At 56.2% G+C, this 48,643-nt stretch carries 46 protein-coding genes (1 of these 46 only partly in view); 23 read left to right on the top strand and 23 right to left on the bottom strand.

What is annotated here, in order from left to right; translation table 11 throughout:
- The 5 genes in view from nadA to ACUVSA_RS02260 are tightly spaced (at most 16 nt apart) and all read right to left on the bottom strand, a layout consistent with a single transcriptional unit that may run on beyond the window.
- Nucleotides 1-653, bottom strand: the 5' portion of a protein-coding gene (nadA, locus tag ACUVSA_RS02240) for a quinolinate synthase NadA (protein WP_445891905.1). 259 nt of this gene lie to the left of the window's left edge; 653 of the gene's 912 nt are visible here — the first part of the coding sequence; it begins with the start codon at nt 651-653; its stop codon lies beyond the left edge, outside the window.
- Nucleotides 654-667: 14 nt separating this feature from the next.
- Nucleotides 668-1,417 carry a LolA family protein gene (locus ACUVSA_RS02245; protein ID WP_445891904.1) on the bottom strand — a complete coding sequence of 250 codons (750 nt, stop codon included), beginning with the start codon at nt 1,415-1,417 and terminating at the stop codon, nt 668-670.
- Between the two features lie 16 nt (nt 1,418-1,433).
- Nucleotides 1,434-3,689 carry a DNA translocase FtsK gene (locus ACUVSA_RS02250; protein ID WP_445893620.1) on the bottom strand — a complete coding sequence of 752 codons (2,256 nt, stop codon included), beginning with the start codon at nt 3,687-3,689 and terminating at the stop codon, nt 1,434-1,436.
- A 14-nt stretch (nt 3,690-3,703) separates the two neighbouring features.
- Nucleotides 3,704-5,383 (bottom strand): ribonuclease J, encoded by a 1,680-nt coding sequence (locus ACUVSA_RS02255; protein ID WP_445893621.1) that lies wholly within the window; start codon nt 5,381-5,383, stop codon nt 3,704-3,706.
- Nucleotides 5,380-6,147 (bottom strand): lysophospholipid acyltransferase family protein, encoded by a 768-nt coding sequence (locus ACUVSA_RS02260; protein WP_445893622.1) that lies wholly within the window; start codon nt 6,145-6,147, stop codon nt 5,380-5,382. Before ACUVSA_RS02260 ends, ACUVSA_RS02255 begins: the two co-directional genes overlap by 4 nt.
- A gap of 230 nt (nt 6,148-6,377) precedes the next feature.
- Between ACUVSA_RS02260 and ACUVSA_RS02265 the strand changes: the two genes are divergently transcribed.
- Nucleotides 6,378-6,851 (top strand): single-stranded DNA-binding protein, encoded by a 474-nt coding sequence (locus tag ACUVSA_RS02265; RefSeq protein WP_445893623.1) that lies wholly within the window; start codon nt 6,378-6,380, stop codon nt 6,849-6,851.
- A gap of 593 nt (nt 6,852-7,444) precedes the next feature.
- On the opposite strand, the gene tatA is transcribed toward ACUVSA_RS02265, so the two are convergent.
- The 7 genes from tatA to rimO form a co-directional block, all read right to left on the bottom strand.
- Entirely contained in the window at nt 7,445-7,657 is a 213-nt protein-coding gene (gene tatA / locus ACUVSA_RS02270) for a twin-arginine translocase TatA/TatE family subunit (RefSeq protein ID WP_445891899.1), read from the bottom strand.
- A 21-nt stretch (nt 7,658-7,678) separates the two neighbouring features.
- The gene (locus ACUVSA_RS02275) at nt 7,679-8,080 is read right to left on the bottom strand and encodes a hypothetical protein (RefSeq protein WP_445893624.1); all 402 of its coding nucleotides are present in this window, start codon (nt 8,078-8,080) and stop codon (nt 7,679-7,681) included.
- 75 nt (nt 8,081-8,155) lie between these two features.
- A complete protein-coding gene (gene hemA, locus ACUVSA_RS02280; protein WP_445893625.1) occupies nt 8,156-9,466 on the bottom strand; it encodes a glutamyl-tRNA reductase in 1,311 nt (436 codons plus the stop codon).
- Between the two features lie 4 nt (nt 9,467-9,470).
- Complete coding sequence (gene ccsB, locus ACUVSA_RS02285; RefSeq protein WP_445891896.1) at nt 9,471-10,313, bottom strand: c-type cytochrome biogenesis protein CcsB; 843 nt, start codon at nt 10,311-10,313, stop codon at nt 9,471-9,473.
- Nucleotides 10,277-10,990, bottom strand: a complete 714-nt coding sequence (locus tag ACUVSA_RS02290; RefSeq protein ID WP_445893626.1) for a precorrin-2 dehydrogenase/sirohydrochlorin ferrochelatase family protein — start codon at nt 10,988-10,990, stop codon at nt 10,277-10,279. The genes ccsB and ACUVSA_RS02290 overlap by 37 nt, the downstream gene beginning before the upstream one ends.
- A 216-nt stretch (nt 10,991-11,206) precedes the next feature.
- On the bottom strand, nt 11,207-12,193 hold the full coding sequence (locus tag ACUVSA_RS02295) for a polyprenyl synthetase family protein (RefSeq protein WP_445893627.1): 987 nt from the start codon (nt 12,191-12,193) through the stop codon (nt 11,207-11,209).
- Between the two features lie 465 nt (nt 12,194-12,658).
- On the bottom strand, nt 12,659-14,011 hold the full coding sequence (gene rimO / locus ACUVSA_RS02300; protein ID WP_445893628.1) for a 30S ribosomal protein S12 methylthiotransferase RimO: 1,353 nt from the start codon (nt 14,009-14,011) through the stop codon (nt 12,659-12,661).
- Nucleotides 14,012-14,385: 374 nt separating this feature from the next.
- Here rimO and ACUVSA_RS02305 point away from each other — a divergent pair, with 374 nt between their 5' ends.
- From ACUVSA_RS02305 to ACUVSA_RS02355, 11 genes are all read left to right on the top strand, one after another.
- Entirely contained in the window at nt 14,386-15,462 is a 1,077-nt protein-coding gene (locus ACUVSA_RS02305) for a lytic transglycosylase domain-containing protein (protein WP_445891892.1), read from the top strand.
- A 43-nt stretch (nt 15,463-15,505) separates the two neighbouring features.
- Nucleotides 15,506-15,688: a hypothetical protein gene (locus ACUVSA_RS02310; protein ID WP_445891891.1), complete on the top strand. Its 183-nt coding sequence runs from the start codon at nt 15,506-15,508 to the stop codon at nt 15,686-15,688.
- 168 nt (nt 15,689-15,856) lie between these two features.
- Nucleotides 15,857-17,092, top strand: coding sequence for a sulfate adenylyltransferase (gene sat / locus ACUVSA_RS02315; protein ID WP_445893629.1), 1,236 nt, complete (start codon nt 15,857-15,859; stop codon nt 17,090-17,092).
- 165 nt (nt 17,093-17,257) lie between these two features.
- A complete protein-coding gene (gene aprB, locus ACUVSA_RS02320; protein ID WP_445891889.1) occupies nt 17,258-17,704 on the top strand; it encodes an adenylyl-sulfate reductase subunit beta in 447 nt (148 codons plus the stop codon).
- 19 nt (nt 17,705-17,723) lie between these two features.
- Nucleotides 17,724-19,637, top strand: coding sequence for an adenylyl-sulfate reductase subunit alpha (gene aprA / locus ACUVSA_RS02325; RefSeq protein ID WP_445893630.1), 1,914 nt, complete (start codon nt 17,724-17,726; stop codon nt 19,635-19,637).
- A gap of 234 nt (nt 19,638-19,871) precedes the next feature.
- A complete protein-coding gene (locus ACUVSA_RS02330) occupies nt 19,872-21,140 on the top strand; it encodes a CoB--CoM heterodisulfide reductase iron-sulfur subunit A family protein (protein WP_445893631.1) in 1,269 nt (422 codons plus the stop codon).
- A gap of 4 nt (nt 21,141-21,144) precedes the next feature.
- On the top strand, nt 21,145-23,364 hold the full coding sequence (locus tag ACUVSA_RS02335; RefSeq protein ID WP_445893632.1) for an FAD-dependent oxidoreductase: 2,220 nt from the start codon (nt 21,145-21,147) through the stop codon (nt 23,362-23,364).
- A gap of 37 nt (nt 23,365-23,401) precedes the next feature.
- A complete protein-coding gene (locus ACUVSA_RS02340; RefSeq protein ID WP_445893633.1) occupies nt 23,402-24,562 on the top strand; it encodes a (Fe-S)-binding protein in 1,161 nt (386 codons plus the stop codon).
- A 94-nt stretch (nt 24,563-24,656) separates the two neighbouring features.
- Complete coding sequence (locus tag ACUVSA_RS02345; protein ID WP_445893634.1) at nt 24,657-24,911, top strand: hypothetical protein; 255 nt, start codon at nt 24,657-24,659, stop codon at nt 24,909-24,911.
- 60 nt (nt 24,912-24,971) lie between these two features.
- Nucleotides 24,972-25,688 (top strand): YkgJ family cysteine cluster protein, encoded by a 717-nt coding sequence (locus ACUVSA_RS02350; RefSeq protein ID WP_445893635.1) that lies wholly within the window; start codon nt 24,972-24,974, stop codon nt 25,686-25,688.
- An 11-nt stretch (nt 25,689-25,699) separates the two neighbouring features.
- Entirely contained in the window at nt 25,700-26,488 is a 789-nt protein-coding gene (locus ACUVSA_RS02355) for a YkgJ family cysteine cluster protein (RefSeq protein ID WP_445893636.1), read from the top strand.
- Between the two features lie 120 nt (nt 26,489-26,608).
- On the opposite strand, the gene ACUVSA_RS02360 is transcribed toward ACUVSA_RS02355, so the two are convergent.
- The 4 genes from ACUVSA_RS02360 to ACUVSA_RS02375 all read right to left on the bottom strand — a co-directional run bounded on the left by ACUVSA_RS02360 (nt 26,609) and on the right by ACUVSA_RS02375 (nt 28,820).
- Nucleotides 26,609-26,872: an ogr/Delta-like zinc finger family protein gene (locus ACUVSA_RS02360; RefSeq protein ID WP_445891881.1), complete on the bottom strand. Its 264-nt coding sequence runs from the start codon at nt 26,870-26,872 to the stop codon at nt 26,609-26,611.
- A 121-nt stretch (nt 26,873-26,993) separates the two neighbouring features.
- Complete coding sequence (locus ACUVSA_RS02365; RefSeq protein ID WP_445893637.1) at nt 26,994-27,401, bottom strand: DUF5663 domain-containing protein; 408 nt, start codon at nt 27,399-27,401, stop codon at nt 26,994-26,996.
- A gap of 483 nt (nt 27,402-27,884) precedes the next feature.
- Complete coding sequence (locus ACUVSA_RS02370) at nt 27,885-28,379, bottom strand: hypothetical protein (protein WP_445893638.1); 495 nt, start codon at nt 28,377-28,379, stop codon at nt 27,885-27,887.
- Nucleotides 28,380-28,391: 12 nt separating this feature from the next.
- A complete protein-coding gene (locus ACUVSA_RS02375) occupies nt 28,392-28,820 on the bottom strand; it encodes a transporter substrate-binding domain-containing protein (RefSeq protein WP_445893639.1) in 429 nt (142 codons plus the stop codon).
- 288 nt (nt 28,821-29,108) lie between these two features.
- Between ACUVSA_RS02375 and ACUVSA_RS02380 the strand changes: the two genes are divergently transcribed.
- The 4 genes from ACUVSA_RS02380 (at nt 29,109) to ACUVSA_RS02395 (ending at nt 32,656) form a co-directional block, all read left to right on the top strand.
- Complete coding sequence (locus ACUVSA_RS02380) at nt 29,109-29,561, top strand: acyl-CoA thioesterase (RefSeq protein WP_445891878.1); 453 nt, start codon at nt 29,109-29,111, stop codon at nt 29,559-29,561.
- A 74-nt stretch (nt 29,562-29,635) separates the two neighbouring features.
- Nucleotides 29,636-30,796 carry a homocysteine biosynthesis protein gene (locus ACUVSA_RS02385; RefSeq protein ID WP_445893640.1) on the top strand — a complete coding sequence of 387 codons (1,161 nt, stop codon included), beginning with the start codon at nt 29,636-29,638 and terminating at the stop codon, nt 30,794-30,796.
- A 13-nt stretch (nt 30,797-30,809) separates the two neighbouring features.
- Complete coding sequence (gene larE / locus ACUVSA_RS02390) at nt 30,810-31,631, top strand: ATP-dependent sacrificial sulfur transferase LarE (RefSeq protein ID WP_445893641.1); 822 nt, start codon at nt 30,810-30,812, stop codon at nt 31,629-31,631.
- A gap of 35 nt (nt 31,632-31,666) precedes the next feature.
- The gene (locus tag ACUVSA_RS02395) at nt 31,667-32,656 is read left to right on the top strand and encodes a tRNA 4-thiouridine(8) synthase ThiI (protein ID WP_445893658.1); all 990 of its coding nucleotides are present in this window, start codon (nt 31,667-31,669) and stop codon (nt 32,654-32,656) included.
- Nucleotides 32,657-32,769: 113 nt separating this feature from the next.
- On the opposite strand, the gene nth is transcribed toward ACUVSA_RS02395, so the two are convergent.
- Entirely contained in the window at nt 32,770-33,435 is a 666-nt protein-coding gene (gene nth / locus ACUVSA_RS02400) for an endonuclease III (RefSeq protein WP_445893642.1), read from the bottom strand.
- Between the two features lie 169 nt (nt 33,436-33,604).
- On the opposite strand from nth, the gene ACUVSA_RS02405 reads away from it, so the two are divergent.
- The 7 genes from ACUVSA_RS02405 (at nt 33,605) to ACUVSA_RS02435 (ending at nt 40,506) form a co-directional block, all read left to right on the top strand.
- Entirely contained in the window at nt 33,605-33,787 is a 183-nt protein-coding gene (locus tag ACUVSA_RS02405) for a hypothetical protein (protein ID WP_445891875.1), read from the top strand.
- Nucleotides 33,784-34,188, top strand: coding sequence for a hypothetical protein (locus ACUVSA_RS02410; protein ID WP_445891874.1), 405 nt, complete (start codon nt 33,784-33,786; stop codon nt 34,186-34,188). The genes ACUVSA_RS02405 and ACUVSA_RS02410 overlap by 4 nt, the downstream gene beginning before the upstream one ends.
- A 6-nt stretch (nt 34,189-34,194) precedes the next feature.
- Entirely contained in the window at nt 34,195-36,162 is a 1,968-nt protein-coding gene (locus ACUVSA_RS02415) for a RiPP maturation radical SAM C-methyltransferase (RefSeq protein ID WP_445893643.1), read from the top strand.
- A 354-nt stretch (nt 36,163-36,516) separates the two neighbouring features.
- On the top strand, nt 36,517-37,545 hold the full coding sequence (locus tag ACUVSA_RS02420) for an OmpA family protein (RefSeq protein WP_445893644.1): 1,029 nt from the start codon (nt 36,517-36,519) through the stop codon (nt 37,543-37,545).
- 68 nt (nt 37,546-37,613) lie between these two features.
- Nucleotides 37,614-38,033: a hypothetical protein gene (locus ACUVSA_RS02425; RefSeq protein ID WP_445893645.1), complete on the top strand. Its 420-nt coding sequence runs from the start codon at nt 37,614-37,616 to the stop codon at nt 38,031-38,033.
- Nucleotides 38,034-38,044: 11 nt separating this feature from the next.
- Nucleotides 38,045-40,099 carry an ABC-F family ATP-binding cassette domain-containing protein gene (locus tag ACUVSA_RS02430; RefSeq protein WP_445893646.1) on the top strand — a complete coding sequence of 685 codons (2,055 nt, stop codon included), beginning with the start codon at nt 38,045-38,047 and terminating at the stop codon, nt 40,097-40,099.
- Nucleotides 40,100-40,101: 2 nt separating this feature from the next.
- Nucleotides 40,102-40,506, top strand: coding sequence for a glycine zipper 2TM domain-containing protein (locus tag ACUVSA_RS02435; protein WP_445893647.1), 405 nt, complete (start codon nt 40,102-40,104; stop codon nt 40,504-40,506).
- 47 nt (nt 40,507-40,553) lie between these two features.
- Here the strand turns inward: ACUVSA_RS02435 and ACUVSA_RS02440 are convergent, their stop codons facing one another.
- From ACUVSA_RS02440 to ACUVSA_RS02465, 6 genes are all read right to left on the bottom strand, one after another.
- Nucleotides 40,554-40,829: a tetratricopeptide repeat protein gene (locus ACUVSA_RS02440; RefSeq protein ID WP_445891868.1), complete on the bottom strand. Its 276-nt coding sequence runs from the start codon at nt 40,827-40,829 to the stop codon at nt 40,554-40,556.
- Nucleotides 40,826-41,326 carry a DNA polymerase III subunit chi gene (locus ACUVSA_RS02445; RefSeq protein ID WP_445893648.1) on the bottom strand — a complete coding sequence of 167 codons (501 nt, stop codon included), beginning with the start codon at nt 41,324-41,326 and terminating at the stop codon, nt 40,826-40,828. Before ACUVSA_RS02445 ends, ACUVSA_RS02440 begins: the two co-directional genes overlap by 4 nt.
- Nucleotides 41,320-41,661: an Mth938-like domain-containing protein gene (locus ACUVSA_RS02450; protein ID WP_445891866.1), complete on the bottom strand. Its 342-nt coding sequence runs from the start codon at nt 41,659-41,661 to the stop codon at nt 41,320-41,322. The genes ACUVSA_RS02445 and ACUVSA_RS02450 overlap by 7 nt, the downstream gene beginning before the upstream one ends.
- Before the next feature lie 40 nt (nt 41,662-41,701).
- A complete protein-coding gene (dnaE, locus tag ACUVSA_RS02455) occupies nt 41,702-45,211 on the bottom strand; it encodes a DNA polymerase III subunit alpha (protein WP_445893649.1) in 3,510 nt (1,169 codons plus the stop codon).
- Between the two features lie 55 nt (nt 45,212-45,266).
- Nucleotides 45,267-47,414, bottom strand: coding sequence for a peptidase U32 family protein (locus ACUVSA_RS02460; protein ID WP_445893650.1), 2,148 nt, complete (start codon nt 47,412-47,414; stop codon nt 45,267-45,269).
- Nucleotides 47,415-47,476: 62 nt separating this feature from the next.
- Nucleotides 47,477-48,184, bottom strand: coding sequence for a creatininase family protein (locus ACUVSA_RS02465; protein ID WP_445891862.1), 708 nt, complete (start codon nt 48,182-48,184; stop codon nt 47,477-47,479).
- Between the last annotated feature and the right edge of the window lie 459 nt (nt 48,185-48,643).

Genomic DNA, 48,643 nt, shown 5'->3' on the forward strand with positions numbered 1-48,643 from the left:
CCCGAAGTGCTGGTGACGATATCCGCCAAATCCAGCACTTCCGGCCGGCATTCGGGGTGGGCAAGAAAAATGGATTCTGGATGCGCGGCTTTGGCCTTCTCAACCATGGACGCTGTCAGCCCGTGATGCACCGGGCAATAGCCCTTCCAGTAATGGAGGGTCTTGTCGGTATGGCGGGCGGCATACTGGGCCAGATTTTGGTCTGGTATCAGATACAATGTGTTTTGCTCAGAAAAGGAGGCCACGACGCGGTTCACATTGGCCGACGTGCAGCACACCGTGCTTTCCGCTTTGACCTCAGCTGAGGAATTCACATAGGTAATAATGGGCACGCCCGGAAACTCCCGCCGAATGCGGAGCACATCCTGCGCCGTGATCATGTCTGCCATGGGACAGCCGGCTGCGGGGTTGGGCAGAAGCACGATCTTCTCGGGATTAAGAATGGCTGCTGTTTCGGCCATGAAATGCACACCGCAAAAAACAATGACATCGGCGTCGGTTTCCTGAGCTTTGCGGCTCAGTTCCAAAGAATCTCCCGTGAGGTCCGCCAGATCCTGAATGATGCCGGGCTGATAGTTGTGCGCCAAGATAATAGCGTTTCTTTCCTTTTTCAGGGCGAGAATTTCTTGGATCAGGAGGTTTTTGGGGGTCATGCCTGTCTCCGTCTTTAGTCGCCAAGACGGCGCCTGAGCGCACCGATCTCTTCGGCATTCAATTTCCGCCCGGAAGAATCGAGCACAAGAACCCCATCGTCCGGGTTGAAGGCGAAGAGTTCCTTGGGCAGATTGGGCACCAGCTTGTGGTTATGAAACTGAATGCGGTTGATGTTGCCCAGAGCATCGAGGGCTTCGATTTCTGCGATGGTGTATTGGGCGGTGTCCACCCAGACGCGCAAAGCGCGCACGTTGGGATCTTCACGTGTGGGCGTGAGGCGCAGCACGGCGGTTTCTTCCGTGCTGGCGGCCGCGTCCAGGGTGGCCTGAAAATTTTCTTTCAACTCCACCACTCCCTCAAAAAACGTTCGCATAATGGGCGATTGCAACAATTCTTTGATCTCAAAGAGGGATATCTGACGGTCTTCGGGAACATACAGCCAGGCCGTGTCTTTCAACGCGACGAAAATCTGCCGTTCCGGCATGTCGTATTCCCAGCGCATGCGCTGAGGTTTCTGATAGTAGAAAACCCCGCGCGCTTCCGTGGTGGCTCCCGACGTGGCCACCGACGTGGTCCATTGCGTAAAATCGGCCGTGTAGGCGGCAATACCACGGTACGCGTTTTCCATCCTGGCGAGGATCTCGGGTGCTCCCGCTTCGGCGGCTTCACCGGCCGCAAAAACTTCCAGCGACATAGCTCGGTTCAGAACAAGGACGGCCATTATGACAAGCCCCAAAACCACGCTCAGCCATCTGACCTTCACGGCGCCCCCCTCTCTTTCATGCATCCAAAGAGTCCTTGGAAACCAGAACCTCCCGGGGCTTGCTTCCATCGGATGGGCTCACGATACCCTGCTGTTCCATGATTTCGATCATGCGGGCGGCCCGGTTGTAGCCGATGCGCAGGCGCCTTTGAATCATGGAAATGGAGGCCTGCCGGGTTTCCACTACAAGGCGGACAGCCTCCTCGTATTTTTCATCCATGGCCTCTTCGACCGTTTCTGAGACGCTGTCTTTGTCCGCGAAAGAGACCCTTCCGGCGATGGGATCCGTTTCAGGCAGCCTTTCGCGCCAAAAGTCGGTGACCCTCTGGACTTCGGCATCCGACACGAAAGCCCCCTGAATGCGCTGCAATTTTCCCGTGCCCGGGGGCAGAAAGAGCATGTCGCCGGCACCCAGTAGGGTTTCCGCGCCGTTAGTGTCCAAAACGGTTCTGGAATCCACCTTGGAGGACACCTGAAAGGAGATGCGGGTCGGAATGTTAGCCTTGATGATACCTGTCAACACATCCACCGAAGGCCTTTGCGTCGCCAAAATCAAGTGAATACCCGCCGCCCGGGCCATCTGGGCCAGTCGCGTGATGTATTCTTCCACTTCTCGGGAGGCGACCATCATGAGGTCGGCCAGCTCATCGATAATCAGCACGATGTAAGGGAGCACATGACGTTCCAGAACACTGCCGTTGGCCGTTTCTCGAGGAGGCGTCGAGGTGCCTTTCGCCGTGTCGTGCTTTCCCAGGACACGATTGTAGGATTCAATGTTGCGCACGTTCTTGTCGGCAAGGAGCTTATAGCGCCATTCCATTTCCTGGACGGCCCAGCGTAGGGCTCGGGTGGCCATCTTGGGTTCCGTGACCACCGGGTGCAGCAGGTGCGGAATGTTTTCGTAGGTGCTCAGTTCAATGCGTTTGGGATCGATCAACAGAAACCGCAATGTCTCCGGCGTGTTCCGGTAAAGCAGGCTCAGCAGGATAGCGTTGATGCACACGGACTTGCCCGTCCCCGTGGCTCCGGCGATCAACAGGTGAGGCATGCGGGTCAGCTGAGTGATCACGGGGTTTCCGGTAATGTCCTTTCCCAGGGCGATGGTCAAGGGAGACGTGGAGGCGGCGAAGGCCCTGGATTCGATAATGGAGCGCAAGGAGACCATGGCTCGTTGTTCATTGGGAATTTCAATGCCGATGGCGGCTTTGCCGGGAATGGGGGCGACCACGCGCACGCTGCTTGCCTTGAGAGCCATGGACAAGTCGTCGGCAAGGCCGACAATACGGCTGATCTTGATACCCGGCGCAGGGCTGTATTCGTACATGGTGATAACGGGTCCCGGATTGATGCCCACCACCTGCCCCTGCACGCCGAAATCCTTCAATTTTTCTTCCAGTGTGCGGGCTTTATGCTGAAGGAGCTGAGGATCCGGGGAGGCCTCTTCCTCTGCATAAAAATCCAAAAGCTCCGCAGGAGGCAGGGTTAAGGCTGTTGCGGGGCGCGGCGCGGGAGCCGACACCTTATTGCGTGCGGTGATCGTGGCGGTATCCTCGGCAGAGCGAATGGATACAAGGCCTTCTTCCGCCCCGTCCTTGGTTTTGTTTTCCGCCGAGGGAGCGCTCTTGGGGCGCCGTGCGCCGCGTTGCGGCGCGGGTCCTGGGGAAGGGACGTGGCGTTGACGATCGGTCGAAGCGGCGGCGCGTGCCGACAAACTCTTTTTGAAAGCCGTCAAAAGAAGGCGCGGAATGGGCAACATTATTCGGCCGAAAGACCTCACCGTAAAGGGCGTGGCCATGACCAGCCCCATAAGCAGGAGCCCTCCCAAGAGCACTTCGGCTCCCAGCGTGTTCAAGCGGGACGCCAGAAAGGAAGCGGACAGGCGCCCCACTTGTCCTCCCGCCAAAATGTCTTGGCCGAGAATCGAAACCGTAGGACCGTAAAAGGCCGCCAGAGTAATGGCCGCCCAGAGCATCAGGGCCAAACCCACCACATGCATGCGCCCGTAGGGGAACACCGGAAGCCCGCGCAGCAAACGCCAACTCCACCACACGCCCAACAAAGGCACGGCGTAGGCCCCGATGCCGATCAAAAAGAACAGAAGCCAGGAGACATGGGCACCCAGCACACCTACGCGGTTCATAGTGGCGCGCGCCGCGGCGGAAGACCCAAAAAAGGTGGGGTCGGTGCGGTGGTGGGAAACAAGGCTTGCGGCGATGAGAATGCTTACGGTGAGCACAGCCAGTGCCCACGCTTCGTGCTTCTTGCGCTCCACGCCACCCCCCTTTGTCAGACCTCCACCACCATGGGGTGGATGAACGGTCGCCTTTCCAGAACCTTTTGAAAGAACTTCTTCAATTCCCGACGGATCTCCAGTTGAAAATCACCGCAGTCCATCATTTCGCCCTCGGCTTGATACCGTTCCAGCGCATCCAAAATGAGGCACCGCGCACTGTCGAGAATATCCGGCTTGGTTTCTTCCAGAATAAACCCTCGACTCACCACTTCCGGGCCGCTGAGGATCTCACGCGTTTCTTTGCTGACCACAAGGGAGACCAAGACCATGCCGTCTTCGGAGAGATGCCTTCGATCACGAAGAACCAGGTCGCAGACATCCCCGACCCCTTTGCCGTCTACGAAGACCCGGCCTGTCTCGATGCGCTTTTGAACCGAAGCCACCCCATCTTGAAAAGAGATAACGTCGCCATTTTCCACCACCAAGCACCGCTCTTCAGAAAGCCCGAGTCGTTGAGCCAGTTGCTTGTGCTGCACCAGATGCCGGTATTCTCCGTGAATGGGGATGAAATAGGCAGGGCGTACCAGATTGATCATGGTCTTGAGTTCTTCGCGATACGCATGCCCCGATACGTGAATCTCCTTCACCTGGTCGTGAATCACTTGGGCGCCGCGACGGTACAGATGGTTGATGATGCTGTGAATGGCCCGTTCGTTGCCAGGGATAAACTTGGAAGAAAAGACGACAGTGTCTCCGGGTTTGATGGACAATTTCTTGTGAACGTTGAAGGCCATGCGTGTCAGGGCGCTCATGGGCTCCCCCTGACTGCCGGTGGTGAGCATCAGCACCCTGTGGTCGGGCAAGTGTTGCAGTTCCAGCAAATTCGTTTCAATGTCCGAGTCAAAGTTCAGGTATCCCAGCTGGGATGCAATGCGCACATTGGCCAGCATGGATTTGCCGCTGAAAAAGACCTTGCGATCGAATTCCGCGGCAAGATCCAAGACCTGCTGAATGCGATGAATGTTGCTGGCAAAGACAGCCACGAGAATGCGGCCGGAACATTCCCGAAAGATTTCTCGAAAGATGTGCCCAATGTCCCTTTCGGACAACGTGTAGCCTTCCTTTTCCACGTTGGTGGAGTCGGAAAGCAGAGCCAAAACGCCCCGTTCTCCGTAAGCGGCGAATCGGGCCGCATCGAACCTTTTGCCGTCCAATGGCGTATGGTCGATCTTAAAGTCCCCGGAATGGATGATGATCCCTTCGGGGCTTTCCACAGCCAGACCGACGCCGTCGGGAATGCTGTGACACACCTGAATGAACTCAATATTTAAAGGCCCCACGGGCAACGAGTCGCGCGCGTCCATGCGGTGCAACTGCGCGCGCTCCAGGAGCTTGTGTTCTCGAAGTTTTTCTTCAACCAGCGCCAGTGTCAGGGGGGTGCCGTAAATGGGCACCGGAAATTCGCGAATGAAGAAAGGGATGGCCCCGATGTGATCTTCATGACCGTGCGTGACCACCAGAGCTCGAACCTTTTCCTTGTTTTCGCGAAGGTAGGAAAAGTCGGGAATCACGATGTCGATGCCCAGCATTTCCTCTTCCGGAAACATTAAGCCTGCATCGACCACGACGATGGTCTCGCTGTATTCGATCACCAGCATGTTGAGGCCTATTTCGCCGCAGCCTCCAAGAGGGATCAGGCGAAGAGGTGTTTTTCCAGAGGAGTTCATGGTCATAGAGCTGCGGAGCGGTCCTGCGCGACGGATCCCGTCTCCTCCGGGCTCCCTCCTTCCCTTTGGGTAAGGTGACGCCGTATGGCTTCGCGAACCATTTCGATGAGCCGGTCCCGGTCTTGCAAGCTGAAGCCGGCCGTATCAATGGGGTCGCCGATGGTCATGCGAATGCGACCCGGCCGAACCCAACGGGATCCCTTGGAAAGAATCTTGTGGGAACCGCTTAAGGCAATGGGTACGATGGGTTGACCTGACTGAATGGCCAGAATAATGCCCCCTTTCTTAAAGGGTTGCAGCACGCCGTCACGGCTTCGCGTGCCTTCGGGAAAGATAACGATGGAGGTCCCTTCGCGAACGCGTCGTGAAGCCTCGTCCAAACTCTGAAACGCCTTTTTACGGTCGGATCGGTCGATGGGCACGTACCCGATGAGGCGCATGGCGTGTCCCAGAATGGGAATGCGAAACAACTCCTCCTTGGCCAGCCATCGAAACTGCACCGGCAGTTTGCCCAGAATGGCAAAGATGTCGAACCAGCTTTGATGATTGGCCGCATAGACCACGGGTCTTTGAGGGTTCAACCGCTCCAGACCGTGGACGTCCACGGAAACGCCCGCGGCCCTCAGATTGAGGTTTCCCCAGAGGCGGCCGCAGAGGTGGGCCCAGTCACTGCGATGCGTGATGAGAACAATGGCAATAGCCGTCAAGCCCAAGAGGACCGTAGAAACCAGCAACATGACGTAGAACGTGGCGGTTCTCACCCACCTCATGAAGCCCCCTCGATTTAACTATGGAAAAAAAGGGATGAAAACCCATGAGCGCACGGCAGTCTAAAGGCTTTCCCCACCGGAGTCAACTTCCTTCATGTGGCGCAGACACCGCGCTTGTTGTGAAAAAAGTGCCTGTGGTATAGAAGAAAAACATTCGGCTCAAAAGAGAACCACGGCATCGTCGTGCACCGACGACACGGCCCCAGCGGCCTGGGAAAGCGAGGGACGTCATGGCACGGACATTAAACAAAGTTATGCTGATCGGCCGACTGGGTGCCGATCCAGATGTGCGCTACACGCAAAGTGGTCTGCCCGTGGTGCGTTTCAACCTGGCCACCAATGAAAGGGTGCCCGCGGGAGAAGGCAATTGGGAAGAGCGCACCGAGTGGCATCGCGTTGTGGTGTTCGGTAAGACGGCCGAAAACTGTGCCAACTACCTTTCCAAAGGTCGGCTGGTTTACGTGGAGGGGCGCCTGCGCACCAATCAGTGGGAAGATGCGCAGGGTACTCGAAGATATACCACGGAAATCGTCGCCTCGGATGTGGGGTTTCTTGACAGCGGCCGCGATGCTCCGGTTCAACCCGAAACGAGTCAGGCTTCCTTACGTCGAGGTCCCACGGAAAGGTCCATACCCGAAGAACCGTTCCCGGATTCGCTTCCGGAAATGCCCGAACCTCAAGACAACAACGGCATCCCATTTTAGCCGGCAGCTGGAGCACAGGTGCCTGGGAGCTTGTCCGAGAATGGCTTTTAGGGGCCGGTTTCGTTTCCTTCTGTAGGGGCGCCGCAAGGGGCGATCAGGCGTCGCGGTTTACGCCACTCCTCCTGAACGTGTTCTCAGGTAAGGTCTTAGGGGTTTTACTCGAGAGGACTCAACCTTTGGGTGCTTAAAGAATAGCTGCGGGACGCGCCGGGCCTTCAGTGAGCCAAAAGGCGCCTCTTTGACCGTCTCCAAAGCCCCAGATGGCAAGGTCGCGGTTTTTTCTTTTGATGAAAAAAGCCGTCTTCGCTCAAAGAAGCGTGTGCTAAACAGCTGCAGCCGCCCTCCAAAAGGCTTCGCCGATCTGATTGGCCCCTGGAGGTCAAGTGAGCGGTCCGCGAAAAGGGGTATTTTTTCAGCATCTGAGGGGGGCTCCCACAAGAGCGGAAGATGGGCATGAAGATTTTCCCAGAGGGGATGGGCTCGTGGGTGGTCACGCTTGGCGGGAGAAAGGGTCTTTTCAGGGCAAACCCCAGAACCCGGAAGATGCGAGGTGCGCTCGCGCTTTATAAGGTTCTCGGATTGGCGAGCCGTGGTCAGCTGACGGGTTTTTCTGGTCCACCGGGCGAGGCCTCGATTTTTTCCGTCTTCTTTTCGGCCAGTTCCGGTTCTTCCTGCGTTGCTTTCTTAAAGTTGCGAATGCCTTTGCCCAATCCGGCACCGATCTCAGGCAGCTTGCCGGCTCCAAAGATAATGAGCACAATTACCAAAATAACCAACAATTCGGGCATGCCGATGCCACCAATCATGGAAGGACTCCTTCCTCGAGGTTACGTGCCCAAAAGTTGTTCGACCTCTTGGAGCAATTGAAGGAATTCTTTGGATCGCCTGTACTCGTCCAGCCGACGTTGATGCTCCAGCCAACTTTCCCAAACCCTCATCCACAGGGCGTTATGCCAGTAATGCGCGGCGGGTCTTTCGGGATGGTCCACTCTCTGGCGATACTCCTGGTACTCTTCATGGCAATAACGGCAAAAGGGATACGGGCTGGCATACCGGTGACCGGACCTTTCCCCGGGATCCAACTGGGTGCCGCACTTGGCGCATTTAAAAGCGCACCGACTGCATTGGAAAAGACTGCGCAGGGCTTCCACCTTGTGACGACGGGTCTCGGCTTCCTTTTCTGCCCTGGCGCCATCGCTTCGTTTGCCGAAATCAATGATTTCCGCCATAGCCCCCCTCGTCTTTGCGTCCTTGCCATCGGCCGTGAAAAATCTTGAAACGGTCGACGGATGGCATCGTTAACATCACCCGTCGGTGCAGTCAAGGGAGCTCGTGGGTGCGTCTTCCTGCTCCAGGTTAAAGAGCTGCTGTGTGAAGTTGACGTAGACGCCCTTAGAGTCCCGCACCGATTTTTTCTTCAAAAAAACAATGGGGTCATGCAGGAGCTTCTTGATAATAGCCTCCGTCAACACCCGGATGGCCTCCTTTTCCTTATCGCCTAATTCGGACAGTTGGGAAAGGGTTTTGCGCAATTCCGCCTGTCGAATCTCTTCGGCTTTGCGACGCAGCGCGATAATGGTCGGCACCACGTCCAGCGTTTGCAGCCATTGCTGAAACTGTAGTGTTTCAGTGTCGATGATGTGCTGCGCCTTTTCCGCTTCGTGGCGCCTTTCCGAGAGGTTAAGGTCCACGATACCCTTCAGGTCATCGATGTCGTAGAGGTAGACGTTGTCCAGATCATGGACCTTGGGATCCACGTTGCGCGGCATGGCGATGTCGATAAAAAACAAGGGGCGGTTCTTGCGCTTGCGCATGCGAGGCTTGAGGTTTTCGGCATGCAAAATGGGTTCGGCGGCGGCCGTGGAACACAAAACGATGTCCACCTGCAACAGGCCATCGACGAAATGGCTGAAGGGAAGGGTTTGGGCATGGAACCGTCGAGCCAGTTCTATGCCGCGCTCCAGAGTGCGGTTGACCACCACCATGTCCCGAACCCCGTGGGCTCGAAAATGCTCGGCCGCCAATTCAGCCATTTCTCCGGCGCCGAGCAGCATGACCCGTTTGCCGTGGAGTTCTCCAAAGATTTTTTTGGCCAGCGCCACGGCGGCGTAACTCACCGACACGGCATGACAGCCGATGTTGGTTTCCGTGCGAACGCGTTTGGCCACCGAAAACGCCTTGTGCAGCAGCCGGTTTAAAACCACGCCGACCGTGCGATAGTGGGTGGCTTCTCGATAGGCGTTCTTAATCTGTCCGAGAATCTGGGGCTCTCCGACGACCATGGAATCCAGGCTGGAGGCGACGCGAAAAAGGTGCCGCACGGCGTCCAAATTTTTGTGGACGTAGAGGTGCGAGACCACCAGGTCTTTGGGAAGACCGACCATTTGCACCATGAGGTCCGTGATCTCTTCAACACCGTGGGGGCCGTTGCGGGTCGTGAACAGAAACTCCACACGATTACAGGTGGACAGAAAGAACAACTCCTCCACGGCTCGGCAATGAGGTCGATGTTCCAGAGGGCTTGTGTTCGAGCGGCAGACGTGGGCAATGCGCTCGCGAATTTCTACGGGAGCTGTCTTATGGTTCATACCGACAAGATAGATGTCCATGGCCACGCCCTCATTGTGAGGAAAACAGGGTATGGTGTCCCTTGAGAAAGAGGTTGACCCCAAGGAAGGTGATCAACACGGCGGAAAACCCAAAGATGGCCAGCCAGGCCGCCTTGCGCCCACGCCATCCGACGGCCAGGCGTTCGTGCAGCAGAACCGCGTAAATGAGCCATGTGATCAAGGCAAAAATTTCCTTGGGATCCCAGTTCCAAGGGGATTTCCATACGGTGCTGGCATAAAGAAAACCGGCCAAAAGGCCGACCGTCATCAAGGGAAATCCCATAAGCAGGCACACATGGTTGACCCTGTCCAACCTTTCCAAGGCCGGGAAACGATCGTCAAGGGACCCTCGTCTCTTTTTCTTGATGGTCCGCTCCTGGTAGAGGTAAAGAACTGCGGCCGCAAAAGCCACGGCAAACAGCGCGTTGGCGGCAAAAAGGGTGCTCACGTGAATCCACACCCAAACACTCTTTAAAAGCGGGGAGGTGGGCATCATATGGGAGGGTAAAATGGCCGAGGCGAACATGAAGGCGGCGGCCAGGGGCGCCACAAAGCTACCCAAGACACGGAGCCGCAAACGGTTTTGCATGACCAAATAGGTGCCGACCACAAGCCAGGAAAAAAAAGAGAGAGCTTCCGAGAGAGTGCTGACCGCCAGATGCCCCGCGGCAAAGGAGCGCAGCCCAATGGCTGTGCCGTGAAACAGCATGCCGCCCAACAAAGCGGTCCATGCGGCCCGATGGATGTTTTCTCCGTTACGCACCAGGTCAATGAAATAGCCCACGGACCCGACACAATAGCTGCAGATGGCAAGGATCAGCAGGATGTGTTCCATGCCTTGTCCCATAGCCATGCCACGCGATCCCGTGGCACGAGGTCTTGGCAGACAGCCGAAACCGCATCTATCATTTCGGAAAATCGTCCTCGGCGAATCCATTCCGTCAAGGGAAGGCCCGCCAAACGGCGAAACAGTTCTTGATTGATCGCGCTGTCGCGGCTCTGTTTCTGAATGTGCCGGCGCAGCGCTCCCAGAAAGCGCAAATACGGTTCCCATTCCGGCCCGAATTGTTCTTCAAGCCTTTGTCGAACCCGTCGGGCGACGGCGGGGCTCAACCCTTCTGTGGCCACGGCAATGGTCAGCGGGCCGCGGCGAAGGGATGCCGGCACAACACAGGTGCCCAGATGCGGTGATGACGCCATGTTGCACCACACACGCCGGTTCCGCGCATGCTCGGCGATGTGTTCATTGAGAATCTCATCGCTCGTGGCCGCAAAAACCAGATCGACCCCCTCCATGTGGTCTTCAGCGTAGTCGGGCCCCAAATAGAGCAGAGTCTCGCCATCGGCGGCGTGCTGAAGCCAGGGAGTGAGATCCTTGGCCACGAGGCGCACCCGGGCACCATATTCCAGGAGTTTACGGACTTTCCTTTCGCCGACGGCACCGCCCCCCACAACCAGACACACACGATCCTTCAAGGACACAAAGAGCGGGTACATGCTCGGTCCGTTCCCAAGCGCATCAACCCTCACGCGCGGCTTCTCCTCAAAATCCAGCACAGACATTGCCGCCTTTTGGCACAGATTCTTTTGACGAAATTGACGCGATCCGTTTAACACGACCGGGCAAATTAGGGCAAGCATCGGCCGCGGCTTTTATTGCGGGCGCAAGCGGGGCCTTTTCGATGCCGGGCGTTAAGGTTCGAGGCATTTCAGCAAGGGGATGGAAAGGACACGAAAGGGGTGCGGTTAGGAACGCCGGCACAAGACATAGTCAGCGATATCTTGCAGAAGCCCCTTAATGGGGCCGGGAGAGAAGACCTCAAGCTTTTCCTTCGCCATAGCCACATGTTCGGCGGCGCGTTGCATGGTGTAATCCACGCCGCCCAATTCCCGAACCAGTTGTTGGAGCGCCTGGATGTCTTCGGGGGTTTGCCGTTCCGCCGTGAAAACAGTTCGAATCAGGTTCCGATGGCGCGCCTCGGCGTGAGCCATGGCGTAGATGAGGGGCAGCGTGGCTTTGCCTTCCTGGAGGTCATTACCCACAGGTTTTCCCAGTTCGTCCACGGTTCCCACATAGTCCAGAGCGTCGTCGATGAGCTGAAAAGCGAGACCCAAATGGCGTCCGTAATCACTCAACGCTTTTTCTTGAGCAGCCGGGGCCTGCGCAAAAATGGCGCCGATACGGCACGCCGCGCTCATGAGAACGGCCGTCTTTCGAAGGATCACTTCCATATAGGCCGCTTCGTCGGTTTCCAGATCGTCGGAATGGATCAGCTGGAGCACTTCGCCCTCGGCCATGCGCGTGGTGGTTTCGGACAGGACTTCCAAGATACGAAGGTCGTTGTAGAGAACGGTCATCAAGATGGCCTTGGAATAGAGAAAATCGCCCACAAGAACGACGGCCGGATTACCCCACAAGGTGTTGGCGGCAGGCCTGGTGCGCCGAATCTCGGCGTTATCCACCACGTCATCGTGCAAAAGGGTGGCGGCATGAAGAAATTCAAAGACCACCGACAGATCTGCGTCTTGATCCCCCTGATAGCCGCAAAGCTTGGAGGAAAGCACCATGAGAAGCGGACGAAGACGCTTTCCGCCGCTTTCCATGATGTAACGGCCAACCACCTCAATGAGCGGCACACTGGAACTCAAATGCCGACGTATAGCCCGTTCGATGCGTTCCAGTTCCGGACGGATGCTTGCGTAAATGCGGGCTTTGAGAAGGTTGCCTTTCATGGAAAGGGAAGAATCTTGGGGGGCGGCAGATAATGTCACGACTGCGGCTTTGCTCCTCAGAGGCCTGGAAACGCTGGCCTGTCCAATAGGAAGCCGTCCGAGACCACCGGGTGTAGGAGCGCCAGAGGCCGCCACTCCTTTATCACGCTGTGCGGCGCGCCTACAGGGTGAAACCAAAACGGCCCCAAAAAGCTATTTTCGGACAAGCTCTACGATGCGGGGTCCAAAAACACGACCCGCTTCATAGCGAAAAAAGCCCGAGGTGTCAAAATCTTTCATTCACCCCTTGAAGCGGCGTTCCGGCGTTAGAAAAGAAGGATTTGTAGAAAAAATGTTCCCTAAATGCCTTTAGTAGAAACGGCGCAAGCTGCGACTCTTTATCGCGCCTTGGAACGCTCCTCCAAAGGGGGACGAAAACGGCGCCGAAAGCCATTCCCGCCGCGCTCCACTGCATGCTTGAGACCATCAGGGGCCGTGCGCCGCTGGGGTTAAAAGGCGGGCTTCCAAGTCGTAGTCGTGGGCTTTGAGGATCTCCGCCTGCACAATATTCCCAGCCACGGCCTCGCCTTCCACGATCAACACACAGCCGTCCACTTCCGGGGCTTGGGTGGGCAGGCGGCCGACGGCCAAAAACTCTGTTTCCGAATGCAGGCCTTCCACAAGAATCGGCAGGCGACGGCCGACCAGGCGTTGCAACTTGGCGCGGGAAATACTTTGCTGAAGGGCCATGAGCGCATCTCGTCTGGCCTGCTTGACCTCTTCGGCCACAGGGTTGGGAAGACGGGCGGCTCGACAGCCCTTTTCCGAAGAAAAAGCAAAAACCCCCATGTGGTCAAAACCCACGTCCTTTATAAATCGGCATAGATCCTGAAAGTCGGCTTCTGTTTCCCCGGGAAAGCCGACCATAAGGGATGTTCTCAAGGCCACGTCGGGCAAACGTTTGCGGATCCGTTCAATGAGCTCCAGGGGCCGAAGTCTCTTCCCCCGCCGATGCATGGCTTCCAGAATCCTTGGCACGCAATGCTGAAAAGGAATATCCAGATATGGAACCACCTTGGAGCTACCGGCCATGGTCCGCAAAAGGTCGTCGTGGACACCAAAGGGGGACGTGTAGAGAAGGCGAACCCAGCGCAGCCCTGAAATGTCTTCAAGGGCCTCCAAAAGCCGGCACAGGGCATTGGGCTCCCCACGATCGGTCCCAAAGGCGGTGGTGTCTTGGGCGATGAGGTTGACTTCCACGACGCCGGATTGCGCTAGATGCTGAACTTCGGCCACCACGTCCTGCACGGTCCGGCTGCGGCACGGCCCCCTCAGGGCAGGGATCAAACAAAAGGAACAACGGTTGCTGCAGCCTTCGGCAATTTTCACGTAGGCCCAATGGGCGGGGGTCGAAGGTATCCGTTGGATGCCTCCGTGGCAAAGGTATCCGGGACGCTCCAATAAAATTGTGGGTGTTCCCTCTTGGATGAAGTTTTCAAGAAGGTCCGCGAAACGGTCGTAATGGGACGTGCCGAGAAAAAGATCCACCTCGGGAAGGAGCGAGACCAGCTTGCGACCGTAACGCTGCACCATGCACCCCACCGCCACCAGGTGCCTGCAGGACCCTTCATCCTTGTACCGTGCCATTTCCAAGAGGTGATCCACGGCTTCCTGCACCGCCGATTCCAAGAAACCGCACGTATTGACCACGATGAGAGCCGCTTCAGACGCCTCAGCGGTGATCTCATAGCCCAAGCGTGTCAGCTGAGCGGCCAAGACTTCGCTATCTACAAGATTCTTTGCGCATCCGAGACTCACCACCGCCGCTTTTTGCTGCATAGCCTTTCCCATTGTGCCCTGAGTCCGCTGGTGCCTGCCCTCTGTAAAAGTCCGTCGGCCTGGTCAAAAAAAGTGCCACAAACCAGAAGTGTATACAAAAAAGTTGTGGCGAAGAGCGAGTGAAAAAAGTTTTTGGTCGGAAAAAGAAGGATACGTCAGAAACCTTCCTTAGGCCAGAGGCCGGGGAACAGTTGTGAGCACAGAAGGTTTTTGCGATCCGGTCTCCAGGGCGAATAAGGGAATGTGGGCACAAATCGCCGGAAATCTCCCCTCACGCGCCTTGTCTTCATGTCCCTTTGGCGGCTAAAGGACTCCAGGTACCCAACGGCCCACGAGCTAAGGGCCTTTGGCTGGATCTTTAACAAGGAGTCATCATGGCGGCTATCCTTCGGCATGGGTTTTTCCAGCCCCAGGAAGAGCGCGCAGGGACGATCCGTTCTCTTGGCATTTCCATTGTACTTGCGGTACTCTTGAGTGTCGCGGCTTTCGCGCCGGCCAAGGCAAGGGCGGCTGCGATGGATCCTCTGGAGGACCTGGTGGGGATCGGCTACAGGGTAAGCTCCCCCGCCGAGAGGTCGCTTTTGACGGCGGTTCCCGTCAGGCCACAGGCCCGAGGATCGGGCGCGATGCCCGGTCTTTCAGGACCCAACGGCCGGTCTCAAGAACGCAGCATATCCTTTGACAATCACCCCACTATTGCCGCCTCCATTCAAAAATACGTGGTCCGCGATCTGAACGGGTTTCAGACCATGTTGGATCGAGCCTGGATCTATCTTCCAATTATGAAAGAGATTCTGGACGTGGTGGGGGCGCCTTCCGATCTGTTGGCCGTGGTGTTCGTGGAAAGTCGTTTTCATGGCCATGTGCGCTCGGGAGCCGGCGCCTCCGGGTTTTGGCAGCTCATGCCCAAAACCGCACGCACTTTAGGCCTGCGGGTGGATGCCTGGGTGGATGAGCGTTTCGATCCCATCAAGGCGACCCGCGCTGCGGCGGTGTACCTGATGGACCTTTATGAGCGGTTTGGATCGTGGGAAATGGCCTTGGCAGCCTATAATGCCGGTGATGGAGCGGTCCGGCAGGCCATGAGGCAGTACCGATGTGAGGACTTTTGGACCCTCTTGAAGAAAAATGCCCTGCCGTATCAAACGCGCCAGTTTGTGCCCAAAGTTCTAGCGGCGGTGGAGGTGCTCAGAGATTTTCAACGTTACGGGCTGGAAAAGCCCAGCTATGAACCGCTGTGGGCCTTCACCACAGTATGGGTTCAACACTCTCTGTCCCTTGAGCAGGCTTCGCTATGGACGGGGGTGCCCTTGCAAGATCTTCGACGACTGAACCCGGCTTTGCGTCGCGACCAGATTCCTAAAGGGACGGGTTACCAATTGAGGCTGCCTCCTTCGGCTGTGGAAGATTTCCTGATGGCCTACGAGCGGTCGATGAACAGAAAGAGCTGACTTGGGGGGCCGAAGGCGGGCAGAACTGCCCGATGGAGGGTGTATGAGCATTCGAGCCGTGGCTCAAGAACTCTACCAGTGCATGAAGCGTGTGGAAGAGCTTGAGAAAACTTTGGCGTCTTTGTCGCCTAACCACCCCGACCGGCCGAGGCTGGAAAAGGCGCTGGCCGACGCCCAAAAAGAAAGGGATCAGCTGAAAGGGGCCCTGCAAGGGGCCAAAAACTAGAGACCCGTTGCCAGCTCAGGAAAAAGACGTGCGTGTCTCTTTGCGTTTTTTCTCACTTGACATCGGGCCGGTGCCTTTTATATTAGGACTGATACGGATTGCACAAGCTGGAGTGCTGCCTCTTGCGGAAGGTGCGTAGGGCTAACCACCAGACGAGTAGAGTGGGTTATGTCCAAGTTGGTTCCTCCCCATGGGAAAGAAAGAAAGCTTAAACCCCTGCTTTTGGAAGGTGAAGCCCGCAAGGCCGAAATGGAAAAGGCCAAGATCCTGAAGAAGGTCCCCATGACGAGTCGGGAGGCTTCGGACTTGGTCATGTTGGGTATCGGCGCCTTCACGCCTCTGGACGGGTTCATGGGCTACGACGAATGGAAGCGGGTATGTGGCGAATACAAGATGGCCGATGGCACCTTCTGGCCCATTCCCATCACCCTTTCTGCGGACAAGGATCTGGCCGACAGTCTGGGGCCCAACGAAGAAGTGGCCCTGTGGGATGTGGAAAACGACCAGATTCTCGGCACCATGAAGGTCACGGAAAAGTACACCATTGACAAGGAACATGAGTGCAAGTCCGTTTTCTGGACCACCGACGCCGCAGGGCATCCGGGCGTGGCTAAGGTCATGGCGCAAAAGGAATTTAACCTGGCCGGTCCGGTGAAGGTGCTGAGCGAAAGCTTTTATCCAGAAGTATTTAAGGATACGTATCAGACGCCGGGTCAAGCGCGAAAGATTTTTGACGAAAAAGGCTGGTCGCGTGTAGCGGCCTTTCAGACCCGCAACCCCATGCACCGCAGCCACGAATACCTGTGCAAGATCGCTGTGGAAGTCATGGATGGCGTCTATATTCACCAGCTGTTGGGCAAACTGAAAGCCGGCGACATTCCCGCGGACGTGCGCAAGAAAGCCATCGACGCGTTGGTGGACAACTATTTTGTCAAAGACACCATCGCGGTGGGCGGCTATCCGGCGGAAATGCGCTACGCTGGACCTCGTGAAGCCTTGCTGCACGCCGTGTTTCGCCAAAACTGCGGCTGCAGCCACCTGATTGTGGGTCGCGACCACGCCGGTGTGGGCGATTACTACGGTCCTTTTGACGCGCAGAGAATCTTCGATGAAATTCCACAAGACGCCTTGGTCACCAAGCCCCTGAAGATCGACTGGACATTTTGGTGCTTCAAGTGCGATGGAATGGCCTCCATGAGGACCTGCCCCCACGGCAAGGCTGACCGCTTGATTCTATCGGGCACCATGGTTCGCAAGACCTTGTCTGAAGGCGGCGAGCTGGATCCGCACTTCTCGAGGCCAGAGGTTCTTGAGATCTTGAAGCAATATTACGCAAGTCTTGAGGAAAAAGTGGAAATTAAACTTCACGGAGCGGCCACGGGGGATGCTCCGGCCAAGAAGTAACGGACCGCATTTGGGTGGGGGAAGCCCTGAAGTGGGCTTCGCCCGCTGAGAAACGGAGTGTTTGCATCCAGGGAAAGGAGGTGCAACGGCTGTTTCTTTGGGGCGAGCTGAGCAGAGGGTTCGCAGAGGTCAGTGGTTTCGTGACAACCTTTAGGAGGTGAAAAGATGCCTAGTTACGTCATTCTTGAAAAATGCGACGGCTGCAAGGGGCAGGATAAGACCGCGTGCATGTACATCTGCCCCAACGACCTAATGGTCCTGGACAAGGAAAAGATGAAGGCCTACAACCGGGCTCCGGAAATGTGCTGGGAATGCTATAACTGCGTCAAGATCTGCCCGCAGCAGGCCGTGGATGTGCGCGGTTACGCCGACTTCGTTCCCATGGGCGCCTCGGTTGTGCCTCTTCGCGGTTCCGAAGACATCATGTGGACCGTCAAGTTCCGCAATGGCCAAGTGAAACGGTTCAAGTTCCCCATTCGGACGACCCCGGAAGGGCAGGCTAAGCCGTGGCCCGATGAGTATCAGACGGGTTCCGACGACATCAAGAGCCCTGTGCTCTGCACGGAACCGGCGTCCACCCTGGCGGCACAACTTCCCACCCTGAAGAAGTAACCCTTAAGGAGGTGAACACATGAAGCCTTCCGATTTCGAAACTGTACGCGTCGATACAGATCTGCTCATTCTGGGCGGTGGTATGTCTGCCTGTGGCGCCACCTTTGAGGCGTCGTACTGGGCCAAGAAGCACGGCTTGAAGGTCACCGTTGTGGACAAGGCCGCCATGGACCGTTCCGGTGCCGTGGCCATGGGTCTTTCGGCCATCAACCAATACATCGGCTACGGTAAGGGCCAAAACACGGTCGAAGACTATGTGAAATACGTCCGTCAGGACCTCATGGGTGTTTCCCGTGAAGACCTGGTTTACGACATCGCCCGTCATGTGGACAGCTCCGTGCATCTTTTCGAGAAATGGGGTCTGCCCATTTGGAAAGATGAAAGCGGGGAATACGTCCATGAAGGTCGTTGGCAGATCATGATCAACGGCGAGTCCTACAAGGTGGTGGTGGCGGAAGCCGCCAAGAACGCTCTGGCCACCTTGGGCGATAAGGGCCAGCTGTTTGAGCGTGTGTTCATCGTGGAACCCCTTTTGAGCAACGGCAAGTGCGTGGGCGCCGTCGGGTTCAGCGTCCGCGAAAACAAGTTCTACGTCTTCACGGCCAAGGCCACCATCGCCTGCATGGGCGGTGCCGTGCATGTGTTCCGTCCGCGTTCGGTGGGTGAAGGTCTGGGGCGCGCCTGGTATCCGCCGTGGAACAGTGGTTCGACGGCTTACTTCACCATTCGCGCCGGTGCCGAAATGACCTGCCAGGAAGTGCGCTTCATTCCCGTGCGCTTCAAAGACGGCTACGGCCCCGTGGGTGCGTGGTTCTTGCTGTTCAAGTCCCGCGCCACCAACGCGTTGGGTGAAGAATACATGGTGACCCGCGCCAACGAGCTGCCCAAGTGGGCTCCTTACGGCACCGCTAAGCCCATTCCGGCCAATTTGCGCAACTGGCTCGGTATGGAAGACGTCATGGCCGGCAAGGGTCCCATCTACATGAGGACGGAAGAGGCCATCGCCAACCTGGCCGCCGAGTACAAAGATGATCCCAAGGCCTTTAAGAAGAAAATGAAGGAACTGGAAGCCGAGGCTTGGGAAGACTTCCTTGATATGACCATCAGCCAGGCTATTCTGTGGGCTGGCATGAACATTCAGCCGGAAGAAAAGCCTTCGGAAATCGCCGCTGCCGAGCCGTATTTCATCGGCTCCCACTCGGGTGCGTCGGGCGCATGGGTGTGCGGCGCCGAAGATTTGATGCCGGCCGAATACCGCAAGCAGTGGGAACCCATTGGTGTTTACAACCACATGACCACGGTTCCGGCGTTGTTCACGGCGGGTGACGGTGCAGGGGCTTCCTCGCACAAGTTCTCCTCTGGGTCCCATGCCGAAGGCCGCATTGCCGCCAAGGGCGCCATTGCTTACATTCTGGACCACAACGAAGCTCCAGCTGTGGACGAAGCCCAAGTGGCAGCCCTGCGCGACAAGATCCTGGCCCCGTTGGCTCGGTTCGAAGAATTCGCGCCGATATCTTCTGATCCGGACATCAACCCCAACTTCATCAAACCCAAGATGTTCATGTTCCGCCTCCAAAAGATCATGGATGAGTACTGCGGCGGCGTGTCGGCTCAGTTCACCACCAACAAGTCTCTGTTGGAGCGCGGCCTTGATCTGCTGACCATGCTAAAGGAAGACTCCGAAAAGCTGGCGGCGTCGAGCCTCCATGAACTGATGCGGTGCTGGGAAAACGTGCAGCGCCTGTGGATCGCCGAAAGCCACCTTCGCCACGTCATGTTCCGTGAAGAAACCCGTTGGCCCGGTTACTACTTCCGCGCCGACTTCCCGGATATGGACGAGAAGAATTGGCACTGCTTTGTCAATTCGGTGTGGAATCCGGCAACCGGCGAATGGACCATGAAGAAAGTTCCGATCGTTCACCTGGACGTCTAATCCGGTGACATGATTTGTCACACCCCCTGGGAGCCACAACGGCCCCAGGGGGTTTTTTAATGCACCGACGCCCCAGCGCCGCGCTGTCTTGCCTCAGCCATCGCGCTGTGCTAAGCGACGGTGCGGGTGACAATACTCACAAAAAGCGCACAAAGGGCGCGGACTGGATGCGAATAAATTCCAAACACCGCGGGCTTGGGTGCGCCAAGAACTGGAAGCAGCGGAGGAGAGTCCATGTCAAATGTGACCAACGGCCATCGCGGTGTCTTAGTGGTGGGAGGCGGGATGAGCGGGTTGAGCGCGGCCCTTGAGGCGGCGGAAGCCGGATTTCCCGTCTACATTGTGGAAAAGGAGCCGTATTTGGGAGGGCGTGTGGCGAAAATGAACAAGTATTTTCCCAAGCTGTGCCCTCCAAGCTGCGGCTTGGAAATCAATTTTCGCCGCATCAAGAACAACCCGTTGGTGCGGTTTTTCACCATGGCGGAAGTGGTAAAGATTTCGGGCCAGCCCGGAGACATGGATGTGACGGTGAAGATTGCTCCGCGCTATGTGAATGAAAAGTGCACGGCCTGTGGTCTTTGCGCGGAGGCTGCAGAGACGCGCATTGCCAATCCCTTTGATTACGGGCTGAGTTCAGTGAGGGCGGCGTACCTTCCCCACGAGTTTGCTTTTCCCATGCGCTACGTGATCGCTCCGGAGGTGATCGGCACGGACGAAGCGGAAAAGATTCGCGCCGCATGCCCTTACGGTGCCGTGGATCTGGAGATGCAGGAAAAGGTCTTTGACCTCAAGGTGGGCGCCGTGGTGTGGGCGACGGGCTGGAAGCCCTACGACGCCTCCAGGATCGCCTACTACGGGGCCGGAACCTTTCAAAATGTCATCACCAACGTGGTAATGGAACGGCTGGCTTCGACCAATGGGCCGACTCAAGGGGCTATTGTCCGTCCGTCGGATGGGGCGGCGGTGCAAAGAGTGGCTTTTGTGCAGTGTGCGGGATCCCGCGACGAAAATCATCTACCCTATTGTTCCGGCATCTGCTGCCTTGCGTCGCTCAAGCAGGCCACGTACGTTTTGGATCAGAACCCTGAAGCCTCCGTGACCATCTTTTACATCGACATGCGAGCGCTGGGAAAATACGAGGATTTTTATACAAAGGTGCAGGCGGATCCGCGAGTGCGTTTGGTCAAAGGCAAACCGGGGGAAATCTCCGAGGAGACCCAGACGGGCCAGGTCACCGTGCAGGTGGAAGACCAGGAGAGCGGCACGATCCTTAAGGAAGCTTTCGATCTGGTGGTCTTGGCCACGGGAATGGTGCCCAGCACGGCGCACGATAAAGTTCCGGCGCACGTGGCCTACGACGACAACGGTTTCATGCTTCCAGCGCAGCCCTTGGAGGGAATCATTCCGGCCGGGTGCGTCAAACGCCCGGTGGATGTGGCCTCCAGCGTTCAAGATGCGACGGCGGCGGCCCTTAAGGCGATTCAGGCGATGGTGAGGAGGTAGGCCCATGGAGAAGAAAATCGGTGCGTACATCTGTACGGGCTGCGGCATCGGAGAGGCTTTGGATGTGGCTGCCTTGGCCAAGGTGGCCACCGGAGAACACAAGGTGCCCGTGTGCCGAGAGCACGGCTTCTTGTGCAGCGAGGAAGGCCGAAAGCTCATTCAAGACGACATGGCGAACGAGGGCATCAACACTCTGGTCATTGCGGCGTGTTCCCCTCGCGTCATGACCGATGTGTTTGACTTTGGGCCGGATAGGGTGTTGGAGCGAGTGAACTTGCGCGAGCACGTGGTGTGGAGTCATCCGGCCGGGGATGAAGACACCCAGATGATGGCCGAGGACTACCTGCGCATGGGGCTGACCAAAGCCAAGGAAATGGAACCGCCCGTGCCTTTTCGGGGCGAAAATCTGAGCAAGAAAATCTTGGTGGTGGGTGGCGGCCTCACGGGACTCACGGCGGCGCGAGAAGCGGCCGATGCGGGTTACGAAGTGGTTCTTGTGGAAAAAAGTGAGTCTCTGGGAGGCTACCTCAAAAACGTTCATTCCGTGCCGCCTCTGGCCCCCCCTTATGAAGACCCTTACTCCTTTGATGTGAACGGGCTTGTGGCCCAGGTGACGGGCCATGAGAAAATCAAGGTCTATACGGGATCTCATATTGAAAAGATCAGTGGGGCTCCCTGCATGTTTGACGTCACGATCGGCTCCAATGGGACTCAGACGGCGGAGCGGGTTGGGGCCATTGTCTTGGCCACGGGTTCGGTTGCCTATGACGCGGAAAAACTCACGCATTTGGGTTATGGCACCCATCCAGACGTCATCACGGCCGACCGCCTGGAAGGCATGCTCAAAGACGGTCAGGTCGTGCGCCCGTCCAACGGGCAGCCCGCGGGTAGCGTGGCTTTTGTGCTGTGTGCGGGATCTCGGGATTGGGAACACCTGCCCTACTGTTCAGCGGCCTGCTGCGTGGAATCCCTCAAGCAGGCCAGAGTGCTCAAGCAGCAGAACCCGGAAATGCCCGTCTATATCTTCTATCGGGACATGCGGGCTGCAGGACACTATGAACTGCTCTACAAGCAGGTGCAAAAGGACGGAGTGGTTTTTGTGCGGGGGACCGTCACGGAAGTGGTCGACGACGGATCGGGGGCTCTCACGGTCTCGGCCAAGGATGTCCTGACTCGATCCCCCATCACCTCGGAATCCGTGGATTTGGTGGTCCTGGCCACAGGCATGGTGTCCACCGCCTCTTTGGGAAAACCTTACAAGGCACAGCAGCCCAAGGAAGGCGAAGAGGAACTGGAGGTTCCGGCGGACACCATTTTGGTTTCCAACTTGCTCAATCTGGAATACCGCCAAGGTCCTGAAGTTCCGGCCTTGAAATACGGGTTTCCCGATTCGCATTTCATCTGCTTTCCCTATGAATCGCGCCGCACGGGTATTTATCCTGCCGGGACCGTTCGAGCGCCCATGGACTACGCGCGCGCCATGGAAGACGCCGCCGGCGCAGCCTTAAAGGCCATTCAGTGCGTGGAAATGACCGCTCAAGGCAAGGCCGTGCACCCCAGGGCCGGGGACCTCAGCTATCCGGAATTCTTCATGCAACGCTGCACCCAGTGCAAGCGCTGCACGGAAGAATGTCCTTTCGGGGCGATAAACGAAGATGAGAAAGGCAATCCCTTGCCCAATCCCACCCGGTGCCGCCGCTGCGGTGTGTGCATGGGCGCCTGCCCGGAACGGATTATTTCGTTCAAGAATTATTCCGTGGGCATGATCGGTAACGTCATCAAGAACATCCACGTGCCCGAAGAAGACGAGGAGAAACCTCGCATTGTGGTGCTTGCCTGCGAAAACGACGCCTATCCCGCCCTGGATATGGTGGGGATTCGTCGAGCCCAGTACAACCCGTGGGTGCGGGTCATTCCGGTGCGTTGCCTGGGATCCATGAACTTGGTCTGGATTGCCGACGCCCTCTCCAAAGGGATCGATGGCATATTGCTTTTGGGTTGCAAACACGGCGACGATTACCAATGCCATTTTGTCAAGGGCAGTGAATTGGCTAATATTCGCATGAGCAAGATCAAAGAAACCCTGGATCGCCTAGTGCTGGAATCGGACCGCGTCCGCTTTGAGCAGGTCTCCATCACCGACTATGCCAAGCTGCCGCAGATTCTTGATGATTTTGCGGCGACTCTGGAAAATGTGGGCCCCAATCCCTACAAGGGTTTCTAGCGGCGCCGATGATGAAATAACGGAAGGAGAAATGCACATGGAACCGATAGTCGTCTCGCTGGAAATGCGCGACTATATCATGAGCATGGGCGCTGAGACAGTGAACTGGTGCATGCAATGCGGCCTGTGCACGAATCTCTGCCCATGGCGCTTGGTGCCTGGAGAAACCAGCGAAAAATTTAACATTCGCCACATGCAGCGCCTGGGGCAGATGGGCATGGAAGGCTTTGAAGACGAGCACATTCTCTTTGCCTGCTCCACCTGCAGCATGTGCCAGAGTAATTGTCCGCGAGGCGTCAAGATCGTGGACAATGTGCGGGCCATGAGAGCATGCTTGGTGGGCGCTGGAATGGCTCCGGCGAACCTGCGGCCCATCTTGGGCAGCGCCCACGCCAATGGGAACCCTTGGTCGGGACCTCGAGAAAAGCGAACGGCATGGCAGCAAGGATTGGATGTGCCGGTCTTCGGGCCGAACACGGAATATTTTCTCTTCGTGTGCTGCCATTCCTGCTACGATCCGCGAAGCACCAAGGTGGCGCACAGTATCGTGAAACTGCTGAAGGCTGCAGGCATCAGTTTCGGCGTCATCGGCAACGAGGAAAGCTGTTGCGGGGAGAGCATGCGCAAGCTTGGTGACGAGGAGCTCTTTCAAAAGCTGGCCCGGGCCAACATTAAGCTCTTCAACGCCAAAGGCGTTCAAAAGATTATCACCACATCCCCGCACTGCCTGTGGACCTTCACTCAGGAATACCCTGAGCTGGGCGGGCAATGGGAAGTGATCCATTACACCCAGTTGCTGGCCCAGTGCCTCGAAAACGGTCGGTTGAAACTTGCCGGCGGCCTGTCCAAGAAGGTCGCTTATCATGATCCCTGTTATCTTGGCCGCCATAGCAGCGTTTTTGACCCGCCGCGACAACTTCTCAAGGCGGCAGCCAACGGTGGCACTGTGGAACTGAGCCGGCATCGGGAACTGAGCCTGTGTTGCGCCGGCGGAGGCGGGCGCATCTGGGCCGAAGTGCCCATGGGGGAACGCTTCGGGGAACTCCGCGTCACCGATGCTTTGAGCCAGGGGGCTCAAGTGCTGGCCACGTCTTGTCCTTACTGCCTGAATATGTTAACGGATGCGTGCAACAGCTTAGGCAAGCAGGATGAGCTGGAAATCGCCGAACTCTCGGAACTGTTGGCGGCCGGACTCTAACCCTAAAGAAAAGACGTGCCTTGCTAAAGCGCAGGAGGGCGAGGGGCGGGCCGTGCCCGCCCCTCGCTTGTTGCCTGGAAAAGGAGAAACTCCTGTGACCCCGGAAGCGCTCAAGAATCAGCAAAAAGACTATTTTGTGGCCCAATGGGTGGAAGAGCAGCTCGTCATGGTCCCTCTTTGTTTTTGCGGCCGCGAAGTGAACGACGACTACTTTTGCGACATCTGCCAAAGACAGTGCACCTGCCAAGTCATTCTGTGCCGAAGTCCTCAGACTTTGCGGGTTGTGGAAATGTTTCTGCACGGAAATCCCGATTTCAAGAATTTTGAGGCCTACGCTTACGATCCATGATGCCGCGCGGTTGAAGACGGCAATATGGATGCGTGTGCAAAAATTTCAAAGGACGACCGGATGAACCCTGCGCAAGACACCCACGAAGTGTATCGTACCGAGAGCACGATTCGGTTTGCCTGCCATCATGACTTGCCGTGCTTTACACAATGCTGCCGAGACGTGAATATTTATCTCACGCCCTACGACATCCTTCGGCTTCGCCGAAGCCTGCGCATGGGGTCGGGAGAGTTTCTGGCCAGATACACGCGCCACTACCTGGCCAGAGTGACCCATGTGCCCGTGGTCCAGCTGGCCATGGATTCGCACACCCTTCGATGTCCCTTTGTGAGCGACGAGGGCTGTCGTGTTTACGACGACAGGCCCTGGGCATGCCGCATGTTTCCCTTAGATTTGGGAAATGAAAGCGGCGTGTATCGTCTCCTTGCGGACAAGAAAAGATGCCTGGGGTTGCACGAGGGACAGCGATGGACGGTAGGCGAGTGGCTGGAGACGCAAGGTGTCGGCCCCTATGAGGCCATGGAACAGGCCCTTCAGCAAGTGATGCCACCGGAATTTCAGCCGGGGCAAAGGATGGAAGCGGGATTGGGAAAGCTGCTGTATTTGGCTTACGATCTGGACCGCTTTGATGCCATTTTGGATGATCCCCGTTTTCGAGCGCTTCACGGCATCGATGAGGACCGTTACGTTGCGGTGCGCCAAAACGATGAGGAGAAGTTGCTTTTAGCCTTTGCTTACATTCAGAGGCAGATCGCCGAACTTTTTTCCGTTCTTTAGGAAAACAATTTATGGACGAAAAAATCGAAAGCTCGGCCCCGCAAAAAATCCGCGACCGTCTCAAACCTCTACCGGACGGCACTTTTCAGTTTGCCTGTCATCCGAATGTTTCCTGCTTTACGGAATGCTGCCGCGACTTGAATCTCATGCTGACCCCCTATGACGTGCTCAGGCTTGCGCGGAACCTGGGTCTTTCCACCACGGCTTTCTTGGACGCCTATACGGATGCGGTGGTGGAAGGCAGTCCCTTGCCGTCGGTGGTTTTGAAGATGGGCGACGATGGGCGACGCCTCTGTCCTTTTGTGTCGACCACCGGGTGCCGTGTCTATGCGGATCGTCCTTCGGCATGCCGCACCTACCCCCTGGCTCGAGCGTCCAGAAAACATCGTGTGCACGGCACGGTGCTGGAATCTTACTACCTAGTGGTGGAGGATCATTGTCGAGGCTTTGAAGAGCCGCGCTTATGGACCATCGAGCAATGGATTGAAGACCAGGGCTTGGAAACCTATCACCGCATGAACAACGACTGGATGGACATTGTCACCCATCCGCGCGTCCGCCAGGGGCTCACGGAAAAGCAAATTCCCATGTTTTACATGGCCTCGTACGATCTGGACCGGTTTCGTTCCTTCGTGTTTCAGAGCCGGTTTTTGGAAATGCTGGACACCGGAGCCCTGGACGTGGAATGGGCTCGCACGGACGACATGGCCCTTTACAGACTGGCTGTGTCCTGGCTGAAGTTCTTCCTTTTGGGTGAAGGTCCTCTAAGGCCGAAGAAAGCCGTCCAGGAATCTGCCTGATCGGCGGAGGGGCAAAGTGCGGAAGGGCTGTGGTGCACGACGTGCCCTTCAACCATAGTGGCCGTTGCCGGTCACTATGGCCAAGGGGGAGAAGCATCAAGGTTCCAGCGAAAAAATCGTTTAATCGTCGATGATTCCAGACTTGAGAGCCTCTGCGGACCATACCGGTAAAGGGCCTCGATAGCCTGTGTCCGGGTCGTATCGAAACCGATAAGAGGCTCTGACGGAGGTGGTCTTTTCCATTTGGGACCAACCGCGCACAAAATAGGGGCACTCATCGTTGAAGCACACCCAGAAGTATTCTGCAGACCAGGTGGAAAACGCCGGAGTGCGCCACTTTTTCATCTGGCTTCCACAGTGCGGACAAATGGTGAGATCTTCCATGTGTTATGACTCCCTAAACGAATCATTGTTATCGAAGTTTCCATAACGAGACCGGCAACACCTTCGGGCACGCTTCTAGGAGCCTCCACTCTGTACGGCCCGGTATAGGGCTCACGAATAGTCAAGAAGGGATCGAAGCTTCCCCGACTGTTTGAAAATCCTTGGGGTCAAATCGGCGGTTTTTCATGAAAAGCGTCGTGAACTGCTTCATGGTTTCCTTCATTACATCCTGATAATGGGGCACGTGCTTGTCAAAGATTTCTTCCACCTTTTTGTAGCTGAGCTTTGAGAGATCTTTGGTGAGTTCCAGGTATTCGGCCCGTTTGCCTTCCGGCAAGGCCTTGACCATGTTTTGTCCAAGCAGGTTTTCAAAGAGCTTGTACATGTCGTCGAGGAGCTTTTTCAAGGCTTCGGGACTGTGCTGTTCGCCTTTCTTTTCCACGAGAGCCTTCAAGAAATGGACGATGTATGGATTGCGGATGTTCAAGGGCGTCGCTTCTTCCTCAGGAGAGCTGTACGGTGTCTGCATGGCATACCATCCTTCGTCAAATGCGTTGCGTTTTGAGGGATATGATATCCTTTCCTGGACAGGCTCCTGTCCGACAAGGATTTGGAGAGTCTCTTTTCCTGGAAACGCGGGCCTTCGGCCCGCTTCAAAAGCGGGTGAGATACCCGCGCTTCTCGAGCAGAAAACGTTCTTCAGAGCTTGTTCGACATTGATCTGGCCGCGTCCTTTCGGCTTGGAGCTGCAGGATCGCTGCACGGCGCGAGAAGGAATAGGGTCAGGCACCGCTCCTACTGAAACGTTTTCAGCCCAGCTTATGGGCTACTGACTTTTTTAATTTATCACGCCCGGCATCCTTTGGCCAGTGTTTGAACCTGTATTCGAGAAGGCAGCCGATGGAAGTCAAGCCAACGGCGAAATTGCAACGCCTTCTTTACATTTTCCTGGAAAGGAAACCCCAGTGGTATGTTGAGGCAAGGGGGCCGGGAAGGACGAAGGAGGAAGTCGTTACCCTGAGGCGGCTTTTTTCTTCTGTTGTTCCACATCCTTAAAGGCTTTGAGTTCTGCATAAATTTTTTTTGCGCATTCCGGACAGACACTGTGGGTGAAGGTGACTTCTGCGTGCTGACTGATATAACTTTCCAACTGATTCCAATAGCCTTGGTCGTCGCGAATCTTTTTACAGTACGCACAGATGGGCAAAAGGCCTCGCAGTTTTCGTACGTTTTCCAGGGCTTCACGCAGTTCCTGTATCAGGCGCTCCTTGTCCTTTTCCACCTGGTGCCGATCGGCGATCTCCGATTGCAGGGCATTGCTCTTGAGTCTCAGTTCGGCCAACGCGGCCAGCAGTTCCCGGGCCTTGGCCTTGAGCATGAAGCGATAGAAAAGAAAGGTGCCGAGAGTCCACAGAAGAAGGAAAGCCCCTGCCAGCATCGCCGCCGTCGTCACGCGAGCGCGGGGCAGATGGACCCAGCCCTCCTGAGGCCACCAGCGGATCAGCATCCCTTGGCGATCTTATAAGGTGAGGGCTTGAAATCCACGGTTGATTTCCGCCAGAAGCTGTGTTCGGTCGGAACGAACGACCGCTCGAATGCCCAGAGCTCCTTCGGGAGTCCCGACCAATGGGGGTCGAAACAGCATCATGAGGGGTTCACTGAAAAGAAGTTTCGGGTGGGTGCCGGGCGGAAGGATGCCGGTCCAGACGTCGGCTCGGCCGTCCAGAATCCAGTTTTCCAAATCATTACCTTCCGCAAGAACAAAGCGCACGGAACGTCCCGTGCATTCCGCCCAAAGCCGCCACAAATCCACGAGCAATCCCACTGGCTGGCCGTGAATGCCCGTGTAGGAGAAAGGCTCGTGGTGTTGTCGCATCACAAGGGTCAAGGGCAAATCGTGGGCCCCGGCCACAGACCAGATGAGGGCGCAAAAAACGGCAAAACTCACAGCCCAGAGCGCAAGGCGGCGCTTGGGGTGTTTTCCGCCATGAAAACCGATCTTTGTGGCGACGGGCACAGGCATTGAAGGTTTGACCTGAACGTGGGATGCCGAATACGTTCTTGAACACAGTCTGTGAGCACATCCTAGTGCAAAGGGAATTTCTTGCCAAGAGGAAAGAAAGGCCGACAGACTTCTTCGGTTTGTGGCCGGGATTTGATGACAAAGGGGTGGGAGGACAATGCCTAAGGATGTTATCGTAACGCAATGGCGAAAACGCAAAGAAAGGAGTCGGCCATGAACGAGCTTCCCAAGGATGCTCCGCAGAACTGTTTGGAAATTCCCATCACCATCCGTTTTGGGGACACGGACCCCTATGGTGTCGTCTATTTTGCGTCCTACTTTCGCTATTGTCACCACGGCATTGAAGAGCTCATGCGCCGAGTGGGGTGCCCTCCTGAGAAGTATTTTCGCGATGTGGATCGTGGGCGTGGATTGCCTATTGTGGGCGCGGCGTGTGACTTTTTTCGTCCGGCCAAGTACGGCGATGCGCTGCGGCTTCGTGTTGGCGTCTTCAAAATGAGCCTTCGGTCCATTACGTTCGCGTTTTATTTTTTCCTAGAAGATCGGCCGGACGTAGTGGGCCGGGGCCACGTTTCCATGGTTGCTATTGACAGAACGTGGCGATCCTGCCACATACCGGAGGAATTGCGACAGGCCCTGGAACCGTATATGTTTTTTAGAACGTGAGGGAAGGCTGAGAGAGTGGTTTCGAAGGGGCCTGGCAGGAATAAATTTTAGCTTTTTCAGGGGGTGAAGAGCCCATGGCGGCGGTGGTCAAAACGTATGACGAGATCAATGAGAGGATTCGAAAGGGCCAGGCCGTGGTCTTAACCGCGGAGGAAATGACACAATTGGTCAAAAAGGTGGGACCGGAAAAGGCAGCGAAAGAAGTGGATGTGGTCACCACAGGCACTTTTGCTCCCATGTGCTCTTCGGGAGTGTTCATCAATTTCGGCCATACCCAACCCCCCATCAAGGCGGCCAAAGTGTGGCTCAATGATGTGCCCGCCTATGCCGGCTTGGCTGCTGTGGACATCTATTTGGGGGCCACGGAGCCTGCCTTTGACGATCCCCTGAACAAAGTGCATCCTGGCACCTTCGAATACGGGGGAGGTCATGTGATTCATGATTTGGTAAGCGGCAAACCCGTGCGCCTTCGTGCCGAAGCTTACGGTACGGACTGTTATCCGAACCGCCACGTGGAAATGACAGTGACCCTTCGGGACTTACCTTACGCGGTGCTGTGCAATCCCAGGAACGCGTATCAAAACTATAATTGCGCCGTAAATCTCTCCAAAAAGACCATTTACACCTACATGGGCCCCCTCAAGCCCCGGTTGGGCAACGCCAACTATTCCACTTCCGGAGAACTGAGCCCCTTGCTGAACGACCCCCACTATCGCACTATAGGGGTGGGAACGCGTATTTTTCTTGGGGGTGCGGAGGGTTACATTGTCTGGCACGGCTCCCAGCATCGCCCGGAAGCCCCGAGGTTGCCCAACGGCGTGCCTCGTATGCCCTCGGGAACCTTGATGGTGCTTGGCGACTTAAAGGAAATGAGCCCTCGATGGCTCATGGGTGTAAGCATTCAGGGTTACGGGTGTTCCTTGGCGGTGGGCATCGGGGTTCCCATACCCATTTTGGATGCCGACATGGCTGCGTATACGGGCGTGTCCGATGCGGACATTGTGACCCAAGCCAAGGACTACAGCTTCACACAAACGGAACCCCTTGCGGAAGTCACTTATGAAGAATTGCGCTCGGGGGTGATACGCATTGGAGAAAAGGAAGTGCCCACCGTGCCCCTGTCCAGCGTGGTGCGGGCTCGAGAGATCGCGGGAACTCTCAAGCAATGGATCGAAGAAGGCCGTTTTGAGTTGGGTGTGCCCCAGAAGCTGCTGCCCAATCCCTGGCGGCGGTGAGTTGCCTTTTCCCATGGGCTTTGACAGGGCGCTGGAAAATAAGGCAGCGGTGGATAAGGCGGCTGGTGAAAAGATGGCGCGCCTTGAGGCGGTGGCGGCCCCATGGAAAGCTGTGGCGGTGGCGTATTCCGGAGGCGTGGATAGCACCGTGTTGGCGTGGCTGCTCCACCACGCTTTCGGAAAGCCGGTGCATTTGTATCTTGTCAAGAGTCCCTTCCTGGCCGTTCGGGAACTGAGCTCGGCCCAGTCGGTCGCCCAGGCCCTGAACCTTCCCCTGCAGATCCTGCCCTTGGACCTGTTGGCCGTGGAAGCCGTTCGCATCAATGATGCCCATCGATGTTACTACTGCAAAGCGGCTGTGATGGACGCCATTGGGCAGAAGCGCACGCCTGGAACGGTTGTGGTGGACGGATCCCATGCCGACGATGCAATTGAGGATCGGCCGGGCCGAAAAGCCCTTGTGGAAAAGGGCATACTCAGTCCTTTGGCTTTGGCGGGATGGACAAAAGTGGATATTCGTCGCATCGCCCGCGCCGCCGGACTGCCCAACTGGAACAAACCCTCCGAGTCCTGCCTGGCGACCCGCGTGCCTTACGGAACCCAGGTGTGTGCGGCAATGTTGGAACGCATCGAGGCTGCCGAGGAGCTTCTTTATGGCATGGGGTGTCTTCAGGTGAGGGTTCGATGCAGGGGTGAGCGTGCCAGGATTCAGGTGGGAAGGGAGGATGCGCGGCGACTTCATGATGCCCAGAGGTGGGCTCAGCTGCTTCGGCATATGGCCCGTTTGGGTTTTTTTCACGTTGAGCTGGATTCCACACCGCTTTCGTCGGGCTGACACCGTCGGAAGCAAGCCCTTGATCTGTCGTGAAAATGATGAGACCCAAGGCCAAAGGCATTGGATTGTTGTCCGGTGGTCTGGACAGCATTCTGGCCGTCAAAGTGCTTCAAGAACAACCCCTAGAACTCGTGGGCATCACCTTTACCACGCCATTTTTTGGTCCGGAATCCGGGCTCCTTGCGGGCCGCATCGCCGGTATTCCCACGCGTGTGGAGGACATGGGTGAAGTGTTTCTGACCATGCTCAGGAAGCCGCCCCACGGCTACGGTCGATACATGAATCCCTGCATCGACTGCCACGGGTTGATGCTGCAGGAGGCGGCCAAGATTCTGATCGCGGAAGGCGCGGATTTCCTCTTTACCGGTGAAGTGGTGGGGCAACGACCCATGAGCCAGCGGCGGGCGGCCATGAAAATCGTGGAAAGGATGTCCGGCGTTGCCGGCCGAGTCTTGAGGCCTCTGAGCGCCAAGCTGCTGGAACCCACCATTGTGGAAAAAGAAGGTTTGGTGGAGAGAGAAAAGCTGCTGGACCTTCATGGGCGTGGCAGAAAGCGACAGATGGAGCTGGCCCGATTTTACGGCCTTCACCACGTTCCTCAACCAAGTGGAGGCTGCATGCTCACTAAGGAAGGTTTCGCGAGAAAGCTCAAAGAACTGTTCGCTCTGATGCCCCATGCAGACCTTCGGCATGTGGAACGGCTCAAATGGGGGCGTCATTTTCGCCTTGCCGAGTCATGCCTTTTGGCATTAGGGCGGTCCAAAGGGGAAAATGAGCGTCTTTCGGTTCTGGCCGACCCTGAGGATGTGGTCCTCAGTGTACCGTCCCACCCTGGACCCACGGGCCTCTTGTTTGGAACCGCCATAAGACGTGCCCATGTTCAGGAGGCCGCCATGATCGTGGCGGCCTACAGCGATGTGGCCTTTGGAGAAAGGGTTTCCGTGCGTTGGCTCCAGAGGGGCGAGGAGGCTTGGACGCGCGTCAAGAATGTGGGACGAACCCCTTGGATGCACCGCCTGCTCTGAGATGCGTCCAAACGGTTGGCTCTTCATGAAAAACAGCCGGCTTTTCGACGACAAAAACCGACTCTTGAGTCTAGCCCACAAGACGCAAGCAGTCCCCGGGTCGGGCCGTACCTTTAGGAGAATCGGCCCTGAAGGTAGGCTTCGCAATAGTTGTTCAGGGCGCAGGAAGTACATAAGGGCCGGTGGGAGCGGCACACTTGGCGTCCGTGTTGTATGAGCTGATGAGAAAGCCGCACCCAAGATTCTGGAGGATAGAGGGCGCAAAGGTCCTTTTCGATCTTGTTTGGATCCCTGTGATGGGTCAGGCCCAACCTTTGGGACACTCGAGCGGCGTGCGTGTCCACGGGCAGTGCCGGTACGCCGAAGGCGTTACCCAAAATCACATGAGCCGTCTTTCGACCGACACCGGGCAACCGCAGCAGATCCTTCAGTGTTCGAGGAACATCGCCGCTGTAATCGGCCACAAGGATTCGGCAGGCGTTTTTGAGGTTTCGCGCTTTGACTCGGAACAGCCCGATGGGTTGAATGCACGCCTCGAGGGCTTCTATGGATGCTTGGGCGACGGCATGTGGCGTAGGGAATTGTTGAAAAAACAAGGGCGCAACAGTATTCACTCGAGCATCGGTGCATTGGGCGGAAAGCATTGTAGCCACGAGCAGCTGAAAGACATTCTGATAATGCAAGGTGCAGCGAGCCTCAGGGTAAAGTTGCTGCAATAGTTTTGAAATGTGCGCCGCCTTTTCCTGGCATACGTTTCCAGCGTTTGGGGCGGCTCTCATCGTGAGAAGCCTTCGTTGAGCGGGGCGGCGCATGCATCGGACCCTGTGGGGTTTTAGGGCATCTGGGTGCCTTCTTATGGCAAAGTTCATGTTGGATTTCAAGCGGGTGTGATCTTATAATCCTACAAGTGCAGCAGAGGCGAGATCTTCAGAAGGAAAGGAGAACGGAATGACGACTCTTCGTCAGGTGTGTCACTGCGACAACTGCGGCAACGAAGCGGACATGGTGGTGACCTGCACATGGATGAATGTGGAAGAAGAACCGGGAAAGGTGGTGAAGAAGAAAAAAGAAACGCGTAAATGCACCGTGTGCGGCAATGAAGCCGACATGATTTTGGATGACAGCGAATGAAAAAGCACGCCGCGTGGGGGATCGATGTCGCGATGAGCATGGCCCGTTCCAAAAGACCGGTTCCCAAACACATTATCGTATGCCCGTTTTGTGAGGTGGGGCAGCCCATTCCCACGGATTTTGATGCCATTCATCGATGTCAGTGCGGAGCATGCTTCAAGGTGTGCGGGCACCATGCCGTGGAAGACAGCATGTCCGACATCGCAGAAGAACTGTGGGAAGAGGATGAATTGGACTTCATTCGATCTGTGCCCATGGATTTTTGCAATGTGGTGGTGGAGCGGGATTTCGATCGGCTGCTGGATCTCAAGCAAACGGCCGATCCCAATGAAATCTCTCGGTTCTGCAAATACGATGTGAGTTCACCCCTGAGTCTGATTTGGGTGAAGAGGCTTTTTTAAGGCTCCATGCGGGTCGTTTTGGTGTCCATGCCTTGGGCTCTGGCCAATCGCCCATCCATTCAGCTTGGGGCGCTGAAGGCATTTGTCACACAACAATTCGCCGACCGCTTGCACGTGATGACGGCCCACCCTTACCTGACGGTGGCAAGGGCTTTGGGCTGTCGCCTTTATCAAAGGATTGCCGAACGCACATGGCTCGGTGAGGCCGTCTACGGGGCCTTGCTTTTTCCTGAGCGGTTTGAGGCCTGTGAAAAGCTCTTTCAAAAGCAGTGGCGCCGATGCAAAGCGAGCTTTGCCCCCAACTTTCAGCAGATCGTTTTGACGGTTCAACGGCTTCATGAAACCATGCCTCTGTGGATGGATCTGGAGCAAGCCCATCTCGTGGGGTTCTCCGTCTGTTTCGCCCAGCTCACCTCATCCCTTTATCTGGCTCGAGCCATCAAAGAACGCGTTCCTTCCGCCCACATTGTTTTTGGGGGCAGTCTGGTCAGCGGATTCCAGGGAAGGTCCGTGATGGAGTTTTTCCCATGGGTTGATTTTGTCATCAGCGGCGAAGGAGAGAAGCCCTTGACGCGCCTGTTGTCGCGTTTGCTTGGGGCGAACGAAGCGGCCTTGAGCTGTGACGACTCCTGGGGGGCGGGGATCTTTTATCGCCGTGGAAAGACTCAGGTGGCGGGTGATGGACTGGACCAGATCACGAACCTCGACAGTCTTCCTTTTCCCGACTACAGCGACTTTTTTCGGGAGGCCGGGCTCCATGAGGAACGGACACCGATTTTTGCCTTGCCCGTGGAATCCAGCCGAGGTTGTTGGTGGCATCGAGCTCGACAAGATAAGCCTAACCAGAGGGCCTGCCGGTTTTGCAACCTGAATTTGCAGTGGCGCGGTTATCGATCCAAGAAACCGGATCGGATTGTCAAGGAATTGCAAACCCTGGCGGAAAGGCATGGATGTCTGCGGTTCGTTTTCGTGGACAATGCTCTAAATTCCGCAAGGCTTTTGGAAACAGCCACAAAGATTCGTAGCACGGGAAAGGATTTTGTCTTTTTTGGAGAAGTGCGTTTGCCTCTGAGCCGGGCTTGCGTGCGGGCTTTGAAACTTGCGGGTTTTCAAAGGATCCAGGCGGGTGTGGAAGCCTTAAGTGATGCGCTCCTTCGACGCTTGGGCAAAGGCACTCGGGTGATCGATAATGTGGCCTGGATGCGCCACTGTGAAGAATTCGGGATCGAAAACCGATCCAATTTGCTCATGGAGTTTCCCGGGACCACCTTTGAGGAAGTGCAGGAGACGCTTGCGGTTCTGCGCCGGATCAGCGTGTTTCGTCCTCTTAAAGGCGTGAGGTTTTGGTTGGGAGAAGGCAGTCCCGTGGCCATGGAGGCTGCCGCTCATGGCCTGAGCGCCGTGGGCAATCATCCCTTTTATGCTGCTTTTTTCCCTGAACACGTCTGTCGACACGGCCGCTTTCTGATGAAAACCTACCGAGCCGATCGATCTTATCAGAGGCGGCTGTGGCAACCGGTGCGCAGATTCCTTGCGGAATGGCAGAAAAACGACGCGGCCTTTCGCGCCCGGATGGGAGAAAACACACCTCGTCTGGGTTACATTGACGGCGGTACGTTCCTTCTCGTTCGACGACGCGATCATAACGGGCAGGTGCAAGAGACCTTTCGCCTTTCGGGGACGTCCAGAGACATTTACCTCAGTTGCCTTGATCCGGTGCCATTAATGTATTTACACAAGAAGCATGAGAAGTTTACCAGCAAGGGTCTCGAAGGCTTTCTGCACGATATGGTTGCCAAGGGGCTGCTTTTTGAGTCCGACGGTTGGTTTTTGAGCCTGGCCGTGCGCGAAGGGCTGCAGAAATTTCTCTCAGCGACGGACAGATTCCAAGAACGGCTCCCGGAATCCACCAACTGTCAGCCCTTCCAAGCGGCGCCCCTCGAAAAAAGGGCCCAGGAATGCCAAACATTCTGACAATTGGAAGGGCCTCCTTTTACATGGGAGGCGGCTTGGGTCCGGAAAACGATAATCGGGCATGCTGCCGTGATATGATCCGAGTTCCGGCTTGACTCAGACAGGTGGACTGTTTAGGGTAGCACTACTGAGGACCAGAAAGTTTTCGCAAGGACCCGCTTTTCAAAAAGCTTTCCATGACGCCTACACCACAGCGGGAAAGAATGAAAGCATCCGTGATGGAACGTGGGAAGGGTTTTATGCCGCGGTGCCGTGAAGGGATGGACGGTGGCGGAAAATATTTTGTGGATCCACCGAGAGGCTGGTTGTTAAGCGTAGCATTTACTGATTTTTGAACAGAGAAAGGAGTGAAGTATGGGGGATACAAAAAAATGGGTTGTTTTACTGGCGGTATTTTTTGTGGCAGGTTTTCTGAGCGGATCGGTGCATGCCCAAACCAAGCTCGTTCCTAAAATTGATAACTTCATTCTCTTTCCGGATCAATCGGGCTCCATGTACATGACCCACGGCAAGCTGCGCAAGGTGAAGATGACCTTGGCCAAGGAAGTCATGTTCAAGATGAACGACGAGATTCCCGAACTGGGCTATAAGGGCGCTTTAGACCTTTTTGCCCCGTGGCAAGCAGTTTCCGACCCGGCTGTCTATAAGAGAAACACCTTTGGGGAAGCCATTGCCAAGATCAAGAGTGATCAGCCGATTTTCGGCCGGTTGACGCCCATGGGCCCGGGAATCAGCTCCCTGGATTCCGTCCTTTCCGGTCTGAGCGGCAAAACGGGCATTATCATCGTTTCCGATGGCGCGGCCAACCAAGGCCCGGATCCCGTGGCGACGGCGCAGGCGATTTACAACAAATATCCCCAGGTGTGTTTTCATGTGATCAGCTTTGCGGAAGAACCCAAAGGAACTGATATCCTCAAGAAGATTAACGGGATCGGAGGCTGCGGGGTGTATGCGGAAGGAGCTACGCTTCTTGCTGACCAGGCTGCCCTGAAACAATTCGTCAAGGACGTCTTCTACACCACCGCCGTGGAAGCTAAGAAGGAAGATGTCATTATTTTGCGGGGCATCAACTTCGATTTTGACAAAGCGGACATCAAGCCAGAATGGCAGCCGGTGCTCGACGAGGGCGCCTCGGTGCTGGCCAAGAACCCGAACATTAAGATCATCATCGAAGGGCATACCTGCGCCATCGGCACCGATGCCTATAACCAAAAGCTTTCCGAACAGCGGGCCCAATCGGTCTACAACTACTTTGTCTCCAAGGGTATCAGCGCCTCTCGTATGAAGACCGTTGGTTATGGTGAATCCAAACCCAAGGCGGACAACGCTACGGAAGAAGGCCGTCGCATCAACCGTCGCGTGGAAATCAAAGTGGTGCAATAACTCCCACGATGAACTGCATGGAGACTGGGCCACAAGGGCGCGGCCTCTTTTTTGAAGGAGAGAGCGTTATGGCAATGAAGTATGCTCTTGGGATGGCTGCCTTTGTCCTCTTATGCTTATTGGGCTTCTCTAAAGCTCAAGCGACGGATGAAAAAGAGGCTTGTCAGCTCTTTGAAAGTTTTCAGTCCGAATGGATGAAGAAACTTTCCCAGCACGGCTTGTACGGACCGCACAAAGTTTCTTTTGAGGAGATGAAGGGCCAAAAAAAGGTGCTGGCCCGATACTCGGAACTGGGTGTGGTGAAGGATTCCCAAGTGAAGAAGACCGAATCGAAGGCATGTCCGTTCGTTGGGGTGTTGAGCTACGAGGAGAAAATCTGCGAGAGTGAGGGGCCCAGTCGAGCCGAGGCGGCGAAGGGACCGTTTTCCTGCGCCACGCGGACGGTCACGGAAGTTTTTCGGTTTGTCAACGGCAAGTGGGTCTATTGAGGTGATCCTGTTTGATCGCTGTTCAAAACGTCAGTAAGTTCCTCGGCAACAGAGAGCTCTTTCGTCACGTCTCCTTTCACATTCACCCCGGCGACCGCATAGGGGTCGTCGGGCCCAACGGAGCCGGCAAGACCACCCTCTTTCGCATTCTTTTGGGGGAGACGGATCCTGATCATGGCGCAGTGACCCGCGCCAGAAACCTTTCCCTCGGTTATCTTCCGCAACAATGGAGCCCGCCGGAAAACCTTACCGTGCTGGCCCATACGCAAGCGGTCCGGGCTGAAGTGTTTCAATGGCGCCGAGAAATGGAGGCTTTGGAATCGGCCTTGGCTCAGGCTGACACGCCTGAAGCCGCGCAGAGGCTGGCCGAACGGCACGCGGCGCTGCAAAACCGGCTGGAGCAGCTCGGCCCATACGACCTTGAGGCGCGGGCACAAAAGATTCTTGTGGGTCTCGGTTTTTGTCAGGATGATTTTCACAGATCTGTGGCGTCCTTGAGCGGCGGATGGGCCATGCGCGTGGAGCTGGCCCGCTTGCTCCTGGCCGAACCGGACGTCCTGTTTCTGGACGAACCCACCAATCATCTCGACCTGGAATCCATTCTCTGGCTTGAAGCTTACTTACAAGAAACACGCTCGGCCGTCTTGGTCGTCTCCCATGATCGATCCTTCTTAAACAAGGTGGTTCGAAGGATTTTGGAGCTAGAAAACGGCCGCGTGGAGACGTATCAGGGAAACTTTGAACGCTACGTGGAAGAAAAGGCATTGCGCCGCCGAATCCTTGAAGCGGCCAAAGAAAACCAGGACGCTCGCCTACGCCGCATTGAGAACTTTATCGCTCGAAACCGCGTGCGCAAGGATCGAGCCCGCCAAGTTCAGAGTCGACTCAAAATGCTCGAAAAAATGGAACGACTGGAAGCGCCGGCGGTTCAGGAAACCGTGCACTTTCAGTTCCCGGAACCTGAGCGATGCGGCCGGCGTGTGTTGGAACTTGTGGGCGTGCGCAAGATCTTTGGGGACCATGTGGTTTTTGACGGTGTGGATTTGGTGGTGGAACGTGGTGATCGCCTTGCCCTGCTCGGACCCAACGGCGCGGGCAAGAGCACACTGCTAAGGATCCTAGCCGGCAAGGTCCACGTCACGGAGGGGGAGGTTCGGAGGGGTCACAACGTAAAAGTGGGCTACTATGCGCAGCACCTGTGGGAGGAACTCAACGCGAACAATACCGTTTTGGAGGAAGTTCTCTCCGTGTGCGGCGCCATGACCCACACGAACGTAAGAACTTTGCTTGGAGCTTTCCTCTTTAAAGGTGACGCTGTGGAAAAGAAGGTGGCGGTGTTGAGCGGCGGCGAAAAGGCCCGGCTCAGCCTCTGCAAGCTCTTGGTGCAGGCCCCCAACGTTCTTCTGCTGGACGAGCCGACCAACCACTTGGATATTCCCGGTCGGCAGATGCTGGAAGAAGCTTTGGCGGCCTATGGCGGCACGGTCTGCTTTGTGAGTCACGACCGGCACTTTATCAATGCTCTGGCGCAAAAGATCTTAGTGGTCCATCGAGATCGGCTGGATCTTTTGCCGGGCAACGCCGACGATTATGAGCGCTTATGGAAGGGGGCGATCCATGGCGCGAAAAACGAAGATGTTCGTTCATGTCTGACGGCTTTGCCAGAGCCTGAAGGGGGCGCGAAGTCCAAGCCGGAGGTCAGAGAACGCAAACGATGGGAGGCGGAACGCCGCAATGCTTTATATCGAATGAAAAAACCCCTCCAAGATCGGCTTATGGCGCTGGAAAAGGATCTTGACCGTTTGCATGAGGAGCGGGAAAGGTTGAGCGGCGTCTTGGCGGATCCAGCCACCTATCAAGGCAGAGGCGATGTAGCGGCGCTGCAGCAGCGCTACCGGCAATGTGATGAGAGTATTTTACGGGTGACGGCCCAATGGGAAGAGACGGCTTTGGCCCTGGATGCTCTGGAAAGACAATTTACACAAGAAAATGAGAGCTCTACGAACCATGAGCCGGGACCCTGCAGACCTCAGGAGCCAAAATGCCGGGAAATGAGAGGAGGATGACGATGAAGGTTGTGAGTCTCTGGGTGGCAGCGATCCTTTTGGTCATGTGGACGGCCGGGTGTGTGCCGGGACCCACGACCCAACAGCATTTGGAATCGGCCACATGGCTAGGTGTGGTCGGTGCAGGCGTCGGCGCTCTTATTGACAGCAAAAATCCATGGCGTGGAGCCGTCATTGGGGGAGCCATCGGCTCCCTAGCCGGATACGGCATAGCGGAGGTGTCGCAGCGGGCGGCGGAGGAAGCCGCTCGGCGGCGTCAGACCGTGACCTATCACAATCCCAACACCAACGAATGGGTGCAGGCTGATCCCGTGAGCTATCAAGGACAAACGGCCACCGTACGGACGCGCACCTATCAGGGACACCAGATGACCAACGAGCGCTACATCACGGTTCCGGCCTATTAATGCTCTGAGTGTGCTTACCGTGGAGCCGAGCCCGCGTTCAAAGCGATTTACCCTCGGGGATGCAAGGGCGCCGTGGTGCCGGCCAACCCTTGAATGCGTTTCATATGGGCTTCCAACGCGGCGTTTCCCGGATAAATCTTCAGGGCTTGTTGCAAGGTGGCCACGGCAGTGGAAAAATCCCGGCGCACCTCATAGAGTCGGGCCAGGACCAGCCATGCGCCTGGATCCAGCCCTCTTTTTCGAATGCGCCGTCGCACCAAGAAGATGGCCAGGCGACTGCCGTACTCGTAGTACCATTGCTTCGGATAATCCAGGATGCTCATGGAGTGGGGCTCCTTCCTGTTGTGGACTGACCGCCACGTGCGGATGAGGGCATGGGCACGTGCCGAAGAATCATCCCTCGGGCTTTCGCGTTGGCCCACAAACGCCGGCTGGCTTCCCGCTTGTCGGGATCATCCATGGGAACAAAGTGCACAATGATCTGAAAGCCGGAGGTCGCTTCCAGCTCAGGGGTCTCATCGCACACCAGCACACCGCAGCGTCCTCGCGCCGAAAGGTCCCAGCCGATAAGAACCGGTTCCACGGCTGCGCGTGCATTTTCAGCGTGGGCCACGATGCGGTGAGGGATAAAGCTCGGCTTGGAAAAACTCCACAGAAGCCCATCCAACTGTTGTGCGGAAACGGTCGATCCCGTATAGACGAACACCTCGTGCCCCTCATCCACCAGGCGTTCCACCCAGCGGCACAGGTCCCGTCGTTGTTCTTTGACGGACGTTTCAATGAAAAACATCTGCGGCATCATGGAAAACCGGCTCAACACGTCAAATGGAAGGCTCCGGCCACCTTTTTCCCTGCTTTAAGCAGGGCGTTAAAGGTTTGAACCGCTGCTTCCGTGGGCTGATCAATGAGCTCAATCCCTTTTTCATGACAGACTCGACGCACCTCATTGGAGGGTCTCATCATGCCCGGACTTCCGCGCCCGATGACCAGCACCGAAGGGTGGACTTCCAGAATGTCCAGAATGTCTTCCATAAAGACCTTGTGCCCTTCCTTGCGCCACCAGTGAGGAATCACCTGTTGACCGATGATCTTCAGATCGGCTTGGTACGTTGTGCCCGCAATGTCCATGGACCCAAAACGGTACCCGTCGATCATGGCTGTCCTCCGCACGGCCATTGTCTTGGTAAACCCTCTCTTATTGATGACAAGCTTTGCGTACCAGGTCAAGGCAATCGGCGCCAAAGCGTGCCGTCATGGCTTCCACGAACCCTTGGGTCGGCGTCACGTGCAGCTTATTGTTTAAGGCGATGACGGCCGTCGCGAGGCCGTCCACGTCCACATGGAGCAGGGTTTGGCAGTCTCCGGCGTGCGCCACCAGAAGGTGGCGCAGGGTTTCCAGGGTGTTTCGGTCCAGCATACGGGCGGGCAATTTAATAAGCACCGTGTCCACCGATCGGCTTTGGGCCGCTTCCAGGGTAAGGATCTCATCGGCCAGGACCTTGGATCCTTTTTCGTCGTGCTGCAAGGTGCCAAAGATGGCCAGAGGTTCATCGCCTTGGAGAAGGTCACGGGCCTTAGAGTAGGCTTCGGGAAAGCACACCACTTCCAGTGTCCCTTCTTTATCTTCCAAGGTGAGGAACGCCATCCGTTCCCCCTTTTTGGTTGTCAGTTCTTTGGTTATGGAAACCAAACCGCACAGAATGACCTTGGCCCCCTCCGGTTTTTCTCGAACCCTTTGTGTGTCCGCAGTGCACAGGGTGCTGAGCTCTTCCGCATAGTGGTCCAAGGGGTGTCCGGAAATGTAAAAGCCAAGGGATTCCTTTTCATAGTTGAGAACGGTGCGCCTGTTCCAGGAAGGCACTTCGGGAAGGTTGTGCGGTGCCGGACTTGGATCGTTGGAAGTGGGGAGTAGATCAAAGAGATTCAGTTGCCCGGTGCTGCGGTCCCGCTGCCGAACCTGGCCTCTTTCCAAGGCCTGATCCATGGCGGCGAGCACTTGAGCTCGATCCGGGTGGATGGAGTCAAAAGCGCCGCACTTGATCAAATGTTCCAGAACGCGACGATTGACTTTGGAGGTGTCTACGCGTTCGCAGAAATTATAAATCGATGTGAACGGGCCGTCTTTGGCCCGTGCGGCCAGAATGGTTTCAATGGCCCCTTCGCCCACATTTTTCACCGCGCCGAGCCCGAAGCGGATCTTGCCTTCCACCACGGCAAAGTCCAATTCGCTCACATTGACGTCGGGCGGCAGCACCGCAATGCCTTTGTCGCGACATTCGTTGATGAGTTTGACCACCTGGTCCGTGTTACTGAGAAAGCTGTTGAGTAAGGCGGCCATGAATTCCACGGGATAATGGGCCTTGAGGTAAGCGGTCTGGTAGGCGATGAGGGCGTAGGCGGCACTGTGGGATTTATTGAAGCCGTAGCCGGCAAATTTGTCCATGAGGTCAAAGATATGATTGGCTTTGGTGAGTTCGATGCCGTTTTCCTTGGCGCCGGCCAGAAAACGTTCCCGCTGCGCGGCCATGACTTCCGGAATCTTTTTCCCCATGGCCCGCCGCAAAATGTCCGCTTCGCCCAGAGTGTAATTCGCCAACACGCGGGCGATTTCCATGACTTGTTCTTGGTACAGGATGACGCCATAGGTGGGTTCAAGAATCGGTCGAAGCTGTTCCAGCTCATAAGTTATAGGAATGCGCCCGTGTTTTCCGTCAATGTAAAGGTCCACCATGCCGCTTTTGATCGGTCCCGGTCGATACAAGGCCACCAGAGCCACGATATCGTCAAAGCGTTCGGGCTGAAGGCGCACGAGGATGTCTCGCATGCCTGAACTTTCCAGTTGGAAAACACCCGTGGTGTCAGCCCGACTGAGAAGCTGGTACGTTTTAGGGTCGTTCAGGGGAAGCCGTTTCATGTCCAGCCGAACCCCGTGGTTTTTTTCGATGAGCTGTACGGCGTTGTGAATCACCGTGAGGTTTCTCAGGCCGAGAAAGTCGAACTTGATGAGCCCTGCTTTTTCCACATACTTCATGGAAAATTGGGTGACCACCTTACCGTCTGGGTCTCGAAACAGGGGCACGTATTCCACAAGGGGTTTGTCACCGATGACCACGCCAGCGGCATGGGTGGACGCATGGCGCGTGAGGCCTTCCAGAGCTTGAGCGATTTCAAAGAGTTCTCGAATTTGTGGGTCTTCGCGCTGCAACTCCACGAGTCGAGGTTCTTGCTCAAAAGCTTTCGCAAGGGTCACGTCCGGGCCGGCGGGAATCAGTTTGGCGATCTTATCCACTTCGTTATAAGGCATGGCCAGGGCGCGCCCCACGTCCCGTACCACGGCCTTGGCCTGCATGGTGCCAAAGGTGGCGATCTGCGCCACCTGGTCCCTACCGTATTTTTCCGACACGTACCGAAAGACCTCATCACGACCCAACACACAAAAATCCACGTCGATATCGGGCATGCTGATGCGTTCCTTGTTCAGGAACCGTTCAAAGATGAGACCGTGCTCTATGGGATCCAAATCCGTGATGCCCATGACGTAGGCGACCAGACTTCCGGCGGCGGAACCTCGGCCCGGGCCCACCGGAATGCCCCGGTTTTTAGCGTAGCCGATAAAATCGGCCACGATAAGAAAATACGCGGCAAAGCCCATATCCACAATGACATCCAACTCGTAGTGAAGCCGCTTACGGTATTCTTCCAGATCTTGGTCGGAAAGACGGGGTCGGCTGTGGCGGATTTCCGGAAGCCTCTTTTCAAAACCTTCCATGGCGGTCTTGCGAAACTGCGTCTCGATGGATTCGCCGTTGGGCAGCGGAAACACGGGAAAATGGTACTCCCCCAAAGGGATACTCAATGAACATATGTCCGCAATGCGCACAGTGTTTTCCAAAGCTTCAGGCACATGAGCAAATTCCCTGAACATCTCTTCGGGGGATTTGAAATAGAGTTGATCCGTACGAAATTTCATGCGCTTTTCATCCAGAATGTTTTTCCCCGTCTGAATGCACAGCAGAATGTCGTGAGCCCGAGCGTCGCTGCGTTTGAGGTAGTGGCAGTCGTTGGTGGCCACCAATGGCAGACCGGTCTCCTTGGCCAGAGCGATGATTTTTTCGTTCACAATGGCCTGTTCGGGAATGCCGTTGGCTTGAATTTCCAGAAAAAAACAGTCCTTGCCGAAAATTTCTTGGTATTCTTGAGCTGCACGAAGGGCAGCGTCGGCTCTGTCGTGCAAAAGCTCCAAAGCCACCTCCCCTTTCAAGCAACTGGACAGGGCGATGAGGCCTTCGTGGTAGGCGCGAAGCAGTTCCTTGTCGGCTCGGGGTTTGTAATAAAAACCCTCCAGGTATCCCTGCGTGACGATTTTCAGAAGATTTTTATAGCCGGTGAGATTCTGGGCCAGAAGGATCAGGTGCTGATTTTTGTCTTCGTCGGCGCCGTTTGTTGCTGTGCCGGCACGGCCGCAGGTGCCTCGGGAATGGCGTCCTTTGGGGGCAAGATAGATTTCGCAGCCGATAATGGGCTTGATCCCTGCCTTTTTGGCTTTCTCGTAAAATTCCAGAGCCCCGAACATATTGCCATGGTCCGTGACGGCCACAGCAGGCATTTCAAATTCCTTGGCCTTATGAACAAGATCGTCCAGGCGAATGGCTCCATCCAGAAGACTGTACTGGCTGTGCACATGCAAATGAACAAACGCCGTCATGCATCCTCCTTACCCGAGTGTTGATTGGATCGCAGTGTGGGGTGGCTGTTCCGTGTCAGTCCCTCTCAGAAAGGTGTTCGACCTTGCGTTCGTGGTCGGGCAAACCGGGCTCCTTCCCTCTGGAATCGGGAATGGGTTTTCGATCGTAGTTAAACAAAGAATAGGGGGCATCGGCGCGCCGACGCTCGTATCCGCTCAGGAGCCGTTCCCACTGTCCGGGTTCCAGCGGCGTGGAACCTTCAGCCAAGTCCATAAGGAACAGACGGTAACCCATGGCTTCCAGTTCGGGAATCTTCTCAAACCAATTGCAAGGCCGGTCGGCGTAAAGTACGGCGAGCGCCCCTTCCTTACGATACACATAAGCCTCTCCGCGTGGTGTTCTTACAGGTCGGTTTTCCAAAAGGGGCGGTTGGATTCTGGAAAGAAACAGCGAAGGCCGGCCATAGATCGACACGACGGGAACCGAAGGCACCGGATCTGCGATGATCTGACGAAGTTCATCCCGCGTGATTTCCCACGACAGCACCACGCAGCGGCAACCAGCTTCGGCTAAGGCCGCCATGGCCGCCTTGTTGCGCACATTCATGCGGGATCCCGCGACAAGAAAAAGTTTGTCATCTTCAAATATCCAGTCCAGGTGGCTCCAATTGTTGACCTCCCAGGCTCGATAACCTTTGGCCACATACCAGGCGACGGCCTTGCGGTAATAATCCACGTCCTTCTCAAAAAGCACGGGCGGCAGAGCCCAGCCGAATCGTTCCTTTTGGGCTCCGTGGAGATGCTTTTTGGCCATTTTTTCCAAATTTTCACGGCTGGCCACAAGCCACACCTTGTGGGCGGGTGAACTCATCGCACGCCCGAGATCGGAAAGGGACCGAATCTTCATCCACAGAGACGTGGCCTGGCGTCTTACATTGAATAGCCCGGGAAAAAGATGGTCCTCATGGACCTCGGGCCGGTTCCATCGATGGCGGTAGGAAAGGGGTCTTGAGCCGTCCCGATCAATGGCCTCCCAGAGCTTGTTGATAGGCGAAGGTTTTCTTCCGATGCGAAAAAGACGAGCCCCCTTTGAGAGTTCCAACGGGGGCCGTGTGGTCAACAGGACCGTACCCTGGGCCGAAGTTTCCGCAATGAAGGTTCCATCTTGAGCTTGAATACCGTCCAAAACCACAGGAGGGGCCTCTTTACCCTCGGTGGATTCCGGACGCAAGCGGTCGCCCACGCGCACCGAATGGCGAAGATCCACCTGGAGTCCCTTGGGGTCCGAGCGCTTGATAGTCGCCACCCAAAGGCCGCTGGATCCGGATCGGTGCGGGCTAAGGATTTCCCTTGAAGGGTCTACGCCGAAGAAAGCCTCGGTGAGACGCCGAGCCGGCGCTCGAGCGAGCCAGTTGCGGGCTTCTTCCACAGCGGCATGAACACCCTCGTCCGGGGTGTCCAATACGTGCCGGTAAGCGCGCACCACAGTGGCGATGTATTCGGCGTCTTTCATACGCCCTTCGATCTTCAAAGCGGCCAAGCCCAGTTTCCTAAGGTGATGAAGGTGGGCAAGGGCGGAAAAATCGCTACAGGAGAAGAAATACCCGGATCTTCGGTCCTGTCGGTAGCGAAGACGACAGGGCTGAACACAGCGACCTTGCAGACCGCTGTGCCCACCATGAAAACTGCTGGCCAGACAAAGCCCGGAAATAGAGTAGCACAGGGCTCCATGGACGAAGATCTCCAGCTCCGCTTGAGTTTTTCGGCGAATGGCTTGGATTTCTTCCAATGTGAGTTCTCGAGCGAGGACGATGCGCCGGGCGCCGAGCTTTTCCAGAACGTTCACCCCGGAACTATTGTGCACGGCGGTGAGGGTGCTGGCATGGAGCGGAAGAGTAGGAAAATGATGTCGGCACAGAAAAAAGAGACCGGGATCTTGAACAATGACTGCGTCGACACCCAGGTCCGAAAGGGCCTGGAGGGTGTCTAAAATAGAGGGGATTTCAGAAGCCGTAACGAGACAGTTTAATGCCACGTACACGGCCACGCCTCGGCGTCGCGTGAAAGGAAGGAGCCGGGCCAGCTCATCCAAGGTGAAATTGGCGGCGTGAGCGCGAGCGCTAAATTGTTTAAGACCGACATAGACGGCATCTGCACCGTTTTCTAAGGCGGCCCAAAGCGCTTCCAAATGTCCCGCCGGAGCCAACAGTTCGGGTAAAACCATTCCGTTTTCAGAGAGTGTCGGTGGCTTTTTCGGCATGGGTTCTGCTGTTTTTCGGCACCCATTCATGCCACAGGGTCGCGCCATGTTTGCAGCCGTTTGATCAAGGTCATTAGAGCCGTCACAGAAGCCTCCATGATCCGGCGGCCCTTCTCTGCCGAAGCCGCTTTGGGGTTTCCCCAGACCCCTGAAGACCAATAGGCTCTCTTGTGACGGACAAGAATATGCTCAGGAAAGCTGGGGTAGGCTTCGTCCGCTGTCCCCTGAACCCACTGAGGGTGCAAATAAAGCATGAGAGACGTTTCCACTTCGCCGGCGTGGGAATCGTTGGGGGTTTCCTGAAGGAGTGCCCAGGCTTTTCGGCCGATGTCCAGCACGGAACAGACGGCCAGACGCAAGTCCGAAAACCGATCCATGAGTTCTTCGCCGGCGTCCACCAGCGTCCCCATGTGAGTTCCTCCCGCATGGCCGCTCAAAATCACCACATTTTGCATCCCTTGCCGATAAAAGCCTTCCACCACATCCTGAATGAGCGCATGGAGCGTGCAGGACCGAAGGCCCACAGTCCCTGGGTGCTCACGGGAGCTTCGGCACAAGCCGTACCACAATGGAGGAGCCGACCACACTGGCATGCGGCGGGCCACTGCATTGGCCAAGGCCACCACATGCAGTGTATCGGTACCCAAAGGAAGATGCGGCCCGTGTTCTTCCACAGAACCGCATGGAATAATGACGGTGCGAATGTCCTGGCGTTCCTTTTCAAAAAACTCCATCGTGCATTCTTCTAAAACGGGCACGGTATCCTCCAGGTCTTATGGTTGGTTTCCTCCTGTGTGGAGCACACACCTTCCTTATCCCGATCTTCACATTGGAAGCAAGGGGCATAGACGCCGCAGGCTGCCGTCAGGCAGTGTTATCCTTTAACAACAGTCGCTTATCATGAAACGCGCGAGGGAAACACGGAACCGGTGACGCTGAGCGTCCACGGTCTGAGCCTTTCCATTGACCTATGGAAAACAAAAAAGTTAAAAGAGGGTCATTCGGAACCACGGACGGATTTTTCGGAAAGAAGACATGGGACAGACCACCCATCAAGGACTCACCAGCGAACTGTATAAGACCATCATCACCATCGTCGATGAGCGGGTGCGGGAAATCCGCGTCACTAGAGAGGACTTTGACGACCTCAAGCAAGTGGTGCGTGAGCTGGCGGAAGCGCAGAAACGCACGGA

It is taken from the genome of Desulfosoma sp., assembly GCF_052743555.1.

What these genes read in the sequence shown, in the direction of transcription:
- ACUVSA_RS02305 (WP_445891892.1), top strand. Translation starts at nt 14,386, where the DNA reads ATGGCGGCTATCCTTCGGCATGGGTTTTTCCAGCCCCAGGAAGAGCGC.
- ACUVSA_RS02435 (WP_445893647.1), top strand. Translation starts at nt 40,102, where the DNA reads ATGAAGGTTGTGAGTCTCTGGGTGGCAGCGATCCTTTTGGTCATGTGG.
- ACUVSA_RS02440 (WP_445891868.1), bottom strand. Translation starts at nt 40,829, where the DNA reads ATGAGCATCCTGGATTATCCGAAGCAATGGTACTACGAGTACGGCAGT.
- aprA (WP_445893630.1), top strand. Translation starts at nt 17,724, where the DNA reads ATGAAGCCTTCCGATTTCGAAACTGTACGCGTCGATACAGATCTGCTC.
- ACUVSA_RS02365 (WP_445893637.1), bottom strand. Translation starts at nt 27,401, where the DNA reads ATGCAGACACCGTACAGCTCTCCTGAGGAAGAAGCGACGCCCTTGAAC.
- ACUVSA_RS02335 (WP_445893632.1), top strand. Translation starts at nt 21,145, where the DNA reads ATGGAGAAGAAAATCGGTGCGTACATCTGTACGGGCTGCGGCATCGGA.
- ACUVSA_RS02415 (WP_445893643.1), top strand. Translation starts at nt 34,195, where the DNA reads ATGCGGGTCGTTTTGGTGTCCATGCCTTGGGCTCTGGCCAATCGCCCA.
- nth (WP_445893642.1), bottom strand. Translation starts at nt 33,435, where the DNA reads ATGAGAGCCGCCCCAAACGCTGGAAACGTATGCCAGGAAAAGGCGGCG.
- ACUVSA_RS02380 (WP_445891878.1), top strand. Translation starts at nt 29,109, where the DNA reads ATGAACGAGCTTCCCAAGGATGCTCCGCAGAACTGTTTGGAAATTCCC.
- ACUVSA_RS02465 (WP_445891862.1), bottom strand. Translation starts at nt 48,184, where the DNA reads ATGGAGTTTTTTGAAAAGGAACGCCAGGACATTCGCACCGTCATTATT.
- rimO (WP_445893628.1), bottom strand. Translation starts at nt 14,011, where the DNA reads ATGCAGCAAAAAGCGGCGGTGGTGAGTCTCGGATGCGCAAAGAATCTT.
- sat (WP_445893629.1), top strand. Translation starts at nt 15,857, where the DNA reads ATGTCCAAGTTGGTTCCTCCCCATGGGAAAGAAAGAAAGCTTAAACCC.
- ACUVSA_RS02295 (WP_445893627.1), bottom strand. Translation starts at nt 12,193, where the DNA reads ATGAAAGGCAACCTTCTCAAAGCCCGCATTTACGCAAGCATCCGTCCG.
- ACUVSA_RS02410 (WP_445891874.1), top strand. Translation starts at nt 33,784, where the DNA reads ATGAAAAAGCACGCCGCGTGGGGGATCGATGTCGCGATGAGCATGGCC.
- ACUVSA_RS02350 (WP_445893635.1), top strand. Translation starts at nt 24,972, where the DNA reads ATGAACCCTGCGCAAGACACCCACGAAGTGTATCGTACCGAGAGCACG.
- ACUVSA_RS02275 (WP_445893624.1), bottom strand. Translation starts at nt 8,080, where the DNA reads ATGGCGGAAATCATTGATTTCGGCAAACGAAGCGATGGCGCCAGGGCA.
- ACUVSA_RS02460 (WP_445893650.1), bottom strand. Translation starts at nt 47,414, where the DNA reads ATGGTTTTACCCGAACTGTTGGCTCCGGCGGGACATTTGGAAGCGCTT.
- ACUVSA_RS02450 (WP_445891866.1), bottom strand. Translation starts at nt 41,661, where the DNA reads ATGATCGACGGGTACCGTTTTGGGTCCATGGACATTGCGGGCACAACG.
- ACUVSA_RS02260 (WP_445893622.1), bottom strand. Translation starts at nt 6,147, where the DNA reads ATGAGGTGGGTGAGAACCGCCACGTTCTACGTCATGTTGCTGGTTTCT.
- ACUVSA_RS02265 (WP_445893623.1), top strand. Translation starts at nt 6,378, where the DNA reads ATGGCACGGACATTAAACAAAGTTATGCTGATCGGCCGACTGGGTGCC.
- ACUVSA_RS02340 (WP_445893633.1), top strand. Translation starts at nt 23,402, where the DNA reads ATGGAACCGATAGTCGTCTCGCTGGAAATGCGCGACTATATCATGAGC.
- ACUVSA_RS02370 (WP_445893638.1), bottom strand. Translation starts at nt 28,379, where the DNA reads ATGCTGATCCGCTGGTGGCCTCAGGAGGGCTGGGTCCATCTGCCCCGC.
- ACUVSA_RS02420 (WP_445893644.1), top strand. Translation starts at nt 36,517, where the DNA reads ATGGGGGATACAAAAAAATGGGTTGTTTTACTGGCGGTATTTTTTGTG.
- ACUVSA_RS02360 (WP_445891881.1), bottom strand. Translation starts at nt 26,872, where the DNA reads ATGGAAGATCTCACCATTTGTCCGCACTGTGGAAGCCAGATGAAAAAG.
- ACUVSA_RS02385 (WP_445893640.1), top strand. Translation starts at nt 29,636, where the DNA reads ATGGCGGCGGTGGTCAAAACGTATGACGAGATCAATGAGAGGATTCGA.
- ACUVSA_RS02310 (WP_445891891.1), top strand. Translation starts at nt 15,506, where the DNA reads ATGAGCATTCGAGCCGTGGCTCAAGAACTCTACCAGTGCATGAAGCGT.
- ACUVSA_RS02425 (WP_445893645.1), top strand. Translation starts at nt 37,614, where the DNA reads ATGGCAATGAAGTATGCTCTTGGGATGGCTGCCTTTGTCCTCTTATGC.
- ACUVSA_RS02405 (WP_445891875.1), top strand. Translation starts at nt 33,605, where the DNA reads ATGACGACTCTTCGTCAGGTGTGTCACTGCGACAACTGCGGCAACGAA.
- tatA (WP_445891899.1), bottom strand. Translation starts at nt 7,657, where the DNA reads ATGATTGGTGGCATCGGCATGCCCGAATTGTTGGTTATTTTGGTAATT.
- aprB (WP_445891889.1), top strand. Translation starts at nt 17,258, where the DNA reads ATGCCTAGTTACGTCATTCTTGAAAAATGCGACGGCTGCAAGGGGCAG.
- ACUVSA_RS02330 (WP_445893631.1), top strand. Translation starts at nt 19,872, where the DNA reads ATGTCAAATGTGACCAACGGCCATCGCGGTGTCTTAGTGGTGGGAGGC.
- ccsB (WP_445891896.1), bottom strand. Translation starts at nt 10,313, where the DNA reads ATGGCTATGGGACAAGGCATGGAACACATCCTGCTGATCCTTGCCATC.
- larE (WP_445893641.1), top strand. Translation starts at nt 30,810, where the DNA reads ATGGGCTTTGACAGGGCGCTGGAAAATAAGGCAGCGGTGGATAAGGCG.
- ACUVSA_RS02395 (WP_445893658.1), top strand. Translation starts at nt 31,667, where the DNA reads ATGATGAGACCCAAGGCCAAAGGCATTGGATTGTTGTCCGGTGGTCTG.
- ACUVSA_RS02355 (WP_445893636.1), top strand. Translation starts at nt 25,700, where the DNA reads ATGGACGAAAAAATCGAAAGCTCGGCCCCGCAAAAAATCCGCGACCGT.
- ACUVSA_RS02255 (WP_445893621.1), bottom strand. Translation starts at nt 5,383, where the DNA reads ATGACCATGAACTCCTCTGGAAAAACACCTCTTCGCCTGATCCCTCTT.
- dnaE (WP_445893649.1), bottom strand. Translation starts at nt 45,211, where the DNA reads ATGACGGCGTTTGTTCATTTGCATGTGCACAGCCAGTACAGTCTTCTG.